Annotated in this window: 45 protein-coding genes (1 of these 45 cut by a window edge); 27 read left to right on the top strand and 18 right to left on the bottom strand. The window is 42.5% G+C overall.

Annotated features, from left to right (window positions below; all coding sequences use genetic code 11):
• Positions 1-475: 475 nt before the first annotated feature.
• Positions 476-1,198 (top strand): COP23 domain-containing protein, encoded by a 723-nt coding sequence (locus AM228_RS02840; protein ID WP_054464583.1) that lies wholly within the window; start codon positions 476-478, stop codon positions 1,196-1,198.
• 563 nt (positions 1,199-1,761) lie between these two features.
• Here AM228_RS02840 and AM228_RS02845 read toward each other — a convergent pair.
• The 3 genes from AM228_RS02845 to AM228_RS02855 all read right to left on the bottom strand — a co-directional run bounded on the left by AM228_RS02845 (position 1,762) and on the right by AM228_RS02855 (position 5,730).
• A complete protein-coding gene (locus AM228_RS02845; protein ID WP_072160622.1) occupies positions 1,762-3,201 on the bottom strand; it encodes an LCP family protein in 1,440 nt (479 codons plus the stop codon).
• 319 nt (positions 3,202-3,520) lie between these two features.
• Positions 3,521-4,051, bottom strand: a complete 531-nt coding sequence (locus AM228_RS36650; protein WP_313890566.1) for a hypothetical protein — start codon at positions 4,049-4,051, stop codon at positions 3,521-3,523.
• Positions 4,048-5,730: a S8 family serine peptidase gene (locus AM228_RS02855; protein WP_197285201.1), complete on the bottom strand. Its 1,683-nt coding sequence runs from the start codon at positions 5,728-5,730 to the stop codon at positions 4,048-4,050. The genes AM228_RS36650 and AM228_RS02855 overlap by 4 nt, the downstream gene beginning before the upstream one ends.
• Positions 5,731-5,831: 101 nt before the next feature.
• Here AM228_RS02855 and rpe point away from each other — a divergent pair, with 101 nt between their 5' ends.
• Complete coding sequence (gene rpe / locus AM228_RS02860; protein ID WP_054464584.1) at positions 5,832-6,539, top strand: ribulose-phosphate 3-epimerase; 708 nt, start codon at positions 5,832-5,834, stop codon at positions 6,537-6,539.
• A gap of 138 nt (positions 6,540-6,677) precedes the next feature.
• On the opposite strand, the gene AM228_RS02865 is transcribed toward rpe, so the two are convergent.
• Both AM228_RS02865 and AM228_RS02870 read right to left on the bottom strand, forming a co-directional pair.
• Entirely contained in the window at positions 6,678-7,427 is a 750-nt protein-coding gene (locus AM228_RS02865) for a DsbA family protein (RefSeq protein WP_054464585.1), read from the bottom strand.
• Between the two features lie 133 nt (positions 7,428-7,560).
• Positions 7,561-11,310, bottom strand: a complete 3,750-nt coding sequence (locus AM228_RS02870) for an ATP-binding protein (RefSeq protein ID WP_054464586.1) — start codon at positions 11,308-11,310, stop codon at positions 7,561-7,563.
• Between the two features lie 396 nt (positions 11,311-11,706).
• Between AM228_RS02870 and AM228_RS02875 the strand changes: the two genes are divergently transcribed.
• From AM228_RS02875 to AM228_RS02900, 5 genes are all read left to right on the top strand, one after another.
• Positions 11,707-12,654: a circadian clock protein KaiA gene (locus AM228_RS02875; RefSeq protein WP_082348718.1), complete on the top strand. Its 948-nt coding sequence runs from the start codon at positions 11,707-11,709 to the stop codon at positions 12,652-12,654.
• Between the two features lie 86 nt (positions 12,655-12,740).
• Positions 12,741-13,055 (top strand): circadian clock protein KaiB, encoded by a 315-nt coding sequence (gene kaiB, locus AM228_RS02880; RefSeq protein ID WP_054464588.1) that lies wholly within the window; start codon positions 12,741-12,743, stop codon positions 13,053-13,055.
• A gap of 130 nt (positions 13,056-13,185) precedes the next feature.
• Positions 13,186-14,751: a circadian clock protein KaiC gene (kaiC, locus tag AM228_RS02885; RefSeq protein ID WP_054464589.1), complete on the top strand. Its 1,566-nt coding sequence runs from the start codon at positions 13,186-13,188 to the stop codon at positions 14,749-14,751.
• A gap of 713 nt (positions 14,752-15,464) precedes the next feature.
• Positions 15,465-16,919: a DUF697 domain-containing protein gene (locus AM228_RS02895; protein ID WP_231636568.1), complete on the top strand. Its 1,455-nt coding sequence runs from the start codon at positions 15,465-15,467 to the stop codon at positions 16,917-16,919.
• A 130-nt stretch (positions 16,920-17,049) separates the two neighbouring features.
• The gene (locus AM228_RS02900; RefSeq protein WP_054464591.1) at positions 17,050-17,625 is read left to right on the top strand and encodes a Uma2 family endonuclease; all 576 of its coding nucleotides are present in this window, start codon (positions 17,050-17,052) and stop codon (positions 17,623-17,625) included.
• Positions 17,626-17,796: 171 nt separating this feature from the next.
• On the opposite strand, the gene AM228_RS02905 is transcribed toward AM228_RS02900, so the two are convergent.
• A complete protein-coding gene (locus AM228_RS02905) occupies positions 17,797-18,426 on the bottom strand; it encodes a Uma2 family endonuclease (RefSeq protein WP_054464706.1) in 630 nt (209 codons plus the stop codon).
• On the opposite strand from AM228_RS02905, the gene AM228_RS31675 reads away from it, so the two are divergent.
• Positions 18,425-18,625 (top strand): hypothetical protein, encoded by a 201-nt coding sequence (locus AM228_RS31675; RefSeq protein WP_156331487.1) that lies wholly within the window; start codon positions 18,425-18,427, stop codon positions 18,623-18,625. The genes AM228_RS02905 and AM228_RS31675 overlap by 2 nt on opposite strands.
• A gap of 136 nt (positions 18,626-18,761) precedes the next feature.
• On the opposite strand, the gene AM228_RS02910 is transcribed toward AM228_RS31675, so the two are convergent.
• The 3 genes from AM228_RS02910 to AM228_RS02920 all read right to left on the bottom strand — a co-directional run bounded on the left by AM228_RS02910 (position 18,762) and on the right by AM228_RS02920 (position 21,948).
• Positions 18,762-19,391 carry a Uma2 family endonuclease gene (locus AM228_RS02910; RefSeq protein ID WP_054464592.1) on the bottom strand — a complete coding sequence of 210 codons (630 nt, stop codon included), beginning with the start codon at positions 19,389-19,391 and terminating at the stop codon, positions 18,762-18,764.
• A 555-nt stretch (positions 19,392-19,946) separates the two neighbouring features.
• Positions 19,947-20,501: a hypothetical protein gene (locus tag AM228_RS02915; RefSeq protein ID WP_054464593.1), complete on the bottom strand. Its 555-nt coding sequence runs from the start codon at positions 20,499-20,501 to the stop codon at positions 19,947-19,949.
• 292 nt (positions 20,502-20,793) lie between these two features.
• Positions 20,794-21,948, bottom strand: a complete 1,155-nt coding sequence (locus AM228_RS02920) for a DUF4407 domain-containing protein (protein ID WP_054464594.1) — start codon at positions 21,946-21,948, stop codon at positions 20,794-20,796.
• A 215-nt stretch (positions 21,949-22,163) separates the two neighbouring features.
• Between AM228_RS02920 and AM228_RS31680 the strand changes: the two genes are divergently transcribed.
• Complete coding sequence (locus tag AM228_RS31680) at positions 22,164-22,313, top strand: hypothetical protein (RefSeq protein WP_156331488.1); 150 nt, start codon at positions 22,164-22,166, stop codon at positions 22,311-22,313.
• An 11-nt stretch (positions 22,314-22,324) separates the two neighbouring features.
• On the opposite strand, the gene AM228_RS02930 is transcribed toward AM228_RS31680, so the two are convergent.
• Positions 22,325-22,600, bottom strand: coding sequence for a hypothetical protein (locus AM228_RS02930; RefSeq protein WP_054464596.1), 276 nt, complete (start codon positions 22,598-22,600; stop codon positions 22,325-22,327).
• A 68-nt stretch (positions 22,601-22,668) separates the two neighbouring features.
• Here AM228_RS02930 and AM228_RS02935 point away from each other — a divergent pair, with 68 nt between their 5' ends.
• Together AM228_RS02935 and AM228_RS02940 are read left to right on the top strand one after the other, a co-directional pair.
• A complete protein-coding gene (locus AM228_RS02935) occupies positions 22,669-23,556 on the top strand; it encodes a DUF4384 domain-containing protein (protein ID WP_054464597.1) in 888 nt (295 codons plus the stop codon).
• A 118-nt stretch (positions 23,557-23,674) separates the two neighbouring features.
• Positions 23,675-27,748, top strand: coding sequence for a CHAT domain-containing tetratricopeptide repeat protein (locus tag AM228_RS02940; protein WP_054464598.1), 4,074 nt, complete (start codon positions 23,675-23,677; stop codon positions 27,746-27,748).
• 120 nt (positions 27,749-27,868) lie between these two features.
• Here AM228_RS02940 and AM228_RS02945 read toward each other — a convergent pair whose 3' ends face one another.
• Positions 27,869-28,366, bottom strand: coding sequence for a DUF29 domain-containing protein (locus AM228_RS02945; RefSeq protein WP_054464599.1), 498 nt, complete (start codon positions 28,364-28,366; stop codon positions 27,869-27,871).
• 269 nt (positions 28,367-28,635) lie between these two features.
• On the opposite strand from AM228_RS02945, the gene AM228_RS02950 reads away from it, so the two are divergent.
• Positions 28,636-28,872 (top strand): type II toxin-antitoxin system Phd/YefM family antitoxin, encoded by a 237-nt coding sequence (locus AM228_RS02950; protein WP_054464600.1) that lies wholly within the window; start codon positions 28,636-28,638, stop codon positions 28,870-28,872.
• A 146-nt stretch (positions 28,873-29,018) separates the two neighbouring features.
• On the opposite strand, the gene AM228_RS02955 is transcribed toward AM228_RS02950, so the two are convergent.
• Positions 29,019-29,219 carry a hypothetical protein gene (locus AM228_RS02955; protein WP_054464601.1) on the bottom strand — a complete coding sequence of 67 codons (201 nt, stop codon included), beginning with the start codon at positions 29,217-29,219 and terminating at the stop codon, positions 29,019-29,021.
• 247 nt (positions 29,220-29,466) lie between these two features.
• Between AM228_RS02955 and AM228_RS33925 the strand changes: the two genes are divergently transcribed.
• Complete coding sequence (locus AM228_RS33925) at positions 29,467-31,533, top strand: ATP-binding protein (protein WP_231636570.1); 2,067 nt, start codon at positions 29,467-29,469, stop codon at positions 31,531-31,533.
• Positions 31,534-31,639: 106 nt separating this feature from the next.
• On the opposite strand, the gene AM228_RS02965 is transcribed toward AM228_RS33925, so the two are convergent.
• Positions 31,640-32,125: a DUF29 domain-containing protein gene (locus tag AM228_RS02965; protein WP_054464602.1), complete on the bottom strand. Its 486-nt coding sequence runs from the start codon at positions 32,123-32,125 to the stop codon at positions 31,640-31,642.
• Positions 32,126-32,572: 447 nt separating this feature from the next.
• Here AM228_RS02965 and AM228_RS02970 point away from each other — a divergent pair, with 447 nt between their 5' ends.
• Both AM228_RS02970 and AM228_RS02975 read left to right on the top strand, forming a co-directional pair.
• Positions 32,573-33,988 (top strand): GTP-binding protein, encoded by a 1,416-nt coding sequence (locus AM228_RS02970; RefSeq protein WP_054464707.1) that lies wholly within the window; start codon positions 32,573-32,575, stop codon positions 33,986-33,988.
• 180 nt (positions 33,989-34,168) lie between these two features.
• Positions 34,169-37,255, top strand: a complete 3,087-nt coding sequence (locus tag AM228_RS02975; protein WP_231636574.1) for a hypothetical protein — start codon at positions 34,169-34,171, stop codon at positions 37,253-37,255.
• A 96-nt stretch (positions 37,256-37,351) separates the two neighbouring features.
• Here the strand turns inward: AM228_RS02975 and AM228_RS02980 are convergent, their stop codons facing one another.
• Entirely contained in the window at positions 37,352-37,786 is a 435-nt protein-coding gene (locus tag AM228_RS02980) for an HNH endonuclease (RefSeq protein ID WP_054464603.1), read from the bottom strand.
• The gene (locus AM228_RS02985) at positions 37,779-38,180 is read right to left on the bottom strand and encodes a hypothetical protein (RefSeq protein ID WP_054464604.1); all 402 of its coding nucleotides are present in this window, start codon (positions 38,178-38,180) and stop codon (positions 37,779-37,781) included. Before AM228_RS02985 ends, AM228_RS02980 begins: the two co-directional genes overlap by 8 nt.
• A gap of 238 nt (positions 38,181-38,418) precedes the next feature.
• Here AM228_RS02985 and AM228_RS02990 point away from each other — a divergent pair, with 238 nt between their 5' ends.
• The 4 genes from AM228_RS02990 (at position 38,419) to AM228_RS03000 (ending at position 44,737) form a co-directional block, all read left to right on the top strand.
• On the top strand, positions 38,419-42,270 hold the full coding sequence (locus AM228_RS02990; RefSeq protein ID WP_054464605.1) for a helicase-related protein: 3,852 nt from the start codon (positions 38,419-38,421) through the stop codon (positions 42,268-42,270).
• A gap of 240 nt (positions 42,271-42,510) precedes the next feature.
• Positions 42,511-44,130 carry a CTP synthase gene (locus AM228_RS02995; protein WP_054464606.1) on the top strand — a complete coding sequence of 540 codons (1,620 nt, stop codon included), beginning with the start codon at positions 42,511-42,513 and terminating at the stop codon, positions 44,128-44,130.
• Positions 44,131-44,187: 57 nt separating this feature from the next.
• Positions 44,188-44,361 (top strand): hypothetical protein, encoded by a 174-nt coding sequence (locus AM228_RS31685; protein WP_156331489.1) that lies wholly within the window; start codon positions 44,188-44,190, stop codon positions 44,359-44,361.
• Positions 44,312-44,737 carry a hypothetical protein gene (locus AM228_RS03000; RefSeq protein WP_054464607.1) on the top strand — a complete coding sequence of 142 codons (426 nt, stop codon included), beginning with the start codon at positions 44,312-44,314 and terminating at the stop codon, positions 44,735-44,737. The genes AM228_RS31685 and AM228_RS03000 overlap by 50 nt, the downstream gene beginning before the upstream one ends.
• Before the next feature lie 286 nt (positions 44,738-45,023).
• Here the strand turns inward: AM228_RS03000 and AM228_RS31690 are convergent, their stop codons facing one another.
• Positions 45,024-45,161 carry a hypothetical protein gene (locus tag AM228_RS31690; RefSeq protein WP_156331490.1) on the bottom strand — a complete coding sequence of 46 codons (138 nt, stop codon included), beginning with the start codon at positions 45,159-45,161 and terminating at the stop codon, positions 45,024-45,026.
• A gap of 298 nt (positions 45,162-45,459) precedes the next feature.
• Between AM228_RS31690 and AM228_RS03005 the strand changes: the two genes are divergently transcribed.
• Positions 45,460-45,762 (top strand): CHAT domain-containing protein, encoded by a 303-nt coding sequence (locus AM228_RS03005; protein WP_369817665.1) that lies wholly within the window; start codon positions 45,460-45,462, stop codon positions 45,760-45,762.
• Positions 45,763-46,044: 282 nt separating this feature from the next.
• On the top strand, positions 46,045-46,335 hold the full coding sequence (locus tag AM228_RS03010) for a UPF0175 family protein (protein WP_072160625.1): 291 nt from the start codon (positions 46,045-46,047) through the stop codon (positions 46,333-46,335).
• A 322-nt stretch (positions 46,336-46,657) separates the two neighbouring features.
• On the opposite strand, the gene acs is transcribed toward AM228_RS03010, so the two are convergent.
• The gene (acs, locus tag AM228_RS03015) at positions 46,658-48,628 is read right to left on the bottom strand and encodes an acetate--CoA ligase (protein ID WP_054464609.1); all 1,971 of its coding nucleotides are present in this window, start codon (positions 48,626-48,628) and stop codon (positions 46,658-46,660) included.
• Positions 48,629-49,442: 814 nt separating this feature from the next.
• On the opposite strand from acs, the gene AM228_RS03020 reads away from it, so the two are divergent.
• Together AM228_RS03020 and AM228_RS03025 are read left to right on the top strand one after the other, a co-directional pair.
• Positions 49,443-51,203, top strand: a complete 1,761-nt coding sequence (locus tag AM228_RS03020) for an efflux RND transporter periplasmic adaptor subunit (RefSeq protein ID WP_072160626.1) — start codon at positions 49,443-49,445, stop codon at positions 51,201-51,203.
• A 154-nt stretch (positions 51,204-51,357) separates the two neighbouring features.
• Complete coding sequence (locus tag AM228_RS03025) at positions 51,358-51,810, top strand: PleD family two-component system response regulator (protein ID WP_054464611.1); 453 nt, start codon at positions 51,358-51,360, stop codon at positions 51,808-51,810.
• A gap of 671 nt (positions 51,811-52,481) precedes the next feature.
• Here AM228_RS03025 and AM228_RS31695 read toward each other — a convergent pair.
• Entirely contained in the window at positions 52,482-52,643 is a 162-nt protein-coding gene (locus AM228_RS31695; RefSeq protein WP_156331491.1) for a hypothetical protein, read from the bottom strand.
• 131 nt (positions 52,644-52,774) lie between these two features.
• On the opposite strand from AM228_RS31695, the gene AM228_RS03030 reads away from it, so the two are divergent.
• From AM228_RS03030 to AM228_RS03045, 4 genes are all read left to right on the top strand, one after another.
• Positions 52,775-54,904, top strand: a complete 2,130-nt coding sequence (locus AM228_RS03030; protein ID WP_054464612.1) for a VgrG-related protein — start codon at positions 52,775-52,777, stop codon at positions 54,902-54,904.
• Between the two features lie 195 nt (positions 54,905-55,099).
• Entirely contained in the window at positions 55,100-55,396 is a 297-nt protein-coding gene (locus AM228_RS03035) for a PAAR domain-containing protein (RefSeq protein ID WP_054464613.1), read from the top strand.
• A gap of 81 nt (positions 55,397-55,477) precedes the next feature.
• Positions 55,478-55,891 carry a GPW/gp25 family protein gene (locus AM228_RS03040; protein WP_054464614.1) on the top strand — a complete coding sequence of 138 codons (414 nt, stop codon included), beginning with the start codon at positions 55,478-55,480 and terminating at the stop codon, positions 55,889-55,891.
• A gap of 24 nt (positions 55,892-55,915) precedes the next feature.
• Positions 55,916-57,671, top strand: the 5' portion of a protein-coding gene (locus tag AM228_RS03045; RefSeq protein ID WP_054464615.1) for a putative baseplate assembly protein. Its footprint extends 458 nt past the window's final position; 1,756 of the gene's 2,214 nt are visible here — the first part of the coding sequence; the start codon lies at positions 55,916-55,918; its stop codon lies beyond the right edge, outside the window.

Genomic DNA, 57,671 nt, shown 5'->3' on the forward strand with positions numbered 1-57,671 from the left:
CTCTTCCCCCCACACCCTACACCGATGGCGGCCCTCTCTTCTCCCTACACCCTACACCCCACACCTTTATTTAAGGAAAAAATTTTAAAATAATTTTAGAATAATTTCAGGCGATCGCGCTCTACCAATTGTCATGGATTAAAATGTTATCAAAAGAAATCATCTTCCTCAAATACAGTAAAAGCGCGATCGCCTAGAAATCTTTGAAAATCGTAGATTGCGACTTTATTTGTACTAAAATTGTCCTAGAGGCCATCTTGATTCTTCCCTAAACGCAAATACTTAAATAATTAAACCAAGATCGCGGAATCTTTTTCCCGGCGGATTACGTCCGCATAAAATAGGTGTGGGTCAAACAGTCTGATTGATAATCATTTAGAGAAAAAATTGAGGAGTAGCGGGCAACAGAATATGCGTCTCCCAGAAATCAATTAACCATCAAATCTAAATATAAGAATATTAGGAGCGAGTTTCTATGTCTTCACCAAAGCTAAAACCACAGAATCATCCAACCATGTTAGCAGTCAAAGCGATGAGTATGTCCCTGGGAGTCGCGCTGCTGCTCGGAGGTGGAATTGCACAATCCCAAATCAGACCGAACAATGTGCGAATTCCTGACCCCCAACCAGAAGCGGAAGGACCCGCAGAACCGGGACAACAAAACGCTGATGCCCGGTTTACCTGTGAAGTCGTGGATAACGCCTACACCGTGATGTATCATCCCCAAAGCCAGCCCGATCGCTCTTATGAATGGGCGCAACCAAGAGCAATGGGCGGTGGTTGGTCAGAAGATCGCCGTTGTGGGGAAATTGCCCGTCGCTTAGAATTCTATCGCCCCGATGGTTTACAAGAATTGGCCGTAGGAGTGGAAAATGGCTACAACGTCATTTGTGTCACCACACAGAAAAACGCCGATTGTCGGATTGTCCTGACTGTACCCCCAGGAGAAGATCCCACCCTGATGCGCGATCGGGTCTTTGAGAACTTAACCGTCGCCGACAGTGGTCAACAAACCGATGCCGTCAATGCCATAGTCGGCAACGAGGACAGCAACGTACTCGGTGAAATCGAAAATATTCTCGGCATCCCCATGCCTGGGCAACAAAATAATGCTCCCACGCAGACAACTCGCGGTGGCATCAATCTTCAACCATTCTTAGATCCTGCTGATGGTGGCACCGGCAGCCAACTCAATTAAGACCATTATGAGAGATAAAAGAGAAGAGAGAAGAGAGAAAAGTGAAAAGTGAAAAGTGAAGAAGTGAAAAGTGAAAAGTGAAGAAGTGAAAAGTTATTTACAGCGGTTTTCTGCTGAGTAAACCACACCCGTCGGGGAATTTATTCCCCGCCTCATAGCGCAAGCCTGCCCCCGCGAAGGCCGCCATCGTCGGTTAAAACCGACTAATCATGCTTGGTAGGGGTCAACGGCCGTTGTACGGGTCAACGGCCGTTGACCCGTACAGAATTTTAGTCGGGTTTAACCGACTTGCGCTCTCTAGCGGCGGGAAGACGATTCCCTGGCGGTTAATTGACAGGCGATTAATTCCCTGGCGGTTAATTGGCGGAAGGCTGTGGTTTATTAATTTAAAAACCGCTGTAAATGAAATATCACTATTCACTATTCACTATTCACTATTCACTTTTCACTATTCACTATTAACTTTTCCTTCTTTCCTCTTTTCTCTTTCCTCTTTCCTCTCTTCTCAGAAATATAAAGGGTTGACCGTGAATTTAACGCCGGTCAACCCTTGATTTTTTTGATCAATTATTCCACGGTTTTTCTTTCTGGAGTTCTTGCGCTTCTGCCGCTTGAACGTTCAACCAATCCTGACCCAATTGAATCGTAATATCTGATTGCAAAGATCCGGTACTTTCCACCACCACTTCGCCAAAACCCAGGTCATCCCGAATTGCCTGGGCACTAGCAACATCACCATTTTGAGCAATAATTCGCGTCACCTGTAATGGCACTGTCCAACCTTGAGAGTTATAAACATTCCCATAACCCTTGCTACCCAAGTTGCTGATGAATTCATCCACCGCACTCTCATCCTCTGTACTGTCTTGGATGGCCACTCTTAAAGCCTTGGGATCAACCTCTTGATAGTCCTCACTATGCTGATCGTAGTCAAAATGTTGCGCCATCATCGTATCAATAGCTTGATAATTTGGCATCCAATAGCTGGCTTGATACTGTTTCGGGTCACTAAAATCACCCGGAAGCATTAACATATTGACATCACTATGAGAAATCTGAGCGGCAAATCCAGCCAAAGCACCAATTTCTTCCAGGCTTAAATTGGTATCAATGTGATCTTTCACCACTGATAACAGTTTGGGTAAACGGGTAAGAGTATTTAAATTTAGGTTTTGATCGACCAACGCTCGCAGCAAAATTTGCTGCCGTTGAATCCGACCAATATCCCCTAATTGATCGTTGCGAAACCGGAGGAATTGTAATGCTTGTTCGCCGTTTAGATGCTGCTGCCCTTGCTGGAGATTGATATACAAGTGCTGACTATCATCTTGGTATTTCATATCGTGAGGTACATACAGATTCACCCCACCCAAAGCATCTACTAATTTTTCGACGCCGAATACATTAATTCTGATATAGCGATCGATCTGAATGTCTCCCAGGAGTTCGCTGACGGTTTTCGCCGCCATAGCAGGGCCGCCATAACGGTTGGCATCGTTAATTTTTCGGTATCCATACCCCTCAATTAACGTTCGGGTATCCCTAGGAATGGAAAGGGGAATTAACTGATTTGTGTCTGGGTTAAACCGGAGTAAGAGGATCACATCGGAAAGACCTTCAACGGAATTCACCGTTTCCAGATAGGAAGGGTCTGTCGTCCCTTCTTGTTCTTCTTCTAGGTCTGAGGTCAGCACTTTTGTGCCTAACACTAAGATATTTACGGGTCGGGTTAACTTTGGCAATCTAAGATTACTGTCCGCTAAATTCCCTTCAGAAAATATTGACGCTTCAGCATCGCTAAGTCGGCTTTGCATTAAAGGGGTTGTAGAAAGGGAAACCGCGAGTAAAGCGCCTGCGGTGGCCGAGAGCAAGGCCACTCCCGATAAGCCAAAACCTAACCATAGCAAACGTCCTGGATGCTTGATTTTCTGAGGTTTTTGATATTTCACTTGAGCGGTTGATTTTGGTCGAGATTTTTGTTTGGATAAGTTTTTAGTGGGCACAGATTTCCTCACACACACACACAATAAACATCGGTATTTGCTTCCCAGTTGACGGTTGGTTGTTGGTTGTTGTTTGTTATTTGTTATTTGTTATTTATTATTTGTTATTTGTTATTTGTTATTTGTTATTTTTTATTTTTTCTAGGTTGACTGTTGACCGTTGGCGGTTGACGGTTGTTGACGGTTGATGGTTCTGTCTACGATCGCCAGCGGCGATCGCGACTCGCTCCTCGTCCGATGGTGGGTGATTGCCAAATCAAGATGCTCCCATATATTTGGACATATATTTGGACATATATTTGGACATATATTTGGACATTTATATATGTCGCCCCACCACTTGCTCGGCAACATGACTAATTCCGGGTATTTTGATTGAGCGACGTTGCCAGAGACGAATCATTAACCAAACACTTACCACAAAATAGCTAGAGGTCAACAGGCTACTGATTAATAACAGGGGTAACTTCATCGATTCCGTAGCGTGGACGCCTGTTTCTAACAACAAGTGTCCCAAGAGCCAAGCTAAAGCGAGAGTGACAGATAAGCGACTAACGGTCATCTGTTCTTTGGTTCCCTGGCGTCGATACAAAGTCCACAGGGACGGAAAAAAGCCGAATACGGGAATTAGATAATAAAATAGCACCGAACGATGAAAGTGGTGGGTTGATTCCGAGTCTGGCTCCTCATCAACCTCTGGTGAAGGGTTGGACAATTCAGGGGGTTGATCCATCCCCCATATGCCATATTTAGAACGGACTCGATGTTCACTGGCACTGAGGGAATTCCGGCGCGATGACTCTGAGGCAGTGGGATGTTTGCTAGAGCTAGAATTAGAGTATTGCTTCATTCTGACCTCCGGGAGTTGGCGGGAACAGTCCACCAGGCGATCGCATAATCCTGGGTATTTTCATGCACCCGTTGCTTGTAATAAACGCGGATTTTGTAACGACCTGTTTTGGGAATTTGATAAAAAATATGTTCCAAGCTATCCACATCACTGACTGAAGACCAAATCGCCTTTCTCGCCACATCTTGCTCAGAAAGACGACTGAGATCCTCATCGGCATTCAACAGATATAGATCGAGATTATTTAACCCTTTATCGCTAAAAGTCTCACCGAGATCGTATAGACCATTATTATTCCCATCGTTGAGTTCTACCAAACGGTTCCAGTTGAGGGTAATCGAGACATAACTCCCAGCGACTAACTCTTGGTCTAAAACGTAGTCATCAAAAGATTTTTCCGAAATGGTGCGGTAATTCCAACCGATCGCCGGGACTGGGGCATCGGGCTGCCATTGACCGGCACTAAACTGTTGATAAGCGCGGTAAGCATTGAGTTGACCACTACCCATTTCCCCGTCAAGAGGCAGTTTTTGGTCTCGGTAAGCTGGGGAACTCAGCCAGTCTTGTTTGCTATTGGCAAAAATAGTGCGGGTCATTCCCAAAGTTTTGCCGTCTCCATTATCTTTAATTTTATCGGTGGAGTTGACCAAAACCGCCTTCATCACTTGGGGATTACGAGCATCTAAAGTCCAATTGGGGATGTTTTCCTGGACAAGCAACTGGCGGAGTTGGCGATCGCTATATTCTTGCAACAAAGCCACCGTTGCCGTCACATGAGGCGCCGCAAAACTGGTGCCACTGGTTTGGGTAACTTGCCCATCCATCGTCATAATTTCCAGATTACTTCCTGGCGCGGCCAGAGTAATTAACCGACGATTATCCACATTTGACTCGAACCCGGTTAAACGACTAAAAACCCCAGTAAAATTCGTGCCTAAATTAGCCAAGTCAATTTTACTAAACACCCCGTTATACAGGGTCGTAAATGCCACATTCACCCCATTGTAATTATCCGTGGGAATCGGAATGCCGCCCATACCTTGGTTTCCGGCAATCACATACAGCACATCGTGTACTCGCGAAGACCAGTCCACACACAAAGTCAGCAACGCTTTACCATCGAGCCTCGCATTCGGTCGCGGATCTTCTTGTAAGGTTTCCCCAAAACTAAAATTAATCGCTCGGACATCGCCGCTATTTTGTAGGGCTAAATGTTGCGCTGCCAAACATTCCTCGGGCTGGGCGCTGCGCTGAAGCATTCCCACCGCTGTGGCATAGAGATTTGCATCAGGCGCCACCCCCCTCAAACGTTTGTCGGAACTAATCATCACCGACGCCACTTGTTCAGCGTGTTGCTCCGCTTGTTGTTTATTCGGTTCATTGATCGCATCAGCTTGATCATTGGGCGATTTATCTTGAAAAAACACTCGCGTCACGGGAATTTCCCGATGACGGTTCACGGATTTATCAATGCCGAACTGTCGGGGTCTGCCAATATCGACCGCCCCAATGGAAATTTTTCGCCCCGTCAAGTTATAGGGCGGATTGTGCAGTCTGCGAGCGTCAATCCCCGCTTCTCCCACAGAAGTTTGTAAGGCCAAAGCCGGAATCCCTAATAACGCCAAGGCGATCCCACCCGTAATGAATCCAATTTTTTTCGATACCAGTGGCTTAGACAACGATTCAACTCCCTCAAATCTCAAACAGTTATGGACTTTCGTCAATTTTTGTTAATATTTTTAGAATAGAGGCTTGAGAACACCACTACACTCCTTAAACCATGACCCAGACCAAATCAGAAAAACCAATTGTAATTTCCCCTTCTATTCTATCAGCGGATTTTAGCCGCTTGGGTGAGGAAATTCGCGCCGTAGATGAGGCGGGCGCTGACTGGATCCATGTTGATGTGATGGACGGTCGGTTTGTCCCGAATATTACCATCGGGCCATTAATTGTTGATGCCATTCGCCCGGTGACGAAAAAACCCCTAGATGTCCACTTGATGATTGTGGAACCGGAAAAGTATGTGGCAGATTTTGCCAAAGCTGGGGCAGATATTATTTCCGTCCATGCCGAACATAATGCTTCTCCCCACCTGCATCGTACCCTTTGCCAGATTAAAGAACTCGGCAAGCAGTCTGGAGTGGTCCTTAATCCTTCTACTCCCTTAGACTTGATCGAATATGTCCTGGAAGTTTGCGATCTGGTGTTGATTATGAGCGTCAACCCTGGGTTCGGCGGCCAAAGCTTTATTCCTGAAGTGGTGCCCAAGATCCGCAAGTTGCGGCAAATCTGCGCGGAAAAAGGTCTCGATCCCTGGATTGAGGTTGACGGCGGATTGAAAGCCAATAATACCTGGCAAGTTCTGGAAGCTGGTGCTAATGCAATTGTTGCCGGTTCTGCGGTGTTTAACGCTAAAGACTATAAAGCAGCGATTGAAGGTATTCGCCATAGTAAGCGACCAGAACGGGAATTAGTCACAGCATAAAAAGTAAATAAAAAGTAATGGGTCGGGGAAAGTTGGGGATTGGGTATATCCTAAGTCCCCCGCCCCATTACCCATTACTAAGCTGAGATGATAGCTGAGATGATAAGTGAGAATTGCCACTTTTCTCAGATCGCAAGTCTAAGATTGTTTCACTTTTGCCAAGATTTGCTCGATTTCCGGGAGTTCTAAGGCACCGGAAAAGGCTTCTTCATTCAGGAAAAAGAAGGGAGTGCCGTTAATTCCTAGCTGACGGGCTAATTGAACGTCTTGATTAATGGCGGCTTCCGCTTCTTTGCTCTGGCGATCGCGATTAAATTTATCTAAATCCAGATTTAAATTTTCGGCGATCGCCACATACAAATTTTCTCCTAGATCCTTTTGCTGTTCAAACAAAGCATCGTAATATTCCCAGAATTTTCCTTGTTGTTGGGCAGACCAAGCCGCTTTCGCCGCAGGCATTGCTTGGGGATGAATTGAAGCCAAAGGTAAATGTTTATAAGTTAAAGTCACTTCACCTTTATATTTCTCCATGAACCCTTTGATGGTCTGATGCGCCCGGGCACAAAATGGACATTGAAAGTCGGAAAACTCCACTAAGACTATTTTTTGTTCAGCAGCCCCAACGGTGGGAGAATTGCCAATCACTGCCGCCGGATTTGTCAGCATTTGTTGTAAAAATGCTTGTCGGGCTGCCCGCATCTGATTTTCTTCTTGTTGCTGATAAGCTTGCACGGACTCGATAATCACTTGTGGATTATCACGAATAATCTGTAATACCTGTTCTTCTAGTTTTTGATTGTCCGTCGTTCCTGTGGTACACCCGGTCAAAGCGATGCAACCGATTAAAAAACTGGTGACAAGAAAACTGATTAAGCGAAACCGCTTCATAGATCACCTCATGGGTTAGATTTCTAATTATTTAGCCATTCTATATTAAGGGTTAGCTCCAGAAAACAACATAAAACAGGATGAAAAAGCCGATTTTTATAGCAAATCGGCGCGATCGCGAAATGATGAACAATTATGACTGGAGCCAACGATGTTTTCCCCCCAGTTGCTGGCTGGAATCAGCGGATTTCAAAATTTGCTGAATCTCTTGAAGTAACTCTTCCTTGGATAGTGAATTGGGTAAAACTTTCGTGGCAATTTCTTTGAGAAAAGACAAAAATTCCCGCGAAATCAGCTGCTGATGACTGTCCGAATTGCCCCGTAAATCCGATCTATGATGATGCCACAGGGTTTCCCGGTCATACATAATTAAAATTTGCGGTTTATGAGCCAGATTTGCGATCGCTTTTAAACCATTAACCATTGGCTCGACCAAGTGATCTAGCGGAATATAGATCAACAGTAAATCCACACTTTGTTGTTGAATAAGCTGCCACACTTCAGACCAAGAACGACCGAGCGCCGCATTTAAATTTGCCGATTGCAGATCCAAAATTATTTCTAGCAAATTTTGAATTTGTGATGAAATTTTTTCCCCTTCACTTTCCTCATAATTCCTATCAAAGCTTAAACCGTTAAACCGAGTTTGATAAAATTCTGGTAACGCCGAAATATCGAGCGCTAAAATATTAGGCTTTTTCTGAATTTGCGCCGCCAGATTAAGTACCTGTGATAAGTATTGAGCCGATGGCATCCTCCAATGGGCTGACGCATTTTGTCCAGCATCAGAATGACTATCAGAATAATTACCCTGAGCATAATTACCCTGAGCATAATTACTCTGAGCATAATTATTCTGAGCATAATTACTCTGAGCATAATTACTCTGAGCATAATTACCCTGAGCATAATTACCCTGAGCATAATTACCCTGAGCATAATTACTCTGAGCATAATTACTCTGAGCATAATTACTCTGAGCATAATTACTCTGAGCATAATTACCCTGAGCATAATTACTCTGAGCATAATTACCCGCTGAGGTAACCATGTTAACAGAATCTTCAAGGATTCCCGACTCATAGTCTCCGGTATTTTCTGGGTTGATTGGTGCATCAACTAAACAAGGAAAGACAATCAAGCCCGGAACTTGATTCGCCCCCTCAGTTGTAGCCAAATCCATTGTCACAATTGGCAATTTACCCAAGAGTCTAGACTGACTTAATTCTTGGAAAAAGACTCTAGGTTCTGGCAGGGCGGCTGCCGCTTCAATTAAGATCACTTGCGGCTGCCAAATTTCTGCCAACAGTTCTGCTTGTTCTAAATCATCCGCTTCTAAAATTTGGTAAGCTTTTCCAGACTGAATCTTTAATCCTTGAATTAAAGCCGCATTGGTACTATCCACATTCGCCGTTAACCGCAGAATTGTCAGTTTGCTAGTGTGAAGATTTTGGACTTCGGGTAATTCCACTGGCACTAAATTCCGTAGCTGATCTTGTAATTCTGATGCCGTCAGTGGCAGACTCAAGCAGCCATCAGCGCGATATTTTTTGGCTCGTTTTTTATCCACCACCGTAGCGGTTAAAATAACTGGAATATGACCCGTTTGTGGATCGGATTTCAGCAAGGTCAGTAAATCCCAACCGGAAAGTAAAGGCAACAAAGGATTGACAAAAATAACACAAGGTTGTAAACGGCGAGCTTTTTCCAACGCATCAATCCCACATCGAGAAATTGCCACCCGATAGCCGAGCCGGATCAACTGCTCATGCAACTCTTCCACGTATTGAGGTGCGGCCTCAACAATTAAAATTAATAGCTGATCTCGGACGGGAAATTTCTTGATTGTCCCGGATTCTGGGGGAGAAGGTGGCAGCAAAATGGTAAACTGACTGCCTTTTTCTTCCTTGGAGATAAAGGTGACATCTCCACCGTGCGATCGCGCTAATCCCTGGGTGATCACTAACCCTAAACCCGTCCCTTCAAATCGACGAGTCAAGGGATTTTCTAGTTGCTGGAATCTTTGAAAGATTAAATGCTGTTTATCCGCCGGAATGCCAATTCCCGTATCCCAAACCGTAAAAGCAATCCAACCTTGCCAGCGGTTGACTTTTAAGCCAATTTCTCCTTCTGGAGGGGTAAACTTGAGAGCATTTGACAGCAGATTGTAAAGCATCTGACGCAGGCGCAAATGATCGGTGAGGATCGTGTTTAAACCTGGTTCAATTTCCAGAGTGAACTTAGGGGAAGACTCAACACTGTGGTGGCCTGCGGCCAATTCCATTTGCTGAGTTTCCTGGGCTTGTTGCAAGGCGTACTCACACACTTGTGCAATCTGAACTGGTTCCCAATTCAGTTGAAGCTGACCCGTTTCAATCCGGGTCAAATCCAAAATATCATTGACGACTCTCATTAGATGTTGCCCGCTCTGATAAATCATTTTGGCATAACGAGCTTGACGTTCGTTCAGCGGACCGAGGGCTTGATCTTTTAGGAGAGTAGACAATCCTAAGACTGCGGTGAGAGGAGTTTTGAGTTCATGGCTAATACAGGCTAAAAATTCATCTTTGAGTCGATTTAGTTGGACTAAATCCGCGTTTTTGGCCACGAGTTCTTGGGCCACTTGCTGCTGTTCAGTGACATTTTCCGCCAAAATTAGCCATAAAGAAATGGGGGATTCTGACGGGCTATCCCGCTCCGGTTCTGGGGATGATATTTGGCTGATGGTGAACTCAGATGCCCGCTCGTCGCTCTCTAGGGTCAATTTTCGGGAAATCATCCCAGATTTTAGGGGCGCAAAGGCTTGATGTGACGTTGGCGATGATGATTCTCTGGCTTGGACAACCCCTTTGATGGGATGTTCCGGCGGCGATCGCAGTTTTTTCGACTGAGATGGTTCACCAGAATCGTTGCTATATTTGGCAGGCCAAAATTCTTGGGAACCGAGGGGCAAGAGGATCTCAAACATTGATAAATCAATCTCTAGCGGAATTTTGAAAAATTTCCAAGCTTGTTCGGATCCATTGGTCAAAGAACACATTAAAGTCGCTTCTGACTCACTATCGCTGAATAAATGGCTCACACGGGTTGCCAAAGGTTCGGCTAATTCTGTCTCCTGGGGGATGGACTCTGCGGTGGTCGTGGGGAAGACTTGACCGACTGAGAGGTTGCCCAATTCTTGACGCCAAGCCAAATTTTCCACGATCATCTGACCCTCCTGGGTTTGCACCTTAACCGGAAACGGCAGAGGCGAAATCACTTGTTGAATGGCAGCGATCTCCAGAGGATCCAGAAAATCCCTGGCCTCAACAGTTTTTTGGCCTGGTTCAACCTCATGTTCAGGTTCATTTCCAGAATAGACGCTGATTCGGCTGGTATTTTTGGGATTTTCTGGTTGGTGGCGGCGATTATTTTGGCAGATAATTTCTTGTAGCTGGTAGTGATGGGCTAAAAATTGGAGTAAGCCCTTCATATCCAGCAACCCCAATAATTTGCCCTCTGGGTTGACCACTCCCCAATCTTCATTATTAATATTACAGGTTGTTAATTTATTTAATTTCATCCAGAATTCTCTCACGGAGAGGTTTCCTGGTACAATTTTGATGGGCTGGATCAGCTCGTGTACCATTGCTGAATGTGGATGCGGTAGGATAGAAGATTGTCGCTCAGAAAATTGTTCGCCAGAATTCAAATAGGGGATTAAACTGTGTAAGTAGAGGACTCCAATAGGTAATTCTTCTGGGTTGACCACGGCAATGCGATCGCCCGTGACCCAGAGTTCTTGACGACTTAAGCTAGACCACAAATCTCTAGAACAAGTGGTTAAACTACAAGTCGGTACAGGAACAATAAATTCTTGAATCAGACAATTTGGGCTTAACATCGCAAAACTTCGTGAAAAATTACATCAGTGGTTAGTTGAGGGTGTACCATGAGCGCTTTGACTCTCTCCTGGTGACTCAGCCTTCAGCAAATCCCAGCTAGTTGATCGTGAAGTTACCGGGGGAAAGATTTGGTGCCGTCAATATGGGCGGGGATCAACTTTCCAGTTCTAGTCAACGAGGAGATAGCACCTTGCCAATCCCTGAACAATACTTATGGATCAGGGCTACCACTTAATTATCGATCTAGGAGGGAACTTACAGCATTGCCATTACAATTAGTTACAGTTATTCTAAAAAGGTAAAAGTCCCCCACCAACTTGTGATTGGGCAATTCTTTTTTTTTTCTTTTATTTTTGATTGATAGTGAACATAAGGTATTTTGAGGGATTACTGTTTTGCCTCCCCAACTTTCTCTTTGTACGTTTGCCAGTTCTGAATCCCTGTCTAATTCGCTGAAGCAGTCTTTAGGCAGCGGTCGCTATCTGGTGAATCACTTCCACTCTGAGTCAACTTTCTTGGAGTTTTTGGATTTGGAAAAACAGCAGATCGACTGTCTGATCTTACAAGCACAATCCTCTCTAGGCAAATTAAGCAACGAGTTGCATCAGCGATCGACCGTGCTCCCCGCCGTGATCGTCTATGAAACTTTCCCCGAAAAAGCTGATCGGCCACTCACTCCATTGTCCTTCCCCACCAAGGAGGATCCGCTCCGTGCAGTTCCCGATCGAGAGGAAACAGAAATAGAAACAGGGTATCCCACAGTTTTTTATCATACGGCTGAGGTTCACATTTCCTTTCTTCAGGTGCCTGACATCTCTCGCTATATTGAGCAAGCGATTAGTCAATTCCTGAATTTGTCTCCCAGCTTTCGCAAAAGCAATTCTGTTAATCCTATTGAGCAAAGTTCCGAGAATTCCGTGCAAAAATTTCTCGTCCAACACCAAAATCGGTTGGCGGAAAAATTGAGGGAACGATTAGGATACTTAGGTGTGTATTATAAACGAAACCCTCAACGCTTTCTGCGTAACTTACCCTCCGTAGAGCGAAAACAATTTTTAGAAAATCTTAAGTCCGATTATCGTGACATTGTTCTGAATTACTTTTCCGATCAACCGAGAATCTTAAATCAGCAGATTGATGAATTTGTCAATAATGCTTTCTTTGCTGATGTTTCCGTGACTCAAATTGTCGAAATTCACATGAATTTGATGGATGAATTTTCTAAGCAGCTAAAATTAGAAGGCCGCAGTGAGGAAATTCTGCTAGACTACCGTTTGACTCTAATTGATATCATTGCACATTTATGTGAAATGTATCGACGTTCTATCCCGCGAGACTCTTAGAAGAATTTTTCGGGCAGACTCACTCGTGATGCTAAGGCGTCGAGCGGTCAAAATTCTCAAGAATTAATTATTTCACTTTTCGATCCATGAATAATCCTAAAAAAACTTATGTTCTCAAGCTCTATGTGGCAGGAAACACCCCGAATTCAGTTCGGGCTTTAAAAACCCTGAAAAATATTCTGGAAGAGGAATTTCAAGGCGTCTATGCCCTGAAAGTGATTGATGTCCTCAAAAATCCGCAATTAGCTGAAGAAGACAAAATTTTAGCCACGCCCACTTTATCCAAAATATTGCCACCCCCCGTGAGAAAAATCATTGGGGATCTTTCAGACCGGGAAAAAGTATTAGTTGGTTTAGATTTACTCTATGAAGAATTGTCTGAAGAAAATTCAGGAATATAGATGCAAATGCCTCGGCTCTCTGAATTACCGGGAATCAGGGAGTCATTGAGCGGTCTTGACTTTTGACGATTTTTTTTATGGTAGACTCCAGAGACAGTAAAATTATTGGTTAGGTTAGATAACTAAAGCTATGATTCGTAATCAGCCAAATCAGGTGGAAGACTTGCCAAAAGGCGTTCAAAAAATTCGCACTGTGATTGAAGGATTTGATGATATCAGTCATGGAGGAATGCCGGCAAGTCGGACGACTTTAGTCAGTGGTACTTCCGGCACAGGTAAAACTTTGTTTGCGATTCAGTTTCTCTATAATGGAATTATTAATTTTGATGAACCGGGCGTGTTTGTCACTTTTGAGGAATCGCCTACAGATATCATTAAAAATGCGTATAGTTTTGGTTGGGATTTAGGCAAACTGGTTAATGAAGGCAAGTTGTTTATTCTCGATGCCTCTCCGGATCCCGAAGGACAAGATGTGGTTGGCAGTTTTGATTTATCGGCGCTGATTGAAAGAATCCAATACGCTATTCGTAAGTACAAAGCTAAACGGGTTTCTATCGATTCGGTGACGGCGGTTTTTCAACAATATGATGCGGTTTCGGTGGTCAGACGGGAAATCTTTCGCTTGGTGGCTCGACTCAAGCAAATGAGTGTGACGACGGTGATGACGACAGAACGGGTGGAAGAGTACGGCCCGGTGGCCCGATTTGGCGTGGAAGAGTTTGTGTCAGATAATGTGGTGATTCTGCGGAACGTTTTGGAAGGTGAACGCCGTCGCCGCACTTGTGAAATTTTAAAGCTGCGAGGGACAACTCACATGAAAGGGGAGTACCCGTTTACGATTACCAGTGATGGGATTAATATTTTCCCCTTGGGGGCGATGCGCTTAACCCAGCGTTCGTCTAATGCTCGCGTTTCTTCTGGGGTGAATACCCTGGATGAAATGTGTGGCGGTGGATTTTTCAAAGATTCGATTATTTTGGCGACTGGGGCAACCGGGACGGGTAAGACTCTGTTGGTGAGTAAGTTTTTGGAAGATGCTTGTACGAATGGGGAACGAGCGATTTTATTTGCTTATGAGGAGTCCCGCGCTCAACTCTTGAGAAATGCCTATTCTTGGGGGATTGATTTTGAAGAGATGGAGAAAAAGGGTTTGTTGAAAATCCTTTGTGCTTATCCAGAGTCAGCAGGTTTGGAAGATCATTTGCAGATTATTAAGACTGAGTTGGTGGAGTTTAAGCCTTCTCGGATGGCGATCGATTCTTTGTCGGCTTTGGAACGTGGGGTGACGAATAATGCTTTCCGCCAGTTTGTGATTGGCGTTACCGGGTATGCGAAGCAGGAAGAAATCACGGGTTTCTTTACGAATACTACGGATCAATTTATGGGGGCGCATTCGATTACGGAATCTCATATTTCGACGATTACGGATACGATTTTGATGTTGCAATATGTGGAAATTCGCGGGGAAATGTCTCGGGCGCTGAATGTGTTTAAGATGCGTGGGTCTTGGCATGATAAGGGGATTCGAGAATATACGATTAGTGAGAAAGGCCCGGATATTCGCGATTCTTTCCGCAATTATGAACGGATTATTAGTGGTTCTCCGAGTCGAATTTCTGTGGATGAGAAGACTGAGTTATCTCGCATTGTTAAGGGGGTGCAAAATAAGTTAACGGATGATTTGAACGATGAATGATGGGATGAGTGATGGGATGAGTGATGGGATGAATGATGGGATGATTTAGTGGGTTGTTTGCCGAGCCGATCGCATTAAGGGCGATCGCGGCTTTAGGCCAGCATATTTGGCTCTGACATATTGATCTATTGATGACCTTAATCATCCGAATCTTAGGGGCAATTGATCGAGGCCCCCTAGGTTTCGGATGAAGTTTTTATTAAATAAATGTGGATTAAATAAATGTGGATTAAATAAATGTGCCTGAGTTCTGTGCTAGAAAATGGTAGCCCTAGCTTTATTGGGCAATTTTGTTAGTACCACCGCAGTGAGTGAAATTTGAGTGAGATGATATTACGGCGATTATTGATAAAAAACCCGATCGGCCTTAGCCTATGAGGATCTAAATTAAATCAGGATGATAGGTTCAAATCCGCTTCCTGCCAGCAAATTATCGCAAAACCCTGTGACCAAAATTGGTTGCAGGGTTTGGTTTTGTTTAGGGGCGAACCATTCTGGCAGATAGTTTTTCCGTGGAGATGGCCGTTTGCGCCGCTGTTGCTTCGCCCAGCCTGATGACAGAATGGAGATGCTCTCTGTTGTTTTATGTCTGTAGCTCTGAGCATTAGAATAGAGTTGACGCAAGAGTCAAAATTTAGAGGGAATTATTGGACTCGGTTTGACTCTTCTGTGTCAACATCATTTAAACAAAATTCTTATAGTGGGTGGTGACTATGAAGTTACAGCGGCCTATTTTATGGGGCGGAGTTAGCCTATCTTTGGGTTTGTGGCTGTTTGATAGTTTTTCGCATTCCCTGGAAGGGGTGGGAGAAGTTGGGGTGTTGGGCGCGATCGCCCTGGGGACTGGTTTGTGGTGGTATAAACAGCGATCGCCTCTACCGGCTAAGGTTTCCGCCCCTGTGGATCGAGAAACCTTGTCCAAGGCTATTGCTGGGGTGAAAGAGGCGATCGCTCAGTTGGCAACGGAGGCAGAAAATTGTGAGGCGATCGGTGAACTCCGCTCCCAACAAGAACAGCTATCGGCCCAATTGGATCGCCAAGAGTTGCGACTGTTGGTGACAGGTGGCAAAGCGGTGGGCAAAACTAAGTTGATGCAGCTTTTGCAAGCAAGTAGTCAGCAGTTTGGAAAATTAACTTTCACGGAAACCGAGGCTTTATTTAGCAAAACTGACCGCGATCGACAGGTTAAACCGAACCTGACTCTAGAAGATTTGGTAATTTTTGTCACGACTGGGGATTTAACCAGTTCTGAACTGAATCATTTACAGCAATTGGCTATAGCTAATGTGCGGATTTTGGTGGTGGTGAACAAACAAGACCAATATCTAGAAACTCAAAAAGCGACGATTTTACAACAAGTTCGTAATTGCTTAGAAGGCATTTTAAATAAGGATGATGTGGTGGGGGTTTGCGCGGCTCCGGCGCCGGTGAAGGTGCGACAATATCAAGCGGATGGTTCGGTGCAAGAAAAAATGGAACAACCAATGGCGAATATTACTGGGTTGTGCGATCGCCTTAGTCATATTTTAGCCACGGAAAAATCAGCTTTGGTTTTTGCTAGTACCTTGCGGGCTGCCAATGGCTTAAAAGCGGAGATCAAAACTTTGCTGAACCAAGTCAGACGCGATCGGGCGATGCCCATGATTGAACAATCTCAATGGGTGGCTGCGGCTGCGGCTTTTGCTAACCCCGTCCCCGCTTTGGACTTGCTTTCTACGGGGGCTGTGACCGGGCAATTAGTGGTAGATTTGGGCAAAATTTATCAACAGAAATTTTCCCTGGAACAAGGACAAGCGATCGCTCGTACTCTAGCGGAACAAATGGTTAAATTAGGGTTAGTAGAACTTTCTACCCAAGCCATTACCTCAATTCTGAAAAGTAACGCCATCACTTTTGTGGCAGGTGGTGCGGTTCAGGGAATTAGTGCGGCTTATTTAACTCGGTTAGCCGGTTTAAGTTTGCTGGAATATTTCCAAGCCCAAGAACTAACTAGCGATTTATCTTCTGGGGATAAATTGGCACAATTAAGCCAAACTATTAAGCAGGTTTTTGAGCAAAATCAGCGGATTGCTTTTCTACAATCTTTTGTCCAAAAAGCGGTGAATTATTTGCCAAATAACAAAGCAATTCCCTCGTTCCCAGGCTCCAGCCTGGGAATGCCAGTCTAGAGGCTCTGCCTCCTGTGTTACTGCCGATCGCGACTGCAAGACAGAAACGCGAGGCAGAGCCTCTAGATAATCGTTCCCAGGCTCCAGCCTGGGAACGAGGAAATAATACTACTCTTAAAAAGAGAAAACTATGAATCTAACTTTAAATTTACCCCAAACATGGAAAATGAGTCAAGAACAATTTGCGGAACTCGCGCAAATTAATCAGGATGTCCGATTAGAACTAACCGCAAAAGGAGAGTTAATTATTATGCCACCAACCGGAGGAGAAACGGGAAATCGAAACTTTGATTTAACCGGACAGATTTGGTTATGGAATAGCCAAAAACGCCTCGGTAAAGCTTTTGATTCTTCTACGGGATTTGTGTTACCGAATGGGGCTAATCGTTCTCCTGATGCCAGTTGGATTAGAATGGAACGGTGGGAAGCGTTAACATCAGAACAGCGGAAAAAATTATTACCTTTATGCCCTGATTTTGCCGTTGAATTAGTTTCGGAAAGCGATCGCCTCTCCAAAACCCAAGAAAAAATGCAAGAATATTTAGAAAATGGCTTACGTTTGGGTTGGTTAATTGACCCAAAAACTAAAATTGTCGAAATTTATCGGCCAAATCAAGCGGTGGAAGTCTTAGAGTTTCCTTTAACATTATCTGGGGAGGATGTGTTGCCAGATTTTACTTTAAGTTTAGCAGAAATTTGGGATTAATGAATAGACAAGAAAGCAAAATTCGTGCAAAGCCCCCCTTTTTAAGGGGGGTTGGGGGGATCGATTGGAGATTTTGCACTCTTGTCTAATGCACAAAAAACCCGGTTTCTTGAAGAAAGTAAAAACCCCGGTTTCTTGAAGAAACCGGGGTTTTTTTCTGGGTCGGTTAAGTTAGTCTTCAGGTTCAATGTCTTCAATTTCCGTATCTTCAATTTCCGAAAAATCTACTTGTTCGTAAAGTTCGCTTAAAGTAAATTGAAACTCAACGGAAGCCAGGGATATGACATCTTGTTCTGAGTCATATTCGGTAAATTTCCATTGTTTTTCCCCGATTTTTGAATATTGTTCAATATGATAGCGGTTTTGGTCAATTAAAATATATTCTTGGAATGAGGGAATGGAGCGATAAGCAGCAAATTTATCGGTTTTATCATAACCTTCTGTTGATTTTGATAAAACTTCGACGATGATGGTCGGGTTAGTGACAGTCGTGGTATTTTTTCCTTGGTAAATAGGTTTTCCTTGGATTACCATTACATCAGGATAAACATAGCGTCTCGTGGCTGGTATCCAGAGACGAACGTCTCCGATAAATAGCCGATATTTTTGTCCTTTGATGGTCAAAGGGAATTTTTTGTAAAAGTTTCCTGCAATTTGGTTATGGTTGGTGGTGCCGCCAGTCATGGGTATAATTTCTCCATCGTGATATTCGCTTTTATATTCTGCGGTTTCCTCTAGGGCAAGGTATTCTTCCGGGGTGTAAGTGCGTTTTTGGGTTTTGTTAGCTTCGAGTAGTTGCATGATATATACCTCATTAATGAGTTTATTGTATTGTAAAAATATGGTGATGGGTAGGGGCGAAGCATTCGGGCGACAATTTATCGATTTAAACCGAAGATTTTTGACCAGAATGCTTCGCCCTCGCATATCTGATGATTATATCCGGGTAGGGGCGATCGCTTTCTTGGTATTCTTACATAAATTTGGGATTAAACAATAGATATTGTCAGAGATAACAACCGGGTTTGAATAACACAAAAACCCGGTTTTTTGAACCGGGTTTTTGTGTTATTCAATAAACCGGTTTTTTCTGTATGTTTTTGCTCAATTAACCGGATTTTTGCAGGTCGGCTAAGTTAGTCTTCAGGTTCAATGTCTTCAATTTCCGTATCTTCAATTTCCGAAAAATCTACTTGTTCGTAAAGTTCGCTTAAAGTAAATTGAAACTCAACGGAAGCCAGGGATATGACATCTTGTTCTGAGTCATATTCGGTAAATTTCCATTGTTTTTCCCCGATTTTTGAATATTGTTCAATATGATAGCGGTTTTGGTCAATTAAAATATATTCTTGGAATGAGGGAATGGAGCGATAAGCAGCAAATTTATCGCTGCGATCGTAAGCGGCGGTTGATTTGGATAAAACCTCTACGATGATGGTCGGGTTAGTGACAGTCGTGGTATTTTTTCCTTGGTAAATAGGTTTTCCTTGGATTACCATTACATCAGGATAAACATAGCGTCTCGTGGCTGGTATCCAGAGACGAACGTCTGCCGCAAATACTCGATATTTTTGTTCTTTAATCGTATATGGGAATTTACGGCAAACATTGAGAGTGATTTGGTTATGGTTGGTAGTGCCGCCAGTCATGGGTATAATTTCTCCATCGTGATATTCGCTTTTATATTCTGCGGTTTCCTCTAGGGCAAGGTATTCTTCCGGGGTGTAAGTGCGTTTTTGGGTTTTGTTAGCTTCGAGTATTTGCATGATATATACCTCATTAATGAGTTTATTGTATTGTAAAAATATGATGATGGTTAGGGGCAAAGCATTCTGGGAACAATTTATCGACTATAACCGAATATTTTTGACCCGAATGCGATCGCGCTTATCTCTGGGATGATGATTATATCCGGGTAGGGGCGAAGCATTCGGGCGACAATTTATCGATTTAAACCGAAGATTTTTGACCCGAATGCTTCGCCCTCGCATATCTGATGATTAGATCCGGGTAGGGGCGAAGCATTCGGGCGACAATTTATCGACTATAACCGAAGATTTTTGACCCGAATGCTTCGCCCTCGCATATCTGATGATTAGATCCGGGTAGGGGCGAAGCATTCGGGCGACAATTTATCGACTATAACCGAATATTTTTGACCCGAATGCTTCGCCCTTAGTTCTGGGATGATTATATCAGGAATAGGGCGAAGTAAGAGCGGATAAATATCTGGGATACACCGATAGATTTTCTGCGCTCTTGCGAAAGCCCCTACTTACACAAAAAACCCGGTTTCTTCAAGAAGCCGGGTTTCTGCTATTCTAGACACCTTCAGAAACGATGCGTTGGAATTGATCGACCAAGCGATTTTGTAAATCGCCAAAATCTTCAACGGATTTTTCTAGCTGGTTTTGTCGCACCCGCTTTAAGGTGGGGTTAGCAATTAATTCAGCTTGAGCCATTTGCACTTCCATTCGGGCGATAAACTCCTCAAAGAGATAATTAATTTTCTTTTCTAGCTCCATTTTTTTATCTAGTAAAAAGGCAGCGGTTTCACTGCGAATTGCAGCCTTTTCTCGGACTAAGTATTGGTTGCAATGTTCGGTAAGCGATTGGATTTGGGTTTCCCGCACTTTTTCTAGGGCACGTTTACGAAACTCAAACTCATCTTTAACTAGGGCTAATTCTCCCCGAATGACCTCACGGGTAGCAGCATCAGGAAAAAATCGCTGTAAAAATCCTTCCCGTTTTGCCATGACATTATCAATAGCAGATTGAGCCTGATTTGTCAGGTGAACAATTGGAGCAGCGACTACTTCTAGCTCTTGGGGTTGCCGCACTAAGTCCATCGGTTTTCTTTTTTCAATATTAGACATTTATTTAGCCTCGAATCAACCTTGATATTTACAGTTTATTTGACGACGCTCGATTTGTCTGTCGAGCAATATCGATTTTTGTGAAAAACCCGGTCTGTTGAATCCCGTTTTTATCTTCACCAAACCGGGTTTTTGTTTTTTGGTCAAATTAGAATTTTCTTGATATAGTCCTTCATGGTTTCAGTTGCATAATTGACAAATAAACCAACTTTATTCTGAAACCGGATACTTTTAGCTCTAAGGTGTTCTACTTGTTCTGTAGTTCTTTTGAGCAGATCGGAAACATCCCAGTCTAGCTGGTGAAAAAAAAAGGAAAGGGACTGACTTTTTTTCTGGGGATATATTTTTTTCTCGTTCGATTGGTAATTTCCTCAATAAGTTCTTCTTGGACTTTTTTCATCGGATCACTCTTATAGGCTTCTCCCAGGGTATCATCGTAAAATTTTCTCTCTTTTTCCTGATCGTTTTTGAGTTGGATAGGAAAATACTTCCGATCTTCATCTGCTCTCTGAATTTGTTCATACTCCTTTTGTTGTAACATCGCATCGTAGGAGCCGCGTTTGGCGATTAATTTAGCAAAGATTGGGGCAGTATCCACTACAATGAACAACCAGGAAATCGCGTGACTTGCATGGGCGATCGCCGGATTTTTTTGGGCGATTTTCTCCAAAGTATTTAACTGAGTCATAATGTCATCAGCTTGTTTTCTGGCGGTGGTGACAGTTTTTACCTCCTGATCTTTTTGGGCTTGCAGTTGCATAATCCGTTGCCGGTTTTGCACTAAAATCGGTTCAGTTTTGGCTTTTAATGTTTCTAATTCTCTCCCCTGTTGTTGACACAGGAGTTGTTTTTCTTCATACACTGGGCCTTTTCCTTCTTTGCCAGTGCCACTGATTCCTTCAGCTTCTTTCATAGCTCGATCGCACAATAAATCTCGGTTTTTCTCTTTGTCTGACAAATCTTGCTCTAATTTTTGATTCGCTGCTTTTAATTCAGCAATTTCTGGCATTCCTTGATTGATTTGTTGTTGTACTGCCAGGGCTATCTGAGCATTTTCTTGGGCAAGTTCAGCTAAAATGGGCTTTTCAAAGATTTTTAACTCTAGGGGTTTTGCCACAACCACGGCAATTAAAACCGCCACAATAATCCGCGTGATGGCCATGCCCAATTGTTGCCAGCTAAATTTGTCTTCTTTATGGGTAGTGATGATAATTAAGCGATCCATATTGAAAACAAATAATCCCCAAAATACCCCTAAAAGCAGAGCATGAATCGGGTTTTTGAAGATGGTATAAAAGGCATAACCTCCTGACAAAATCGCACAGGCTGTGGTTAGGAGAATTGCCAGCCCGATCGCGTCATATTTATGCTGTTCTTTCTGGGAGCGGCAATTTTGCAGTAATTCAGCATCAACCCCGGCACACCACCATAATAATTTCAATTTCATAAATTCTCCGGTTTATTTCTTAATAGTGATAGGGATCCAAGCGCCCTTATATTTAATACCCTAACATTAAAATCATAAAATCCCGCCAATCGTGTGTCGATTTTTAGATGAAATTGTCGATGTCGATTTTTGTCTTTTTTTGTAAACAATGCTGGTTTTTTGGTAAGTTTGTTGCTATAAATAAATTAAGGGGCGAAGCATTTGCGCCAATATCTGTGGGAAAAACCGGCCAATCAACGCCGCAAATCATCGCCCATATTCTTGTAGGGGCGAAGCATTTGCGCCAATATCTGTGGGAAAAACCGGCCAATCAACGCCGCAAATGCTTCGCCCATATTCGGGATTTATCATCCCAAATTGGCTGACCCGAATGAGGTCAGGGCGAAGCATTTGCGCCAATATCTTTGGGAAAAACCGGCCAATATTCTTGTAGGGGCGAAGCATTTGCGCCAATATCTGTGGGAAAAACCGGCCAATCAACGCCGCAAATGCTTCGCCCATATTCGGGATTTATCATCCCAAATTGGCTGACCCGAATCAGGTCAGGGCGGCGTTGCATTCGGGCAGGTAAATCATTTGTTATAATCCCAAATTGGCTGACCCGAATCAGGTCAGGGCGAAGCATTCGGGCAGGTAAATCATTTGTTATCATCCCAAATTGGCTGACCCGAATGCTTCGCCCCTACAAAGGCTATAAATCATCACAAGGAGTTGAAAATTATGAAAACGTTACAGCAATTGTATGATGAGTATGAAGGCGATTTTATCGATGCCATGATTAATCGCTTTAATTTTTCGGGAAAAAAAGAATTAGTTTTTCGTAATCGCTTTATTAAAGATAATGATGGCTGTCTTCATCAAAAACTAGCCCAGCAATCGGCAAAACATTTAATTGATGAGGAAAAAAGCCAAGATGCAGCCCAAATTTATCGCCAACAATTAGCCTCAATTTGTGCCAAGCTGGAAGAAATGGGATGTCCACCCAGTGAAGGCGCGGATCGGTGGAAAAATTGCCGGGAATGGTTGCGCGAGGAAAGGTTTAAACAATGGGCTAAAGAACAGGGTTTAATTAAACCGCTCACTATCGAAGAATGTTGGAACGAATTAAAAACAAAAGCTGAAAATTCCCAGCCCACGACAGATAAAGAAATGCAATCAGAATTAATTGTGGAAAAATGGGAACCGCGACTATCAGATATGGGCGCACGACGGAACATCAAACGTCAACAATTCCCGGCTAATAGCGATTTAACTTATCGGGTGATTTCTCCCAAAGTCGGACATTTAATATTATTTGAACGGGAACCTAACGGCACGATCGTTTGTTTATGTCCCTCAGAATTTGCCCCAGACTCCTACCATGCAGGGAAAGAGACGGTGTTACCCCATCCTGAGTCAGAATATGAATATTTTGGCTCCGATGAGCTAGGATGGGAACAACTGGTTGCGGTGATTACGCCGGAACCGCCGCCGTTTCAGTGGTTGGAAGACAGTCGCAAGGAAGCCTTAGAAGTGAATCAAGAGCATTTAGCGGGACTGTTGGACTATGTGAATAGTCAACCTAACGCGGAGGTGTTATATACGGAATATTTGGTTGTTAATGCTTAATTTTTTACGCAAAGAAACCGGGTTTCTCTGAAAAATCTAAGATTCTCAACTAGATATCTAGGAAAAAACCCGGTTTCTCGAAAAACCCCGTTTTAATCAATAATTAAGGAAAAGGGAAATGGATTTTTTTAATCAATTGGCGAAGGATTTAAGTCAGGGTTGGAATGATTTTACGCAAGAAATGGAGTTAACGCTTAATCAAAAATTTGTTCAACTTTATAATGAATTGGCAAAGGATTTAAGTCAGGGTTGGAATGATTTTACGCAAGAAATGGAGTTAACGCTTGGTCAACAAGCTGTTCAACTTTATAATGAATTGGCAAAGGATTTAAGTCAGGGTTGGAATGATTTTACGCAAGAAATGGAGTTAACGCTTAATCAAAAATTTGTTCAACTTTATAATCAAGGTAATTTTAATGAAGCCATAGCCATTGCTAAACAAGCATTAACTTTAGCGAAATCCCTTCACCCAGGCGATCATGCTGATGTGGCACTCAGTCTGAATAACTTGGCAGCAGTCTACAACTCCCAAGAACGCTACGCGGAAGCTGAACCTCTCTACATACAGGCATTACAGATGATAAAACGCCTATTTAATGGCGACCATCCCTATGTAGCAATCAGTCTGAATAACTTGGCAGGACTTTACAGAAACCAAGGACGCTACTCTGAAGCCGAACCTCTCTACATACAGGCATTAGAGATGAGAAAACGTCTGTTTAATGGCGACCATCCTAATGTGGCAATCAGTCTGAATAGTTTGACATTACTCTACGGTTCCCAAGGACGCTACGCGGATGCTGAACTCCTTTGCCTACAAGCATTAGAGATGAGAAAACGCCTATTTACAGGCGACCATGCTGATGTGGCAGAAAGTCTGAATAACTTGGCATATCTCTACAAATCCCAAGCACGCTACGCGGAAGCTGAACCTCTCTACCAACAGGCTTTAGAGATGACAAAACGCCTATTTAAAGGCGACCATCCTGATGTAGCACAAAGTCTGAATAACTTGGCAGGACTCTACTACTCCCAAGCACGCTACGCGGAAGCTGAACCTCTCCTGCAACAGGCATTAGAGATGACAAAACGCCTATTTAAAGGCGACCATCCTAATGTAGCAGGCAGTCTGAATAACTTGGCATATCTCTACTACTCCCAAGCACGCTACGCGGAAGCTGAACCTCTCCTGCAACAGGCATTAGAGATGATAAAACGCCTATTTACAGGCGACCATCCTAATGTGGCAACCAGTCTGAATAACTTGGCAGGACTCTACTACTCCCAAGGACGCTACGCGGAAGCTGAACTCCTTTGCCTACAAGCATTAGAGATGATAAAACGCCTATTTACAGGCGACCATCCTAATGTGGCACAAAGTCTGAATAACTTGGCAGGACTCTACTACTCCCAAGGACGCTACGCGGAAGCTGAACCTCTCCTGCAACAGGCATTAGAGATGAGAAAACGCCTATTTAAAGGCGACCATCCTGATGTAGCACAAAGTCTGAATAACTTGGCAGGACTCTACGATTCCCAAGGACGTTACGCCGAAGCTGAACCTCTCTACAAACAGGCATTAGAGATGACAAAACGCCTATTTACAGGCGACCATCCCTATGTGGCAACCAGTCTGAATAACTTGGCAGGACTCTACAAATCCCAAGGACGCTACGCGGAAGCTGAACCTTTCTACAAACAGGCTTTAGAGATGATAAAACGCCTATTTAAAGGCGATCATCCTGATGTAGCATCCAGTCTGAATAACTTGGCAGGACTCTACAAATCCCAAGGACGCTACGCGGAAGCTGAACCTCTCTACAAACAGGCTTTAGAGATGATAAAACGCCTATTTACAGGCGACCATCCTGACGTAGCAACCAGTCTGAATAACTTGGCAGAACTTTACAGAACCCAAGGACGCTACGCGGATGCTGAACCTCTGCACAAACAGGCGTTAGAGATGAGAAAACGCCTATTTTCTAGCGACCATCCTGATGTGGCAATCAGTCTGAATCACTTGGCATTACTCTTAGTTGCTACAAACCAGCCCCAGGATGCTTTTGAAAAACGGCAGGAAGCGATCGCAATGGAAACTCGCTTGATTCAACGTAATTTTGCTTTTAGTTCAGAACAAGAACGACTGCAATCAATTAAAAATAATCGACCAAGTTTTGATGCTTTCCTCTCCTTAGTTTCTCAATATTTCTCCAACGCTCCCGAACAAGTCCAAAAAGCCTTAGATGTCGTTCTCAACCGCAAATCTCTGACCGCAGCAGCGTTAGCAGCCTTTAATTTTGCCATCCATAGTCAACGCTATTCCCACCTCAAACCCCTATTTAATGATCTCCAGTCAAAGCAACAACAACTTTATCACCGTCGATATAACCCACCCCTTCCCGAACCGGAACAACCCATAGAACTTTATCGCATTCGTTTGCGAAACTATCAAAAAGATATTGCCGAATTAGAACAACAATGTCAACAGTTAGAAAAGCAACTTTCCGCCGAAGTTCCCGAAATTCGACTCGACCATCAAACCCTCGATCGCCGCGCCGTTGCCTTAGAATTACCCGCTAATACGGTATTAGTAGAATATGTGCGGTTCGATCGCTATGATTTTACTGCCCCCGAAGGTGAAAACTGGCAATCTGCCGAATATTGGGCGTTTATTTTACCTGCCCAAAAACCCGATGCGGTGCAGATGATTCCATTAGGACCAGCGCAACCGATTGATAATTTAATTGAAAAAGTGCGAAAAGTTTTATCCTTAGAAAATCCACCATCCACAATGGCAAGAGGAGGCGCGAAAAAAGGAAGTCAAACACAATTAAACCCTTATGAATACCATCCCCAAGAACCCAACGCCTTACGCGAAAAAATCTTTAGTCCTCTCATTTCTATCCTACAAAATTATCAAAACATTCTGATAGCTCCCGATTCCGAATTAAGCCTAATTCCCTTTGGGGTTTTGCCAGTGGATGAAACCGGCCAACAATTATTAAGAGACAAATATCAAATCAGTTATCTCAGTAGTGGGCGAGATGTCTTAAGATGGAGACTGGAGACAGACCGTAAAGCCTCGGAATCCTTAATTATTGCCAATCCTAACTTTAACTATCCAGAACCTCCGAGTTTAACCAAATCTCCAACGGAAGGTTTAACGAAATCCGGGGTTTCTCACAGCACCAAACCCGTTTTAAAAAGCCTATCTGCCGAGGGATTTGCTCCCCTTCCCGAAACAGAACCCCTAGCCCAAACCATCGCCAAAAAATTAAACATTCCCAACTTATATTTAGGCGATAAAGCTCTCGAAACCCTGTTTAATCAAACTTCCTGCCCGCGCTTTTTATTAATCGCGACTCATGGAGATTATGAAGCAGAAGATCCCTATTTTAAATTAACCTATCAATTGCTCAAGTGTCCATCAGAAGAAGAAGCTAACAATCAGATATCACAAAATCGGGATTTAGTCAATCCCCAACTGCTGCTAGTGATGGAAACTCAAGCGGAAACTTTTGTCAAACAAGGGAAAGAAAATCTCGCCCAATGGTTAAGAAAATTTGCCGAAAAAGTCTCAGAAGAATATAAAATATCCCGCGCACCCAATCCTATAGAAAACCCTTTTAATCGCTTTGCCGTTGCACCTGGTAATAATGCCATGATTCGGGGTTATTTAGCCTTTGCGGGGGCAAATACTTGGCGAAAAGGGCAGTCATTACCCCTCGAAGCAGGCAAAGGCAGACTATTAGCTCAGGATATCGCGGGCATTGATTTATGGGAAAATGAATTAACCATTTTAATTGCTTGTCAAACCGGCTTAGGAGATGTGCAATCAGGGGAGGGAGTTTTCGGGTTACGGCGGGCTTTTGCGGTAGCGGGATGTAAGGCTTTAATTATGAGTTTGTGGTCAGTTCCTACCCGTGTATCGCTGTTATTAATGGATGAATTTTTAAATCACGTTCAGCAGGGTTTAGGCAAGCGAGAATCTCTGGTTAAAGCCCAAAATTATATCCGCAATCTCACCATTCACAAGTTACAAGAGTTAAACTTAACGGGCGATCGCGATATTTTGGGTGAGTTTAAGGATAAAAGAATGCTTTCCCAGGAGTTTATGGACAATAACCCCGATTATAAATTATTATCTCATCCCTATTTTTGGGGTGCCTGGATTTCTCAGGGGGAATTGTAATTAAAAAACCTCAAGGGAGACGATATATTGTGTCTAGGGGAATAGAAACCGGGTTTCTGCATAGATATCTAGTTTGACACCAAAAATTTTGATAATAAACCCGGTTTCTTTTATATGTCATTACTCCTTATTTTCGCCATTTTCGGCAGTATCATTATCAGCCGGTAAAAAGTCAGGGTTAAGCACTTCTTCTTTACTAAAGGGAGACTCTGGGGGAAATATCTGGATGGATAAACCCGTTTCAGCGGCGGCTAGTTTCCTGGCATATTGATAGGATTCATTAAAAATATCTTCAAAAAACCGATATAAACTCGGACTGGTTTTAAAAGTATCCTCGATGCGAATACGATGTTCTATAATAGTGTATCGCCAACTATTTGTTCGCTTGTCTGGCTGATATTTATACTTGAGTAAGTGCATGAGAAGTATTCGCAGATTACTTTTTAAAGCATTTTTATCGCTTCTACCCATACTTTCCAATTCCTCAAGTAAGTTTTCTAAATCGATTTCGGCAAAATTTCCCTCTTTTAATAAGTTGATATTTGTCTGTAACCACAGATAAAAATCCTGTTCATAAAGGGATGTTGTTGCCGTTGTGATTGATTGGATAGCTGTCATTTTGTTTGACTCCCTTTCTTTTCTATATATAAGTCTAACAGATTTTATGATTTATGCATATATCGGTGAAATCAACCGGGTTTCTGTTATAATTAAGGCAGACTCACCCAGCGTTAACTAAGAAACCAGATCGATAAATGTAATTTTTTTGATTGGCGATCGCTGTTTGGTAAATATGGTTGTTGTATAATATTGTATATCAGTATATAATATTATTGAGCGATCGCCAGTTCAATCGATATATAAAATTATTTTATTCCGGTAAAATTATGAAATATCTAAACCTAGAGGAACCCGATATCACCCTAACAGCAATTGTTGATGAAATAGCTGTTAACCAGTCTGAAGTTATTATTACTCGCAACGGTTTACCAGTTGCTCGGATTGTTCCCTATTCGCTTCCTGATGCAACGGGGAAAAATTATCCCCTGCGAGGAATGCCAATCAAAATTGCCGCCGATTTTGATGAACCAATGCCTGAAGGGACGCTTTGGGAGAATGAATGATTTTACTCGATACTCATGTTTGGTTATGGCTACTTGACGAGCCGCGTCAATTGTCGGATGCTGCACGCACAGCCAACAGCGCAACAAAAATCAGGTATCGCGTTGGGTTTCGCTCGGCTCAACCCAATCGACATGAAAAAAAATTACTACTCAATACTTTGAATGAGTTTAATGTTATTTCTCAGCCATTCATTGACTAAAACTTGCACCTCAATCTTTTTCTGTTCAGCAATTTTTGTCACAAACTGCTCGACATCGGGATCGAGATAAATGGGATAATGAAGTTTAGCATCAGGATGGTAAAATTTACCTTCTTCTGCTTTGGAAAAGTCATACTCTGATTTCATAATTGCCTTTTTCGGGAAATGTTGTAGTTATTTTTGATATCATTTTAGCTTGTCGGTGCTTCCTCTTGTAAAATTTTATAAAAAAATAAACATTTTTTTGCTATCAAATAATGTGGCTAATCAACAACAATAAAATTAAATAGTAAATATCGATATTTTTTCTATTAAGTTTTTGATAACGGCTTTCTTCAGACCAGTCTTTGAGCATCAACAATGTATCTAAACTTCTGACTTATTTATTTTTGATTTGCCAGCCTTGACAAATATACTGATTCATGCTAAAATATTTACTCAAGTAATAAATAAAAATGTGAGGTTATTTAGTATGGCAGAAAATAATCGTATAATTTCTTGCCGTGTTAGTTACAAACATATTTTGCGTGAATTATCTGTTAACAGAAAAGATCCCTGTGAAGTAATTCGCGAACTAATTTCCAACTCTTATGATGCTTTAGCATCTGTTATTGAAATATATCCTTTACTTCAATATGATGGGTTTATCTTTATTGATAATGGGACTGGGATAAGCTCTGAAGAAGAAGTTAATGGAGTAACGCCAATGGATGCTTTCTTCTCAATAGGTCTTTCAACCAAAACTCTTGGGAAATCTATAGGCTACAAATGTCAAGGATCAAAACTTTGCTTTGCTTCACGAAAATTTGCACTTATTACCCGATGCCAAGAGGACAATGAATCTTGCTGGCGTTCTGTAATTATAGATAATCCAAAAGATACTTTAGATTCTGAACAGCACAACATTACAGATCAAGACGATACAAAACCTTGGTTAACATTAAGAAAACTACTACCTCAACCAGATGCTCGAACAGTTGCTATTATTCAACATTTAGATGAGACATATTTTAAATCAAATTTAAAAACCGGAACCATAATTATTGTAATAGGTTTAGAAGTAGATAACTTTTCCAGCTATTACGGTACAGATAAAGACTATCCCTATATAAAAAGTTATATTAGATTTTCTACTAGACATGGGGATGTCAGAATTTTAGATTCTGAGAGAACAGGATTTAGTGAGCAAGAAGCTGAACATTTTAAAAAATCATCTCCTACATATAATGATAAATGCCAACTTTTTATTTGGAATTGCAATAAAGAACAATTAGAAGAGATCCCTCCTGGATATCCATACATTGACAAACCGAAATTTCTTCCCGGTATGGAAGATTATATCTGGAAAACGCCAGCCGAAATAAAGCAACTCAGGTCAGGTAGATTTTATTATCGTAAAGCTCAGGTGTTTAAATTTAGCGGAACTATGTATTCTCTGGTGTTCGCTATTGATGGAAACCGAAGAGCTTTAGACCACTATGAAGAATTAGATCGTCAAGGAAAAAAGAGGTCTGGTATTGGGTTTAGTTCACAAAGAGGAACGTTTGTTTGTTCTGAAGGACTAAAAATATGTCCTTATAATGAAATTTTTAGTCATAGTTTATTGCAGGATTATCGGGTTTTAAGTGATAGTAAAGCTATGACACATTATGTATTTATGATTAATGGTAGCTTCCCGCTAGTCACCGACCGAAATTCCTTAAGTGAATCATCAATTAAAACTCTAAAAAGTGAACAATTTTTAGAAAATATCAAAAAATTTTTAGATCAAGCTTGGAATGAAAGCAAGGTTTTCAGCGAGTTGATACAAAGCCTAAGAAATAAAATTAGTGAAGCCAAAATCGACGTTCAAGTCAAACAATTTAATGACGCAAAAAAATTAATCCGTCAAAGAGATAATTTTTATATTTTAGATGTTGAAGTTTTAAAAGGTAAAAAGTTTTTTGTTCCTAGTGTCGGAGAAGAACATGGAGTAGGTGCATTATATACACTATTAGCTCATTTTGTTCCTGCTCATTCTCCCTACTCTAAGTTTTGGTTAAGACCTTTAAATTTTTCCGGTCAAGGAATTGACAGTTTAGCAGCAGAATTTAATGATGATGAATTAAAAGAAGAACTTAAAGGCTTGGAATATAAATATACATTTTCAACCGATGAGTTATTTAACCATCCATTAGTAGTGACCGATCAAATTGTATGTTGGGAACTGGATCAATATGTAGAAGAGAATAATAATGTAGTTGCTGATGGAGATTATGTGGGAGAAATTTCATTTTCTGATGAGTTAAAGGATATAGGATGTGAAATTACTAATATACAAAATAAAGCGGGTTCATGTCATAATTCTAATATTAAAGTCATTTGCTTAAAAAATTTAATAACTAAAACTTTCCAGTGTGAATGGAGAAAAGGTTTTAGCATTTTAGCTTCACAATCATCATCGAGGAAACGATCCAGATAGTTATCTATAAATTGAGAATCTAGGTTGGATTGAGGTACAAAAACCAACTCATTTGAACCTTTTATATTTCCCTGGGTTTAGCGTAGGGATACGATATATCGTGTCCCTACTCATTATTTTTAGGCTCATTATCAGCCGGTAAAAAGTCAGGGTTAAGCACTTCTTCTCTAGTAAAGGGAGACTCTGGGGGAAATATCTGGATGGATAAACCCGTTTCATCGGCGGCCAGTTCTCTCGCATCTTGATAAGATTCATTAAAAATCTCTTCAAAAAACCGATATAAACTCGGACTGGTTTTGAAAGTATCTTCGAGGCGAATACGATGTTCTCGAATGGTGTAATTCCAACTATTTGTTAGTTTTTTATGCTGATATTTATACTTGAGTAATTGCATGATAAGTATCCGCAGATTACTTTTTAAAGCATTTTTATCGTTTTTCCCCATGCTTTCTAATTCCTCAAGTAAGTTGTCTAAATCGATTTCGGCAAAATTTCCCTCTTTTAATAATTTGATATTCGTCTGTAACCACAGATAAAAATCTTGTTCATAAAGGGATGTTGTTGCCGTTGTGATTGATTGGATCGCTGTCATTTTGTTTGACTCTCTTTTTTTTCTCTATATAAGTGTAACAGTATTTATATTGTAGGGTGGGCTATTTTATTTTTGGATAGTGGTTGGCAGCGGATGGGTTGACTATTTTCTGCATAAGATAATTCTTTTATCCGCTGCCAATATCCGCTGCCAATTAGAGATAATTTCACCACAAAGACACAAAGGACACAAAGAGAAGAAACCGGGTTTCTTTTATGTCACCCACCGATAACCGTTATTTTCACCACAGAAACCCGGTTTCTCGGTTATCTGCGAGGACTTAGAAACCGGGTTTCTTTTATGCTGAAAACAGATAACTTTTGATATTCACGACAGAAACCCGGTTTCTGAACCCCCACCAAGGACAGAGAAAAATTGCGCCATGTTTGCGTTATGATAAGGTCGATAAAAATCTTTAACCTAAAAAAAAGGTGAAATTCTGTGTCTATTGGATCGAATTCTCAAAGTCGTCATTTGAATAGTGCGCGGGCGACGATTCGTCGATCGCTTTCTTGGTATTCTTATATTCGTCGCCACCCGCAACCGTTTACGGAAATTGAACATCAAGCGGCAATGCAAGCCCAGTTAGATGGCTTAAAAGCAAGTTTAGAAAAGTTAGACCAAGAAATTCTTCGTATCGCTGCTTTTGGTTTAGTCAGTCGAGGAAAATCAGCGTTATTAAATGCGTTGTTAGGTCAGAAACTTTTGACAACGGGGCCAATTCATGGGGTGACTCAATGGCCGCGATCGCTACAGTGGAAACTTGATGAGATCCCGATCGCGAACCCTTCCTTAAAAAAGAATAATGATGGGGATCAAAAAATAATTATTGAGTTAATCGATACCCCTGGTTTGGATGAGGTGGAAGGGCAAGCCCGATCGCAGATGGCGCGAGATGTGGCCCAACAAGCGGATTTAATTTTATTTGTGGTCGCAGGGGATATTACCCGAACTGAATATGATGCTTTGTGCGATTTACGGCAAGCAGGAAAGCCCATGATTTTGGTGTTTAACAAGATTGATTTATATCCCGACCAAGACCGAGAAGCGATTTATCAACAGTTGTTATCTTTGGGGGGAAGTCGTGGGGTGAATCGTTTACTTTCGGCCAATGATATTGTCATGGTTTCCGCCGAACCTGCGCCGTTACAAGTGCGGGTAGAATGGCCCGATGGTCGGGTGAGTTATGAGTTAGAAACTCCAGGGCCACAAGTTGAAGAATTGAAACAGAAAATTTTTAGCATTGTCCAGAAAGAAGGGCGATCGCTGATTGCTTTGAATGCCTTAACTCAAGTGCGAGATGCAGAGTCAAAAATGGCTAAAATTGCCTTAGCCGCCAGAACGGAACAAGCAGAAAATTTAATTCAAAAGTTTTCTCAATATAAAGCTTTGGCAGTAGCTTTAAATCCGATTCCGATTATTGATTTGTTGGGCGGTTCTGTGGCAGATTTATTGTTGATTCGTTCTTTAGCCCGGTTATATGGTTTGCCCATGACCAGTTATGAAGCCGGGAATTTGTTAAAGCAAATTCTGTTTAGTAGCGGCGGTTTATTATTAAGTGAATTGCTGAGTGGGGTATTTTTAGGTTTGAGTAAAACTGGCGCGGCAATTGGTGGCGGAATGGGTGATGGTTCTGGGATTACTGCTTATGCGGGGGCAGCGATCGCCCAGGCAACTATGGCCGGTTTTGGTACTTATAAAGTGGGACAAGCAGCACAAGTTTATTTAGAACAAGGTTGCACTTGGGGACAAATGGGGCCGAGTACAGTAATTCAGGAAATTTTAAGTCAGTTAGACCATGATTCGGTGTGCGATCGCCTGCGGGAAGATTTGCAACAACAACTGAAAAAATCGGCAGTCTAAATTTTTTTTACCACAAAGACACAAAGAACACGAAGAAATTAGACAAGAGTGCTTTCATAAATATTTCGATCCCCCCAACCCCCCTTAAAAAGGGGGGATGCATAAGAATTTTGCAAGAGATATATTGATTCAACTGTCTCAAAATGACCTATAATTTTAAAATAACCTCCCCTGGGAGGAATGTTGTTAACCCTGATTTCAGTGATTACAATGGTTAATGAATTTAGAGAGGGTGGTAATAATTTAGCCCCAGTCAACTATAGCAGTTTTCTGCAACAAATTCTGAGAAAATTGCCCGATTATCCTCTGTTTGGATTATCCGGCGATCGCAAACGGTTGGTGATTCAGATTGACCCTTTGGCCAAGGCTTTGGCTACTACTACTGGGGTGGACAATCCCCTGATTTCTACTCAAGGGGTGCGTACTGCTACCGTTAATTTTGCCAGAGGTTTTAGCGAACAATTTCCTGGGAAAATTCAGCAAATTCGTTCTTTATTACAGGAACAGTTACAGCAACAGTTAGCCGGGGCGAACGAACAGTCAGAAACTATCCAGGAATTGCGCGATCGCTTAATCCTGAATAGCTTATCAGACTTACCAATAAAAGACGAAAAAGACAAACAACTTTTAAACTTATGGCAAGATTTTGCCAAACCATATCCCAACCAGCAAACCCAACAACTGCGGATAGAAACCAACCGTCCGGGCAGTGAATCAGCCTTAAAATTCCACAAACTCACCATCAACGTTCACCACATCAACCAAGTTCAAGACCAACTCAAACAAGGCATCGAAAACTATATTCTCACTGAGGTAGACAGTGAAGAAAAACAACAAGACCTTTATGACAATCTCCAAGACGAAATAGAGGATGAATTATCAGATTTTCAAGAACTGCAAAGAATTGTGGACACCGAAACCCTCGGTAAACTGAAAAAATACGCCAAAATCGTCTATTTAGAGCATCTATTATATCACATTCAAACCGCAGACTCCGTAGGGCGAATTTATTTGCAAGATTTAATTCGGCGTCTGAAGTTACTTGAACAATATATCAACGATACCAGTAAAACCAACGCTGATTATGAAGTCAGCTATGCTGGCTACACCATTAACTACAGGGATGTTTTTTCCCGCGCCGAAGCTTTTGACCCCCTGCCTATTATTCCCATTGTTGCCGGAAACTTAGGCGAATACACCGATACAAATAAAGGAGAAACTCAGTTTATCTGTGGTTTCAAAATGAAACTTAATGGCGCAGTTCAAGCCTACGGTGGTCAACCATCTTTTGACTATCATCTGAATCTAATCGATCCCGATAATCTCGAACATAAAGAAAATCTGGCTAACCCCGAAAAAGCTAAATCTTTTGCCGAAAAAGTGTTACGACGGGTTTTACTATACTATTTCATCTTTGCCTCTCGCTGCAACCCCCTAGACCCTAACTATGACCCTAACTCCGAACTAGAATACCCAGCCCTAGAAATCTTTCAAACCAGAGTTTTGCCTATTCTCCAAGGGAATAACGAGGAGCAAAAAAAGACTCTATTTTATGGCATGGTTAAAGGATTCAAGGAATTCAATTTCCGGGAAAAAATTAAACGCTTGGGAGAATTGCTAAAAAACGGTCTGAAACAACAGACAATTTTACCCACAGGCACTTATCCCATTCAAATTACTGTCAGAAAAGGCATCCTCTCGGACACTGACAGTATGCCAAACGGAGTCTTTTTTAATGAAGACATCATTAATCCCAAAAAATGCCTGAGATATATTTCCGTTGGGGAAGCAAAGGTAGACCCAGAAGCCCTTTGTCAAATTCCGGGGACGATTAAAATAGAGGATATCCGTTATTTTACCGCTGAAAGCCGGGAAGAGTTTACCTGGAAATATCAGATTTCCGGGATCAAAGTTCTGCCGGTACTCTGGACACCTAGTGATACTAAATGTCGCGAAGCATATCGTCATCCAGGATTTCCCAATTCTTTGGTAGTCTTTGCTTACAATAAAGATATTTTAGGACCGGCAAAGGCAGATCAGAAAGAGAAACCATTAACCGAAAGCCAGGGATTTACTTATCGATTTGTTTGGACATTGTTGTCTTATATCTGCTTGGATATATTGCTAGAAAATGCGCCCAATAACTTATTTATTCCCCAAATTCGTCTGCACCTAGGAAACCACAACAATCCGTTACACGCGGAAAAGTTCATCGCCAATTTGTCTAAAAGCTTATCTCACTTGTTGCGGGAAAAATATCGCTCTAATTCTCAAGGTTTTCGGATTAATAATCTGAGTAAATTTACTATTGATAATGGTTTAGCCTCCTTGTACTCGGTATTGCCCAAAAAGTTTCGCTTTAGCCAAAATTCAGCCCCGCCAACTCTAGATAAATTAGCCATTATCGTAGTTTCTAGTCGGGAAAGCGACGCTAAGTACGATAACAGAAACCGCCAAAGTCGCAAGGCGAATGTAATCGGAGAAGTCATCACCGTACAACGAACACCAAATGACATTATTGTTCTCACTCCTCTGCTGACTTTTTCTGAGAATTATTCTCTGAAAGATTTGTATGGTGAACCGCCAATTTTAATTGATACGGTGAGCAATTTATATCGCCAAGGATACCGGCACTTTTTATATATTGCCCAAGCCCCTCATACGAGTACCCTGCATATTACTAAGACCGAACAAGATGAGGGACTGTATTTTATGTCTCCTAGTATCATTAATGCTTTGGGGAAAAATCATGGGGATATCAAAATATATCCGGTATTTTTCAATAAGTATTATGTGCGAAAAGTGAAAGACATGAAGCAGCAGCAATCTTTGTATGTGCAAGAGACTGCTGAACTGACCCGCTTATCCCAAGACCCCCAACAGCAAGCGGTGGTATTTTTTAACTTGTTTAATGGCATTTCCGTGAAGGGCAAAGATGCAGACGATCGCTTTTATAATGGGGTAATGTCTTATTCCACTTTACTAGGCAAGTTCTATCCGGGAGTATTGGATGACCAAAATATCCGCCAGGATTTAATTTATCAAAGTCCGCTGAAAAATGATATTTTGCAATACCTGACTCTTTTTCACTTTTCCCGCTTTGAGAAAAATCAGAATATGTGCATCAAGTTAGACCCTTATGATAATTTAATTGGGGAAGAGTCAGTGGGCGCTTTGTCTATTTTTCCCCAAATGTCCCCTGGAGTTGACTTTAATTCTTTGGCGTTTTTAACGGAAGTGAAGAAAGTGCTAAATGTGCGGGTTTAGCCAATTTTGAAATTTTAGACACTACCCCCGCGAATTCGGGGGTAGTTCTAGGAAAAGAAAACAAACATTTGCTGGAAAAATATTTAGTTTCTATAATCATTTGGACTCTGATGGAGGATGTTCGCCCATTTTATATAAGATACGTCGCAAATTTACTAAACCTTCTCGATTTAAACGTAGAGATTCAACGGTGCTGCGTCCGGTGGCTGTTAAACCCAAAATTAAAGTATAATCTTCATTCCAGGCAAAGTGATCTAACCATCGTTGCTCTCTGGGATTAAACAAGGGAAATATTTTTCCTGTAACAGGATCTAGCGCTTCTGTTTTATTATATTTGTGATTATTACAACCTTGGCAAGCTAAAGCCAAGTTATCTAATGTACTTTGACCTTCTTTACTCGTTGGTTGGATATGTTCCACGGAAAATCCTTGGGTAGCAAAACGGGCTTGACTGCGACAATATTCACAGCAACCTTTAGCGCGTTCTATAACTGCCTGTTTTTGTTGAACTGTAACTTGTTGCTTAGGCATAATCTTGCGTTTTTATCCCTAATTGTTCCATCAAAGCAGTTATGGAAATTTTCCGATGAATTGCTAATTCCGCCAGAGATTCTACTCTTTTTGCTTCTAGAGATTCTACCGTGTCGGTAAGGCGCAATAATTCGCTATATTCATCACTGGTCAGAGTCTCGCTGCGCCGTTTGACAATTAAGTCTTGATAGCGTTGTTGAATGTCAGGAGGTAAACCTTGATTAATTTGTAGTAATAGTTCAGCTTCATTTTTGGACAGCCTTGGCGCTTTTTTTTGGGACTGTACCGCGATCGCCCGCGAGACAAATTGTTCCAATTCAGGTAAACTTAACTGTTCGATCGCATTGAGTAATTCCTCGAAGGATAACTCGGCGGCTACTTTCACTGTTGACATATATTGCTAGATTTGAAAATTGCTTGGATCTTATTTTAATATTAATACTTATTATAGCATAGCTTTGACTGATTTTTGCTCTGTAGCAGATATTTCTTACAGGAAAAGCATGATTGGCAGTTAACTTTCGTTTGTTTACCAAATATTTAACCATTTAACCAATTTTTTTATATGCTTTGGCTCTATACATTTATGGGATATAATGAATAAAAATTAACCACTAATTTATCATAAAACGATGACGATCGCAGAAAATCTCGGACGATTATTTGAAGTAGGCTTTAATCTGGGGATTCTGGCTTATATAGAACACCAGCAAATCCCGCACCATTTTGGCGATTTATATCGCCACGATCTAGAACAGCTTAAGTTACCGAAAATAGTGCAGAAGATGATTGACTCTGATAGTCTGATTAGTGACTTGAATATTCAAATTGTGGAAAAATGGAGTCAGTATTTTCTCAAAAAAGGTTTTTTAGGTGGTTTAAATTTTTTCCGGGAATATTTGCAAGCGACGGGATGGAGTCCCCAAGGGCGCCGCAAAACCCAAGATTTAGAAATTCTATATTATCAGTGTAGCTTTTGCAATAATAACAGTATGCAAAGCTATGAAAAGAGCGATCGCCAAGAATTTACCGATCTATTATCTCAGTTTGGTGAATTAGAAAATATCGATGCTTTAATTAGCCAATATTCCGGGAAAGGAGAATTTTTGCAAGGGGATACTTTGCTGCTGTTGCGTTATAAAAATCAATACCGGATTCTCTGTGTGGATTTATCTACATTTTCCGTAAAATCTGCCGCTGATTTAGCCCCCCTTGATGATGTGGAAGTGTTACGGCGAATGTTGATGACCGAAATTAAGTATATTCGCTCAAAAAGTGTGTTTTCTAAGCTGCGAATTGATACGGGAAATTCTGAATATCTCAGAGGTGATTTTTCTAAAGATTTAGCCCAATATTTTACCGCTTTTAAACGCAAGGATAAGGAAACTGCTAAGTTGATTCAAGCGGGTTCATATATCCATAGTTTTTATGGCTTTTTACAGAAACAGGGACAAAAACATCAGATATTGCCCGATGATGCGGATGTGGTGTTTAATGTGGTGGGATACAGCGATCGCCACCTAAGTACCCTATCCCTTCGCCCTGAAAATTTGGATATTTTGGCCACCTTTGCCCAGATTTATAAACATGAACCAAAACACCAAGAAATTCAAAATGCCCGTCGGAAAGTTTTGCAGTTAATTCAACGCAATGCCGCTAAGAGTTTTATCGATGGCAAACAGTTGATTCAGGAGTTATCCACTAAACCCCTGGAAGCGTCAATTAATTCTATTACTAAGATAACTCATACAGAAAAAATTGATAATTTTTTTAATTCTTTGGGTATTATACCCGATGAGTTAGCTACTCAGCTAAATGTCACCCCAGGGGCAACTCTGAGAAATGCCCATGCTGAACTAATTCAACAAGCTTTATTATCTGACAATACTTATATTTTTTTAACCGGAAATCCGGGGATTGGCAAGACAACCGCGATCGCCAATTTCTTGAAAAGCCGTAAAGACCAAGACGGTGACGATGGTTACTTATTCCTTTATGTCAGTCCCCGGAAACAAGTTAACCTAGATTTGATTGAAAAGTTTAAAAGCGATCGCCGCGATTCCATTTCCGGATCCGCTGCGCGGAATCGCCCCACAGAAAATCCGGGCAAATTATCAGATTCTCGGATATTTGCGATTAACAGTAACTCAGCAATAATCAAGGATAACTTAGGTCGTCCCACGGTGCAATATTATTCTGATGCACGTCAAGATAATTTTCGCCTTAAACAAGTTGATTTTATCAACGCTGCGGCTATTTCTTCTGAAGATAGCCGTTTAAGCGATCGCCGTTCTCAGAAACGCTTACACCAAATTGCCGATGACCAAATTCGCGATCGCGGGGAAAAGAAAGCCGGAGTTTTGTTTAGTCTTTGCGAAGGCATTCATAGCTTAATCAATGAACAGATATCCAACCAAATCGTCGCCACGGTTTCCATTCAATCATTGCGAGTAAATCCCCCAAGAGAACCAGGGCAGCAAAACTTCACTCCAGCGGTGGATACTTTACGCCATTTGGACAATATTTTTAAAGGGGCATACAACTCACGGGATAAGAAAGTAATTCCCGAAAAGATGCGGGAAATTGCCCAGCGAATTAAGCATATATTTATAATGATTGATGAAATCACCGGGGATGATAGCGGGGCTAATTTTCTTAAAGGCATCAGCCAATTTTTAACCAAATTTAAATTAACTGAATATGGGTTTAATGTTAAAATAATTGTGGCCGATGCGTCGATTGTGGAAAAGGAAGTAATTACCCAACATCTTGCCCAAACTACCCCAGAACCGGATAAGATTTATTTTCGGATGGCCAAACAAGCAGCAGCCCCTTTATCGGTGCAGAATTTTGTGTTTAATAAGCGACAAGCGAAAGTGCTCCGCACCGCTGACGCGATCGCAATTAATGCCAACTCTTACCCCGCTAGTTGCTTAAACATTACTTATCAATTATTTATCCAATGTGTCAAATTCGATCCCAACCCATTAAAAGATAAAACTAATCAACTCGGTCAAGCCGTCCAAAGTCAGATTAATGCCGACATTCAACGGTTATTAGATGACGCCAACTGCGGCCAAATATTAGTCTATATTCAAGACAAAAAACGCTTAGAAGAACTGATTACCAAAATTCGCCAAAATCGGGGAGAATTTACCCCGAATACGGATTACCTAGAAATTCACGCTAACCTATCAGAAGCGGATAAGCAGAAAATTAGCCAATATAAGCAAGATGCCAAGGTTGTTTTTATGACTTCTTCGGCTAGTCGCGGCTTATCTTTTCCCAAGGCAACTCATATCCTGGTAGAAATTCCTCGGTTTCAAATTGAACGTAATTTAATGGAAGTAATTCAGGTAATTTATCGGGCAAGAGGTGAATATTTAGAAAATGGGGTAAAGCAAACTATTGACACTCAAGAAAAACAGCTAATATTTTATTTATCAGAAACAGCAGTTTATTATCCTGATGCTAACGATATTTCCGACTTAATAATACCCATTCAGGAAAGTATCTTAAATTTGTTGAATATTTTGATTATTCTCAAGCTATCGATTATGACTCGAATTGTCGGGTCGGGGCAGTTGGGTCGGAAACAGGTAATGATGATTCCCATTGGCGGAAAATCCGTTGCCGCAGCAGGCGCTACTTTTACCAGTCTTATGACTAATTTAATCCGGGAAATGAAGAACGAACACCGTCGCAAACCGAGTCATAAAAACCTAGAAGAAGTTTATCAAAGCTTACAACAGATTCTCAGTCGGGCTGAGTTTATCTTGAATGAGGATCTCGATCTGGTTGACCCAGTGAAAAACCAGGTATCTTCTTATTTACAATTGCGAGAAAAGTTTAACAGTAATTTTGCTAAGTTATGCCAACGACTAGATAATTTATTGGCCTTGGGTAATATAGAACCCGGTATCCTCACGGGTAATTTATTGGTGGTACAAATTAACCAAAAACTTGAAGAAACTTATCAAATTCGTCTGGAAGAACAGATTAGACGATATGCCACTAAAGACCTGGTAGAAAAAATGTGGGCAATTAGCAAAAGTAACCAGTATCCCGATAATTTGCGATCGCAGATTCGGGATGGGGCAATGGAGTTAGTAAATTTACTGCGCGGGGATATTAATAAAACCCAATGGTTTGAACTGACCAGCCAGAATTCCGATCAATATTATGCCCTGCCCCTGTTTGTGTTCATTAGTGGGGAAACCCTCCGGGAATATTTTAAAAGTCAGCCAGAAGAGGAAGCAGAACGCGAGTTTCGCAGCCTACTTTCTCGCTACGTCCATTCTCTTTATCCCGCTTATAATACTCTACCCATTGGTCGGCAATATGCAGAGTTCCCTTTTTTGATTTTTCGCAGTTATAGTTTAGCGGAAATGCGGGTGAATATGTTCAGCGATCGCTATTTGTTAAATTCCCATGAATTAAACGCGGTCAATTTAATTTTATCCAAAGATGAGGCCAACAGTTAATCAAGCAAATAAACGTCGCCCTTAACCACCACAGAACCCTGGTTGCGGTCAATTATTAAAAATGAAAATTCAGCATAAATGGTGAAAAAATCATAAAACCCTGAAAAAATGGCGATCGCGATCGGATATTATAAGGTAAAAGTCGAAATTTTATGCGCTATGCTCACCAGTCCCAGGCGATCGAAGCTGGATCTCTGAACATGAGCAGGCGCCGCATTCTAAAACTGAGGCGGTTTTTTTATGAGTAAATTTGTATTTGTCACTGGTGGGGTGGTTTCTAGTATTGGCAAAGGAATTGTCGCTGCCAGCTTGGGGCGGTTGCTGAAGTCACGAGATTATTCAGTGTCGATTTTAAAGCTTGACCCCTACATCAACGTAGACCCCGGAACCATGAGTCCTTTTCAGCATGGGGAAGTTTTCGTGACAGAAGATGGGGCTGAGACAGACCTAGACCTGGGACATTATGAACGCTTCACCGATACCTCCATGTCCCGACTTAACAGTGTGACTCAAGGCTTAATTTATCAGGCAGTGATCAATAAAGAAAGACGAGGAGATTATCAAGGAGGTACAGTCCAGGTTATTCCTCATATTACCAATGAAATTAAAGAACGAATTCATCGCGTAGCCAAAAATACTAATCCCGATGTGGTGATTACAGAAATCGGCGGAACTGTGGGTGATATTGAATCCCAACCCTTTTTAGAAGCAATTCGCCAGTTTCGCAAAGATGTGGGACGAAATAATGTGTTATATATTCATGTAACTCTGGTGCCTTGGATTCCTTCCGCTGGAGAAATGAAGACTAAACCGACTCAACATTCTGTTAAAGAATTGCGGTCAATTGGCATTCAACCCGATATTTTAGTCTGTCGTTGCGATCGCCCTTTATCCGAGGGAATTAAGCATAAAGTTTCCGAATTTTGTGATGTACCCGTGGAATGCGTGATTACTTCTCCAGACGCCAAGAGTATTTATGAAGTACCGCTGATTTTAGAAAAAGAAGGATTAGCCATTCAAGCGATTAACTTGCTGAAAATTGAACACCGTCAACCAGATTTAAGCAAGTGGCAAACCCTAGTCGATCGCCTTTATCAGGGGGGTCAACCCCTCAACATTGCTATTGTTGGCAAATATGTCCGTTTAAGTGATGCTTATTTATCCGTAGTCGAAGCCCTCCGACATGGGGCGATCGCCAATGGTTGTCACCTGGAACTGACTTGGGTGAACTCAGAAGATATTGAAGCGGAAGGCCCAGAAAAATATCTGGCTAATATCCAAGGAATCGTAGTTCCCGGAGGTTTTGGCATTCGCGGAGTTGATGGTAAAATATCGGCCATTCAATATGCCCGCGAACAAAAAATCCCGTTTTTGGGGTTATGTTTGGGGATGCAATGTGCCGTGATTGAATGGGGGCGTCATATTGCCAATTTACCCAATGCTAATAGTGCCGAATTTAATGCAAACACAGATAATCCAGTGATTAACTTATTGCCAGAACAACAAGATGTGGTGGACTTAGGGGGAACCATGCGACTAGGGTTATATCCTTGTCGGATAACACCGAATACTTTGACGGAAAAACTTTATCAACAAGAAGTAGTTTATGAACGACACCGCCATCGTTATGAGTTTAACAATGCCTATCGTAACCTATTCCTAGAAAGTGGTTATATTGTAAGTGGAACTTCCCCCGATGGTCGGTTAGTGGAAATTATTGAATTGCCCAATCACCCGTTCTTTATTGCCACCCAATTCCACCCTGAGTTTCACTCTCGTCCTAACACCCCCCATCCATTATTTCATGGTTTTACTAAAGCGGCATCTTATCAAGTTATGGGAGACGAAAACGAGGGGTAAAATCCGCATACAAATCCGCATACAAATCCTCAGAAAAATCAGCATAAAACAGAGGATTTGCAGGCAGATAATGTCAGCGATCGCCTGCATGAACTAGAGGATTCTTCCGTAGGATTAATTCCTACAACAGGCAGTTATAAAAATCACCCAAATCCAGGGGAAGTGCGAGTGAGGAGGCTTTGTGGCGTACTGGGTCAAAATTATCTACGATCGGGAGACTTATGTGATTGATCTCGATCGGATTGGCGCTTTTTCTGTGTCTTCTAATCACAAAATAACTTTTTGGTTACCTGATGGAGGTGTATCGATTTGCATTCATCCCCAAAGTAATGCAGAGTCATATCAAAAGGTATTGAATTACCTAGAAAAAATCCACCACAAAACCACTGTAAGTGCCGATTGGATTAAGTTTCATTACGACCGAGAAGAATACTTGCTCGATCTCAACCGGATCAGCGCTTTTTCTCAAGACCCAAACACTCACAAAATCTCCTTTTGGTTGCCTGATAATGGCACAAAGATGATTTTACATCCTCATAGCAATGCGGATGCCCACGGCAAAGTCCTAGAGTATATTGAAAGAAAAACTGGCTACTATTTAAAGTAAAAAATTTCCTATAGGGGCGGGCTTAAAACCCGCCTTTGTGTCCCTCTGTGTCTTTGTGGTGCAAATCTTCTCCTTTTCTCCCATAAATATGCTTAACCAACTCCTGGCAAATTAACCGCCAAAAGAACCCCCAAATTAGTAACACCAAAATTAGCCAACTAATCCCGATACCTCACCGGGACTTACACCGTTTACCCTTAGAGGCTTACCCTTAGAGGCATCGTTTCTCAAGTATTGGCAGGAATCTTGGCAGGAATCTTGGCAGAAAAATATCGCCATGACTCGTTTACCGAGGGCTGCTTTTGGCTGGAAAAATAGCCGGTAAAATAGCCGGTAAAATAGCCGGTAAAATAGCCGGTAAAATAGCCGGTAAACTAATCAAATCACTCCGACTAATTTGCTCATAGTGGCTTATGCTGCCCATAGGGTCGAATTAACACCACTGCCATATTCCCAAACCGCAGCCACGGCGATTAAGTCAATTTGGGGAAAATCCGCGCATAAAGTTAGGAATTTGGTTAGTATTCATGCTACTAAAGCTAAGATTAAAGCTAAGATTAAAGCTAACATTAATAATCACCTGGTTCAAGGATAAAGTGAAGGCAACAATCTCGAAATATCTCAATCCCAAATATTTCACTTTAGCGGTGATGCTAGTTATAACCAAGAAAAGCCCAACTTATCCGGCTTATTTCTAGCCAGATAAGTTAACGGCGGGATAAATCGCCAACTTATGCTTAAATTCCTATTCCCTTGCCTATATCAATGCCTGCGAAACTGCCATGACCAAGATGACAGCTATGGAAACCGAATATGTAGGTTTAGCCAGTGCTTTTTTGCAGGCTGGAGTTTCTCAGGTGATTTCTTCTTTATGGCCAGTCAACGATGAAGCGGCTGGTTTATTGGCGATTAAATTTTATCAAGCTTATCTCGCGGTTGAACCGGCAGTTATTGCCTTAAACCAAGCAAAAACTTGGCTAAAGACGGCAAGGCAGACATTACTCAGGTTTATGAATAATTATTAAAAAATGCTACCCCCAGTGATGCGAGTATTTTAGAAAAAGCTAAGTCTAGAAGTGAGAAGGAAAATCCCGAATATATTCCTTTTAGGGATGCTTATTTTTGGGCTGGGGTGGTGATTTCCGGGCAATGATAACTTGTCTATGTTTCCCTCTGTGTCTTTGTGGTAAAAAAATAATCACCACAGAGACACAGAGAAACACAGAGAAACACAGAGAATAGAGGAAAGCAATATAAAATAGGCAATATAGGCAATATAGGCAATATAGGCAATACATATAAAATAGATGAGGAAAGCAGTGCAAATCACTTTAGAAATTTCTGATGAGGCGATCGCCCAAGCAAGTCAATTAAGTGATGCTGACTGGTTCAGAGAAATTGCGATCGCGCAGCGTCTCGGAACGAGAATCGCGCTATTTCAAAAAGAACTGATTACCCTAGGTCGAGGCAGCAAAATTGCTAGAATGCATCCCATTGAATTCCAGCAGCTTTTAGCGAGTCGAGGCATTTGTATTCATTATGATATGGAAGAATTTGAAGAAGATATTCAGCATTTGCGCGATCGAGGTTGGCTATGATTGTCTTTGTGTTGCTTTGTGTCTTTGTGGTGATTATTTTTGAACCACAGAGACACAGAGAAACACTAGGAATACGGCATAGCCTTGTCTCTGTGTTTCTTTGTGTCTTTGTGGTAAAAATAATCACCACTTTGGTTGGGCTTACGTGGTGGCGATTAAATCGCAAATAAAAATAAGAAAACGAAGTTTTTTAGTTATATTATAAGTTATATTAACTATAACTATTAACCATAAAAAATTAACCATAAAAAAACCCGGTTATTTGACTAACCGGGTTGATTTAAGACATCTATTTAATTATCGGTTGCTGAACTTATGCCACTTATGCTTCACTGCGTAATTTATCCAGAACGCCACGGTCTTCCAGGGTAGAAGTATCCCCAGCGACTTCTTGACCGGCGGCCAAATTCCGTAATAAGCGCCGCATAATTTTCCCAGAACGAGTCTTGGGCAAAGCGTCACAGAATTTAATTTCCGACGGACGGGCGAGGGCGCCGATTTCATTCACCACATGGTCTTTGAGTTCTTTTTCCAACTCCTCGCTGGGGTCGTAGCTGCCTTCCAGGGTGACAAAGGCGACAATTTCTTCTCCTTTGATATCGCTGGGTTTGCCGACTACTGCGGCTTCGGCAACGGATTCGTGAGACACTAGGGCCGATTCGATTTCCATTGTGCCCAAACGGTGTCCGGCAACACTAATTACATCGTCTACGCGACCCATGACCCAGAAGTAACTATCGGGGTCTTGACGGGCACCATCTCCGGCAAAGTAAACGGATTGGCCATCGATGGGGGCGATTGGATCCCAGTAGGTACTGCGGAAGCGTTCCGGGTTGCCGTAAACATTACGAATCATGCTGGGCCAAGGATGCTTGATGACTAAATAGCCGCCTTGGTTGGCACCCACGGAATTGCCGTCTAAATCCACCACGTCAGCGATAATGCCGGGGAAGGGCAGGGTGGCTGAACCGGGTTTTGTGGGAGTGGCGCCGGGTAAGGGGGTAATCATAATCCCGCCAGTTTCGGTTTGCCACCAGGTATCCACGATCGCACATTTTTCGCCGCCAATCACCCGGTGATACCACATCCAAGCGGCTGGGTTAATCGGTTCGCCGACGGTGCCGAGTAACCGTAAAGAGGATAAGTCTCGAGCTTTGGGCAGGTGTTCGCCCATTTTCATAAATAGCCGAATGGCGGTGGGGGCGGTGTAGAAAATGGTGACGCGATATTTTTGCACCACATCCCAAAAACAACCGGGGTTGGAAGGACGCGGCGCCCCTTCATACATGAGGGTTGTCGCCCCGTTGGACAATGGGCCATAGACAATATAGCTATGTCCGGTAATCCAGCCTACGTCAGCGGTACACCAGTAAATATCGTTTTCTTGCAGGTCAAAGATCCACTTGGTGGTGATATGGGTATAGAGGTTGTAACCGCCCGTGGTATGGACGACCCCTTTGGGTTTGCCCGTTGTCCCGGAGGTGTAGAGAATGAAGAGCATATCTTCACTATCCATTGGTTCTGCGGGACAATCATCGCTAACCTGGGTTTTCAGTTCATGCCACCAATGGTCGCGATCGCCTTCCATGTGGACTTCTTGCCCGGTGCGCTCCACCACCAGGACGTGCTTCAGGGTGGGGACGGCGTTATCAGCGATCGCCTTATCCACTTGTTCTTTCAACGGCACAATCAGATCCTTGCGCCAGCCACCATCAGCAGTAATCACCAATTTTGCTTGGGCATCTTCCAGACGACTGTGCAAAGCTTCGGCGCTGAATCCGCCAAATACCACCGTATGAGGCGCCCCGATTCGCGCACAAGCTAACATGGCGATCGCCGCTTCGGGAATCATCGGCATATAAATGCCCACACGGTCGCCTTTGCCCACCCCCAAATGTTTCAGGGCATTAGCCATCAGGCAAACTTCCCGATGCAATTCGCGATAAGTAAAAGTGAGAGAATCTCCCGGTTCTCCTTCCCAAATCAACGCCGGTTTATCAGCCCGTCCATTAGTCAAATGGCGATCGAGACAATTGTAGGAAATATTCAACTTGCCACCCACAAACCATTTGGCAAAAGGGGGCTGCCAGTCTAACACCTTGTCCCATTTTTCAAACCAGTGCAACTCTTTTTCTGCTAAATCAGCCCAAAATTTTTCTGGGTCAGCTTTGGCTTGGTCGTAAATCCGGTGATAGTCTTCCAGGCTTTTAATATGAGCGTTTTTTGAGAGTTCAACCGGGGGATGAAATAAACGCTCTTCGTGTAGAACCGATTCAATCGCTGTTTCAGTCATTTTGCTTTATTTAACTAACGTTAACTAACCTTTAAAAACTTAACAGATGGCTCAATTTTTTAATCAAAATCTTTAGCCAAGATTTTGATGACAATTTTCTCAGCTTATTTCTGAGCTTGTGGAGGCATCATCTATATCTATGAAGAAATTTTGACAAATCAGTGATATGCTGGCCTAGGTTTTGCGTTTTGCTTGATTTTTGCTCCTCCGTCCTGATTTCCGAGAAAATTTATTGTTCTATTATACTTAACTTGCTCAATTTTGTCGAGTATTATGAATTTTTATTAATTTACAAATTAATTTACAAAACTTAATATTATCCCAGAAAACGAGCAGTTTTATGGGCAAAAATCCCCATCGGATCTTAGATAAATTTAAATAAAATCTAAAATAGACCTCTGGCAAAATAACGAATCGATCCCTCCCAACCCATCTTAAAAGCGCCACTCGGCTTTTTATAATTTTGCATTTCTATTAGATAATTGGTGGATTATGGTAAAATAATGGTCGAGATTACCCAATTATTAAATATTTAAATGTTTAAAATGAATTCAGCGGTCAGTCCGGGCTTTTACCGCGAAAAGCCGATGAACATTGTCTTAACTTATTCTTATCATCAAATAAAATGATGCAAGAATCATCTTTAATTACCTGAATATTATCAGCATATATTTGTACCTTATTGTATCTGATTAGCCTGAAAAAAATTAGATTAGCCAATAATTCTCACGCAAAAGAAAAAGACAAAATGTTAAAGATGTTAAAGATGTTAAAGATGTTAAATTTGAAGAAATTGTGAAATCAGTGTAACTTCATGGATACTCGTCATTCTTACCTGGCCACAGAGATAACCAACCCGGAGGGAGAGGCGATCGCCGAATCCGAACTGCCTGACATTTCGCCATCGGCAGAGAATTCCTCATCACCTGCATCCAATAAAAAGCCTCGGTCTTCGAGAAAAAAATCCCCCAAGTCACCCTTAAAGGGGATGATTCTAGGAATCATACTGTTGACTGGTGCAGGGGCAGGCGGATGGTATTGGTGGCCGACTCTGACTCAGACTACCCAACCGGCGCAAGGTCAAGGGGGTGGCGCCCGGGCTATTTCCGTCAGAATTGCCTCAGTAGAATTAACCACTTTGGAAGAAAGCAGTGAAATTGTGGGGAATTTGGCAGCGGAAGAGGCGGTGAGTATCCAGTCCGAGGTGGATGGTCGGCTGATCGAGATTTATGTCAGACCGGGCGATCGCGTTTCTCCAGGGATGACGATCGCCCGTTTGGACAGTCGAGAAGCAGAAATTCAGCTACGACAAGGGCAAGCCAACTTAATTAGCGCCCAAGCCCGGTTAGCCGAATTACAAGCAGGCCCGCGCATTGAAGAAATTGCCCAAGCCAGGGCGCGTTTGAGTCAATCGACAGCGCGGTTGGCGGAGTTGGAAGCGGGCAACCGTGCGGAAGACATTGCCCAAGCCAGGGCGCGATTAAAGCAAGCGGAAACCAGACTTCAAGCCTTGAGTGGTGGGGGCAGCCGAAGTCAAGAAATTGCTCAAGCGGAAGCCCAAATTGCTGATGCAGCAGCGCGGCTGGATCTGAGCGCCCAACGAGTCAGACGTAATGAGGAGTTACTCAATGAAGGTGCCATTTCCCGCGATCGCTTTGATGAAGTGGTGGCCGAAAACCGTCGCGCCGAAGCTGCCCTGGAAGAAGCCAAACAACGCTTAGAAGAACTCAAAGAAAGTAAAAGGGAAGACCGCCAAGCGGCGGAAGCGGCGGTAGTTGAAGCCACCCAAGCCTTAGCCAGAGAGGAACGAGGGCCACGGGTTGAAACCATTGCCGCCGCCGAAGCGGAAGTGGAAGAACGATTGCAAGAGCTCAGACGATTAGAAAATGGCACTCGTCCTGAAGAAATTGCCGCCGCCGAAGCGGAAGTAGCCCAAGTACAAGCCCAAAATAGAGCCTTAGAAGTGGCGATCGAAGATACGCGAGTGATTGCCCCATTTTCTGGGATAGTTGGGGATGTGCCGGTGAAAATTGGCGACTATTTAAACCGGGGCAGTGTTCTGACTACTTTAACCCAAAATGATACTTTAGATTTGCGGATACTTATTTCCATCGATCGCTTATCTGAATTGCGTTTAGGAATGCCCGTGGAGATTTACAATAGTAACAATGAATCTTTGGCCCAAGGGCGGATTAGTTTTATTTCTCCTCAAGTGAATGCTGATTCGCAAACGGTGTTAGTAAAAGCAACGTTTGATAATTCTAAGGGTCAGTTGCTTGATGGCCAATTTGTCCGGGCTAAAATTATTTGGATCCGTCGTCCTGGCGCGATCGTTGTCCCGGCTACCGCTGTGGTTTTCCAAGGAGAAGAACGGTTTATGTATGTGGTGGAACAGTCACCCCCCAATGCTGAAGGAGAAGAACCACAAATGAAGGCGAAAAAACAGCCGGTGAAATTGGGATTTGTAGAAGGCGATCGCATTGAAATTCTGGAGGGATTAGAACCGGGAGATCAAATTATTACCTCTGGTTTACAAAGACTCTCTGATGGGGCAACAATTCGAGTCATGCGTTAGCTCGATTTGAAGTTAAACTACAGGCAGTGAAAGAGTGCTTAATCGAGTTAGACACCGATAGGGCACAGACTTTGCTGCCCGAAATCAGCCAGAGTCTAGAAAACCAGACAAATCTTAGGAACGGGCTCTCACCAGAGGAAACAAAAATAACGATATGTCCGCAGTGACAGATTCTCAACCAATTAAACCGAAAATTTTGATTGTCGATGATAGTCCAGATAACTTACAAGTGCTGATGCAGCTTTTGAAGGAGGACTATGCGATCGTCGCCGCGACCACCGGGGAAAAGACTCTGCAACTGGCAAAGAGAGTCCCTGTGTCAGATTTGATTCTCCTGGATGTAATGATGCCTGAAATAGACGGTATTTCGGTTTGTCGCCAAATTAAAGCTATGTCAAAATGGCAAGCTATTCCCATTATTATGGTGACAGCATTAGACTCAAAAGCAGACCTAGCCCGTTGCTTGAATGCCGGAGCCGACGATTTTATTAGTAAACCCATCAATGCCCTAGAATTGCGATCTTTCACTCCATATTGCGGATTAAGCAACAGTATAACGAACTGCAAACCTTGCTCAAATTGCGGGAAGATATGGTGCAAATGCTGATTCACGATTTACGCAATTCCCTGACTGGTATGTTCCTGAATTTGGAACTCCTCAGAAGTGAAGATTATCCCAAAGAAAAACGCCTATATAAAATAGATCAAATGTAAAGTGATAAAATACTAGAGGGATTAGTATATCGTTTATTACAAATTACTTTAATGGAATCTGGGAAAGGATCAAAGTAGATATTGGCGATTTAATCCAGTCTGCCGTGGTTAAATTTGAGGCGATCGCCACTGAAAGAAAACTGTTTATGATTACTCAATTACCAGAAACATCGCCAATAAAAATATCTGTTAATCTCCCTCTGTTAGAGCGATTTATATATCGATTAACTCATCTCCAATACCATCAATTTTTATCCCATAAATAGCAAAGCAATTTAGCAAATAATTAATTTTGAAAAAATTAATTATAACAATAAAAAATACAGGTAATTTAATCCATTAAATTTGTGTATATTAATCAATTAAAAATAAAAAAATATAAAACAATAATTTTATTACAAAATCCTGAACATATTAAAAATATAACAAATATTAAAAAACAAGAAATGCTTTAAATTAAACTAAAATATTTCTCAGCAAAAAAACAAACGAGCAGCGTTTTTTTTTGCAAATTTTATTCACCTGAATAAGGATGTTTAATAATTCATATTTTTGGTTTTTTGCTCAGAAAATAAACCGAGTGGCTGTGGTGGCGATCGCCACTAACTGTGGCACTAACTGTGGCATTGAGCAAATCAAACCGGACTCTCGTCCGGTTTCTCGGTCGCTTAGGCGATCGCCACCACCAACCTTTACCTGAGAAAAAAACTGGGTTTCTTCAGACAACAGTTAACTGTGGCATTGAGAAAAGCAAACTGGTTTCTTCTGTCCCTGTGGCTTTCTCATTCTACTTTGGTAGAATAGATCGATGCTTAGTCACTGGCTAAAATAGGGCTGGCGAATTCTAAGTAAAAACCATGTCTCCAGTACGTTATATAGCTGAACCTATTTTAAAAATTGGTGGCAGCAAAGCCTCCGAAAGTTTAATGCAAGATTTGATGGAAATTTCCGTGGAAGAAAGTTTGCATCAACCGGGAATGTTTACCCTAATGATTAACAATGATTACTTTCCCGGCAGTGGGGAACCGTGGAAACATGAAAGTCTGTTTTCCATTGGCAAAAAAATCGAAGTCAGTTTTAAATCCAGTACCACAGAAGCCTCTGAGTTTTCCACCGAAAACACGGAAAAAGTGATCGAAGGGGAAATTACCGCGATCGAAAGTAATTTTACAGAAAATGCTGAAGCAACGATGATTATTCGGGGCTATGATGTGGCGCATCGATTGCATCGGGGAAGACATAATCGCTCATTTCAGGATATGACTGATGACGCGATTGTCAATAAAATTATTGGCGAAGCGGGCATCTCTGCGGGGACTGTAGATAGTACCAGTCCTTCTCATAAATATGTGTTTCAACAAAATCAAACCAATATGGAATTTTTGCGGGAAAGGGCAGCCCGCAATGGCTATGAATTATTTGTCCAAGATGGCAAATTAAACTTTAGAAAACCTAAAGCAGATGATACTTTAAGCTTAAAATGGTTAGAAGATATTCATAGTTTTCGGGTGCGTGTCACCAGTAGTGAACAAATTAGTTCGGTCGAAGTACGCGGCTGGGATTATAAAGAGAAAAAAGCCTTCGTTTCTAAGGCCAGTTCTGCCAATGTCGTCACCGAAACTGATTTTGGCAAAGGATCAAAAACCAGTTCATCTTTTAGCGGCAAACCTTCTTCCCCCAAAGTGATTGTCGTGGATAAACCTTTTTTTGTGGCCAAAGAAGGAGATGTGATGGCCCAAGCCCTTTGTAATGAGTTAGGGGGAGAATTTGTCCAAGCAGATGCTACAGGGGAAGGGAATCCGAAAATCCGTCCTGGACGAGTGGTGAAACTGGCAGATATGGGTAAGTATAGTGGCAAATATTATGTAACAGAAACTCATCACCATTATACCGATGGCATTTATACCACAGAGTTTACGGTGCGGGGTTTGCGTGGGGGCGATTTACTGACTACAGTGATGCCAGAACAGCGTCTCGATCCCGGGCAAACTTTACTGGTAGGAGTGGTGAGTAATAATAAAGATCCGGAAGGTTGGAGCCGAGTGAGAGTGAAATTTCCTACTTTAACCGAAGAACATGAAAGTAACTGGGCGCGGGTGGTGAGTATTGGGGCTGGACCTAATCGTGGCTTTGATTGTTTACCAGAAATTAATGATGAGGTTTTGGTGGGTTTTGAACATGGGGATATTCATCGTCCTTATGTGATTGGCGGTGTGTGGAATGGCAAAGAAAAAACTAAAGATCCGGTAGATAATAGTGTTGTGGATGGTAAAGTGCGGCTGCGAACTTTTACCACTCGCTTAGGACATAAGCTGCAATTTGTAGAAGAGGATAAAGATAGTAGTAAAAAAGGAATTTATCTAGAAACGGTAGATGGGCAAAAACATCACCTGTATATGAACGATACGGATAAATTTGTCGAGGTTAAAACCAGTGGCAAACATTATATGTTGTTGGATGATAAGAATAAAAAAATCGAGGTGAAGACGAATGGGGGGCATACTTGTTTGATGGATGATTCCGGCAAAAAAATTAATGTCACTTCTACGGGAGATATGAATGTTAAAACCGGGACTTCCGGTAAAAGCAATAAACTTAATGTTGATGCGGGTGAAATTTATATTACCGGGATGACTAAGATTGTTTTGAAAGTCGGGCCGAGTACCATAGAAATGACGAATTCGGGGATTAAGATTAATAGCCCGAAAGTGGAAGTAACTGGGACTGGGGGAGTGGATATTAAGTCTCCGGCTAAGGTGGCAATTGAGGGAGTCGCCCAAGTGAATATCCAGTCAGCGGCACAGGTTGCGGTTAAGGCTGGGGCAGCAATGAATATTCAGGCCGGGGGTTCTTTGAGTATGCAGGCAGGAGGTACGGCAGGGCTGCAAGCGGGCGGTGCGTTGAATCTTCAGACTGGGGCGGCATTTCAGCTTATGGCTGGGGCGACTGCTGGTTTTACGGCACCGTTGATTCGGTTGAATTGTTAATGTTGTTGGTTGTTGGTTGTTGGTTGTTGGTTGTTGGTTGTTGGTTGTTGGTTGTTTGGAGCGGACAACGAATAACCAATAACGAACAACGAACAACAAGATCGACTAATGGCTAATGACTGGTTGGTTGGAGGTGAGGCAGACTGAAATAAAGATTTCTGAAGCGGCGAAAAGCTTTCGAGGAGGATTGGAGAGATGTTACCAGTAGCAGTGCTTGGAGATGTGGCGGGCGGCAGTCCGATTGTGGGGCCAGGGGCGCCGACGGTGTTGGCAATGGGGCGTCCGATCGCCTGTTTGGGAGATGCGGTGGCTGGGGCACCGATGGCCACTGGGGTTTTGATGATGCCTTGTTCGGTGACGGTGTTGGCAATGGGGCGTCCCGTGGCCCATTCCCTGACAATGGCGGTGGGGATGAGTGTTCCGGCTCCAGTGCCGGTGCCTTTGACTTTGCCGGTGGTGGGAACGGCAGCAACGGTTTTAGTGGCGCCGTGATTCGTCTATGTTCGACTTTTGGCGAATAGAATCGCGGCGATCGCTGCACTAGACTTGCTCAAGGATGTGCGGGGATAAGGTATGCCGGAAATTTCTAAGAACCAGCATCGGGACTATTTGGGGAGGGGCTTGGTTTTTCCCTTGCAAGTCAATCTCCAAGGCGGTGTGCAACTAAATTCTGATGTGCCGAATGTTGAGGATTGCATTCGATTAATTTTAGGCACCAGATTAGGGGAAAGAGTTTATCGCCCAAATTTTGGCTCGCGGCTTTCCGAGTTGGTGTTTGCACCGATGAATACGGAAACTTTATTGCTCATGCGCTTGTATGTGCAAGAAGCTCTCGAACAATGGGAACCCCGGATTATTGTGGATGGGATTTATACAGAACCGGATCCGACCAAGGGTCGAGTAGATATTATCATCCAATATCACCCGAAGGATTCTTATGATTCCCAAAGTATGATTTATCCGTTTTATTTGCTACCACCTTCTTAAGCGCCAGAGAACTAAAGGGGGATTATGAAGTTTGATTTCTTGCCCAATTTGCCCAAGTCAGATTTGGACGATCGCGCTTTTCAAGACTTAGTAGATGAGTGCTTGTTAAGGATTCCCCGCTATTGTCCAGAATGGACGAATTATAATCCATCGGATCCAGGAATTACCCTGATTGAATTGTTTGCCTGGATGACCGATCAGATGTTTCAGCGATTCAATCAGGTGCCTAGGCGAAACTATGTGGCTTTTTTGGAGTTGCTGGGGGTGCGGTTGAAACCGCCGACTCCGGCAAAAGCTTATTTAAGTTTTTACTTGAGCGCCAGCTTACCACAAACTTATACAATTCCCGCTGGAACGGAGGTGGCTACGGAGGAAACTTCAGAGCAGCCAGCAGTTGTCTTTACCACCGAACAACCCCTGCGAATTGGTAATCCTAGAATTCGACATTTTTTATCGGCGCCGACCCCTGAAGATCAACCCCAAAGTCTGCGCGATCGCTTTTTGGGTTCTTGGACAATGGAACGAGATGGGTCTTGGCATGGGCAAGAAGTGCCATGTTTCAACGACGATCCGCAACCGGGGAATTGCTTTTATTTAGTTTTTGATTCCAGCGCCCCTAGTAAAGGAAATACCCTGGCGATTACCTTTAAAGGTTCAGCGGCAACCACTACCGGGATTAATCCTGACAATCCGCCGCGCCGTTGGGAAGCTTGGAATGGTAATTTTTGGGAACCGATTCTGTTGCAAGAAATCGACGATCAAACCCAAGGATTTAGTTTTAGTGAGTTAGTTCGCCTGGGGGGTAATCCGCTTTCAGGGGCGGATGTGATTCTGCATTTGCCCCAGGAATGGCCGGAAACCGTATTTGTCACCTACCAAGGACGCTGGATTCGTTGTTTGTATAGCCAACCAAACCTAAGTCAAACGGGGTATAGTAGCTCTCCGCGAATTGTGGGGATAAGTGCGCGATCGATTGGTGGTACGGTTGAAGCTTATCAAAGTGCTTTAATTAGAAATGAAGTCCTCGGCGAAAGCGACGGAACCCCCGGACAAAGTTATCAGTTACAAGGCGCTCCTGTGTTGCCCCGTAAATCCGATGAGTATATTTTAGTGACACCACCGGGAGGGGTGCCACAAATTTGGCAAGAGGTGGCAGATTTTGCGGATTCTAGGCCAGAGGATTTACACTATACGATTGATTCCCTGACGGGTAGAGTTCAATTTGGCCCGTTGATTCGGGAATCGGCTCATAAGGTTGAACAAATCCAGTTTCGCAGGCGATCGCAGCAACTACCGGGAGAAAGCATTTATCTGCCTGATAGTGCTAATGCTAATACCGTTGAGGTTTCCGCCACTTCTGGAGGAGAACGGCAATATGGGGCAGTACCGTCCCGAGGCTCGATGATTCAAATGGTGGCCTATCGCGTCGGGGGGGGAGACAAAGGTAATGTCCAACGGGAAACGATTACGGTTTTGAAAACGGCGGTGCCTTATGTGGCGAGGGTTGTCAACCATCAACCAGCTAGAGATGGCAGCAATGCAGAATCCCTGGAACAAGCAGTCGTCCGAACCCCCCGTTTGTTGCGGACTCGGAATCGGGCAGTAACGGTGGAAGACTTTGAAACCCTGGCATTGGAAGGAGGAGACGGTGCGATCGCCCGGGCTTTATGTATGTCCGCGATGAAAAAAGAAGAAGCAGGACAAGTCCGCTTGCTGTTAGTGCCTCAAGTCGATACCACGCGCATTGCCACCGAAGGTATCAGCCCAGATAAATTTAACC

This window comes from Planktothricoides sp. SR001, assembly GCF_001276715.1.
In the GTDB taxonomy this organism is placed as follows: Bacteria; Cyanobacteriota; Cyanobacteriia; order Cyanobacteriales; family Laspinemataceae; genus Planktothricoides; species Planktothricoides raciborskii.

What these genes read in the sequence shown, in the direction of transcription:
- AM228_RS02840 (WP_054464583.1), top strand. Translation starts at nt 476, where the DNA reads ATGTCTTCACCAAAGCTAAAACCACAGAATCATCCAACCATGTTAGCA.
- AM228_RS36650 (WP_313890566.1), bottom strand. Translation starts at nt 4,051, where the DNA reads ATGAAGCAATACTCTAATTCTAGCTCTAGCAAACATCCCACTGCCTCA.
- rpe (WP_054464584.1), top strand. Translation starts at nt 5,832, where the DNA reads ATGACCCAGACCAAATCAGAAAAACCAATTGTAATTTCCCCTTCTATT.
- AM228_RS02865 (WP_054464585.1), bottom strand. Translation starts at nt 7,427, where the DNA reads ATGAAGCGGTTTCGCTTAATCAGTTTTCTTGTCACCAGTTTTTTAATC.
- AM228_RS02870 (WP_054464586.1), bottom strand. Translation starts at nt 11,310, where the DNA reads ATGTTAAGCCCAAATTGTCTGATTCAAGAATTTATTGTTCCTGTACCG.
- kaiB (WP_054464588.1), top strand. Translation starts at nt 12,741, where the DNA reads ATGAATAATCCTAAAAAAACTTATGTTCTCAAGCTCTATGTGGCAGGA.
- kaiC (WP_054464589.1), top strand. Translation starts at nt 13,186, where the DNA reads ATGATTCGTAATCAGCCAAATCAGGTGGAAGACTTGCCAAAAGGCGTT.
- AM228_RS02895 (WP_231636568.1), top strand. Translation starts at nt 15,465, where the DNA reads ATGAAGTTACAGCGGCCTATTTTATGGGGCGGAGTTAGCCTATCTTTG.
- AM228_RS02900 (WP_054464591.1), top strand. Translation starts at nt 17,050, where the DNA reads ATGAATCTAACTTTAAATTTACCCCAAACATGGAAAATGAGTCAAGAA.
- AM228_RS31675 (WP_156331487.1), top strand. Translation starts at nt 18,425, where the DNA reads ATGATATATACCTCATTAATGAGTTTATTGTATTGTAAAAATATGGTG.
- AM228_RS02905 (WP_054464706.1), bottom strand. Translation starts at nt 18,426, where the DNA reads ATGCAACTACTCGAAGCTAACAAAACCCAAAAACGCACTTACACCCCG.
- AM228_RS02910 (WP_054464592.1), bottom strand. Translation starts at nt 19,391, where the DNA reads ATGCAAATACTCGAAGCTAACAAAACCCAAAAACGCACTTACACCCCG.
- AM228_RS02915 (WP_054464593.1), bottom strand. Translation starts at nt 20,501, where the DNA reads ATGTCTAATATTGAAAAAAGAAAACCGATGGACTTAGTGCGGCAACCC.
- AM228_RS02920 (WP_054464594.1), bottom strand. Translation starts at nt 21,948, where the DNA reads ATGAAATTGAAATTATTATGGTGGTGTGCCGGGGTTGATGCTGAATTA.
- AM228_RS02930 (WP_054464596.1), bottom strand. Translation starts at nt 22,600, where the DNA reads ATGATAACAAATGATTTACCTGCCCGAATGCTTCGCCCTGACCTGATT.
- AM228_RS02935 (WP_054464597.1), top strand. Translation starts at nt 22,669, where the DNA reads ATGAAAACGTTACAGCAATTGTATGATGAGTATGAAGGCGATTTTATC.
- AM228_RS02940 (WP_054464598.1), top strand. Translation starts at nt 23,675, where the DNA reads ATGGATTTTTTTAATCAATTGGCGAAGGATTTAAGTCAGGGTTGGAAT.
- AM228_RS02945 (WP_054464599.1), bottom strand. Translation starts at nt 28,366, where the DNA reads ATGACAGCTATCCAATCAATCACAACGGCAACAACATCCCTTTATGAA.
- AM228_RS02950 (WP_054464600.1), top strand. Translation starts at nt 28,636, where the DNA reads ATGAAATATCTAAACCTAGAGGAACCCGATATCACCCTAACAGCAATT.
- AM228_RS02955 (WP_054464601.1), bottom strand. Translation starts at nt 29,219, where the DNA reads ATGAAATCAGAGTATGACTTTTCCAAAGCAGAAGAAGGTAAATTTTAC.
- AM228_RS02965 (WP_054464602.1), bottom strand. Translation starts at nt 32,125, where the DNA reads ATGACAGCGATCCAATCAATCACAACGGCAACAACATCCCTTTATGAA.
- AM228_RS02975 (WP_231636574.1), top strand. Translation starts at nt 34,169, where the DNA reads ATGTTGTTAACCCTGATTTCAGTGATTACAATGGTTAATGAATTTAGA.
- AM228_RS02980 (WP_054464603.1), bottom strand. Translation starts at nt 37,786, where the DNA reads ATGCCTAAGCAACAAGTTACAGTTCAACAAAAACAGGCAGTTATAGAA.
- AM228_RS02985 (WP_054464604.1), bottom strand. Translation starts at nt 38,180, where the DNA reads ATGTCAACAGTGAAAGTAGCCGCCGAGTTATCCTTCGAGGAATTACTC.
- AM228_RS02990 (WP_054464605.1), top strand. Translation starts at nt 38,419, where the DNA reads ATGACGATCGCAGAAAATCTCGGACGATTATTTGAAGTAGGCTTTAAT.
- AM228_RS02995 (WP_054464606.1), top strand. Translation starts at nt 42,511, where the DNA reads ATGAGTAAATTTGTATTTGTCACTGGTGGGGTGGTTTCTAGTATTGGC.
- AM228_RS31690 (WP_156331490.1), bottom strand. Translation starts at nt 45,161, where the DNA reads ATGGGCAGCATAAGCCACTATGAGCAAATTAGTCGGAGTGATTTGATT.
- AM228_RS03010 (WP_072160625.1), top strand. Translation starts at nt 46,045, where the DNA reads ATGAGGAAAGCAGTGCAAATCACTTTAGAAATTTCTGATGAGGCGATC.
- acs (WP_054464609.1), bottom strand. Translation starts at nt 48,628, where the DNA reads ATGACTGAAACAGCGATTGAATCGGTTCTACACGAAGAGCGTTTATTT.
- AM228_RS03020 (WP_072160626.1), top strand. Translation starts at nt 49,443, where the DNA reads ATGGATACTCGTCATTCTTACCTGGCCACAGAGATAACCAACCCGGAG.
- AM228_RS03025 (WP_054464611.1), top strand. Translation starts at nt 51,358, where the DNA reads ATGTCCGCAGTGACAGATTCTCAACCAATTAAACCGAAAATTTTGATT.
- AM228_RS03030 (WP_054464612.1), top strand. Translation starts at nt 52,775, where the DNA reads ATGTCTCCAGTACGTTATATAGCTGAACCTATTTTAAAAATTGGTGGC.
- AM228_RS03035 (WP_054464613.1), top strand. Translation starts at nt 55,100, where the DNA reads ATGTTACCAGTAGCAGTGCTTGGAGATGTGGCGGGCGGCAGTCCGATT.
- AM228_RS03040 (WP_054464614.1), top strand. Translation starts at nt 55,478, where the DNA reads ATGCCGGAAATTTCTAAGAACCAGCATCGGGACTATTTGGGGAGGGGC.